The 57,671-nt window shown below is 71.4% G+C and carries 40 protein-coding genes (1 of these 40 running past the window's edge); 24 read left to right on the forward strand and 16 right to left on the reverse strand.

What is annotated here, in order from left to right; translation table 11 throughout:
• Nucleotides 1–187: 187 nt before the first annotated feature.
• Entirely contained in the window at nt 188–1,051 is an 864-nt protein-coding gene (locus tag CAP_RS12520; RefSeq protein ID WP_052374957.1) for an HmuY family protein, read from the forward strand.
• A complete protein-coding gene (locus tag CAP_RS12525) occupies nt 1,048–2,736 on the forward strand; it encodes an MXAN_6640 family putative metalloprotease (protein ID WP_156040734.1) in 1,689 nt (562 codons plus the stop codon). The genes CAP_RS12520 and CAP_RS12525 overlap by 4 nt, the downstream gene beginning before the upstream one ends.
• On the opposite strand, the gene CAP_RS12530 is transcribed toward CAP_RS12525, so the two are convergent.
• Nucleotides 2,709–4,487, reverse strand: a complete 1,779-nt coding sequence (locus CAP_RS12530; protein WP_052374959.1) for a S8 family serine peptidase — start codon at nt 4,485–4,487, stop codon at nt 2,709–2,711. The genes CAP_RS12525 and CAP_RS12530 overlap by 28 nt on opposite strands.
• A gap of 175 nt (nt 4,488–4,662) precedes the next feature.
• Between CAP_RS12530 and CAP_RS12535 the strand changes: the two genes are divergently transcribed.
• The 3 genes from CAP_RS12535 to CAP_RS52215 all read left to right on the forward strand — a co-directional run bounded on the left by CAP_RS12535 (nt 4,663) and on the right by CAP_RS52215 (nt 8,734).
• Entirely contained in the window at nt 4,663–5,877 is a 1,215-nt protein-coding gene (locus tag CAP_RS12535; protein WP_044240306.1) for an MFS transporter, read from the forward strand.
• Between the two features lie 52 nt (nt 5,878–5,929).
• Nucleotides 5,930–8,335: an FUSC family protein gene (locus CAP_RS12540; protein ID WP_044240308.1), complete on the forward strand. Its 2,406-nt coding sequence runs from the start codon at nt 5,930–5,932 to the stop codon at nt 8,333–8,335.
• A 96-nt stretch (nt 8,336–8,431) separates the two neighbouring features.
• Nucleotides 8,432–8,734 (forward strand): SEC-C metal-binding domain-containing protein, encoded by a 303-nt coding sequence (locus CAP_RS52215; protein ID WP_044240310.1) that lies wholly within the window; start codon nt 8,432–8,434, stop codon nt 8,732–8,734.
• Between the two features lie 81 nt (nt 8,735–8,815).
• Here CAP_RS52215 and CAP_RS44370 read toward each other — a convergent pair whose 3' ends face one another.
• Nucleotides 8,816–9,829 carry an SUMF1/EgtB/PvdO family nonheme iron enzyme gene (locus tag CAP_RS44370; RefSeq protein WP_052374961.1) on the reverse strand — a complete coding sequence of 338 codons (1,014 nt, stop codon included), beginning with the start codon at nt 9,827–9,829 and terminating at the stop codon, nt 8,816–8,818.
• Nucleotides 9,830–10,365: 536 nt separating this feature from the next.
• On the opposite strand from CAP_RS44370, the gene CAP_RS44375 reads away from it, so the two are divergent.
• A complete protein-coding gene (locus CAP_RS44375; protein WP_197041142.1) occupies nt 10,366–11,217 on the forward strand; it encodes a DUF4142 domain-containing protein in 852 nt (283 codons plus the stop codon).
• A gap of 159 nt (nt 11,218–11,376) precedes the next feature.
• On the opposite strand, the gene CAP_RS12560 is transcribed toward CAP_RS44375, so the two are convergent.
• From CAP_RS12560 to CAP_RS12580, 5 genes are all read right to left on the reverse strand, one after another.
• Nucleotides 11,377–12,588 (reverse strand): sugar MFS transporter, encoded by a 1,212-nt coding sequence (locus tag CAP_RS12560; protein ID WP_197041143.1) that lies wholly within the window; start codon nt 12,586–12,588, stop codon nt 11,377–11,379.
• 115 nt (nt 12,589–12,703) lie between these two features.
• Complete coding sequence (locus CAP_RS12565) at nt 12,704–13,495, reverse strand: enoyl-CoA hydratase-related protein (protein WP_044240311.1); 792 nt, start codon at nt 13,493–13,495, stop codon at nt 12,704–12,706.
• 32 nt (nt 13,496–13,527) lie between these two features.
• Nucleotides 13,528–14,337, reverse strand: coding sequence for an SDR family NAD(P)-dependent oxidoreductase (locus CAP_RS12570; RefSeq protein WP_044240313.1), 810 nt, complete (start codon nt 14,335–14,337; stop codon nt 13,528–13,530).
• The gene (locus tag CAP_RS12575; protein WP_044240314.1) at nt 14,334–17,078 is read right to left on the reverse strand and encodes a M1 family metallopeptidase; all 2,745 of its coding nucleotides are present in this window, start codon (nt 17,076–17,078) and stop codon (nt 14,334–14,336) included. Before CAP_RS12575 ends, CAP_RS12570 begins: the two co-directional genes overlap by 4 nt.
• Nucleotides 17,079–17,128: 50 nt before the next feature.
• A complete protein-coding gene (locus CAP_RS12580) occupies nt 17,129–17,977 on the reverse strand; it encodes a hypothetical protein (protein WP_231511390.1) in 849 nt (282 codons plus the stop codon).
• Nucleotides 17,978–18,148: 171 nt separating this feature from the next.
• On the opposite strand from CAP_RS12580, the gene CAP_RS12585 reads away from it, so the two are divergent.
• Complete coding sequence (locus CAP_RS12585) at nt 18,149–20,008, forward strand: bifunctional homocysteine S-methyltransferase/methylenetetrahydrofolate reductase (protein WP_044240316.1); 1,860 nt, start codon at nt 18,149–18,151, stop codon at nt 20,006–20,008.
• Between the two features lie 60 nt (nt 20,009–20,068).
• Here the strand turns inward: CAP_RS12585 and CAP_RS12590 are convergent, their stop codons facing one another.
• The 3 genes from CAP_RS12590 to CAP_RS12600 form a co-directional block, all read right to left on the reverse strand.
• Complete coding sequence (locus CAP_RS12590) at nt 20,069–21,673, reverse strand: carboxylesterase/lipase family protein (RefSeq protein WP_231511392.1); 1,605 nt, start codon at nt 21,671–21,673, stop codon at nt 20,069–20,071.
• 220 nt (nt 21,674–21,893) lie between these two features.
• Nucleotides 21,894–23,498 (reverse strand): carboxylesterase/lipase family protein, encoded by a 1,605-nt coding sequence (locus CAP_RS12595; protein WP_081864822.1) that lies wholly within the window; start codon nt 23,496–23,498, stop codon nt 21,894–21,896.
• A 134-nt stretch (nt 23,499–23,632) separates the two neighbouring features.
• Nucleotides 23,633–26,848, reverse strand: coding sequence for a bifunctional cytochrome P450/NADPH--P450 reductase (locus CAP_RS12600; protein ID WP_370865975.1), 3,216 nt, complete (start codon nt 26,846–26,848; stop codon nt 23,633–23,635).
• A gap of 363 nt (nt 26,849–27,211) precedes the next feature.
• Between CAP_RS12600 and CAP_RS12605 the strand changes: the two genes are divergently transcribed.
• The 5 genes from CAP_RS12605 (at nt 27,212) to CAP_RS53550 (ending at nt 36,387) form a co-directional block, all read left to right on the forward strand.
• Nucleotides 27,212–27,994, forward strand: a complete 783-nt coding sequence (locus CAP_RS12605) for an IclR family transcriptional regulator (protein WP_231511397.1) — start codon at nt 27,212–27,214, stop codon at nt 27,992–27,994.
• A 53-nt stretch (nt 27,995–28,047) separates the two neighbouring features.
• Entirely contained in the window at nt 28,048–29,136 is a 1,089-nt protein-coding gene (locus CAP_RS12610) for a tyrosine recombinase XerC (RefSeq protein WP_231511399.1), read from the forward strand.
• Between the two features lie 52 nt (nt 29,137–29,188).
• A complete protein-coding gene (locus tag CAP_RS12615; RefSeq protein WP_044240319.1) occupies nt 29,189–31,540 on the forward strand; it encodes a sulfatase-like hydrolase/transferase in 2,352 nt (783 codons plus the stop codon).
• 184 nt (nt 31,541–31,724) lie between these two features.
• Nucleotides 31,725–35,258 carry a DVUA0089 family protein gene (locus CAP_RS47030; protein ID WP_081864824.1) on the forward strand — a complete coding sequence of 1,178 codons (3,534 nt, stop codon included), beginning with the start codon at nt 31,725–31,727 and terminating at the stop codon, nt 35,256–35,258.
• A 61-nt stretch (nt 35,259–35,319) separates the two neighbouring features.
• A complete protein-coding gene (locus CAP_RS53550) occupies nt 35,320–36,387 on the forward strand; it encodes a zinc metalloprotease (RefSeq protein ID WP_044240321.1) in 1,068 nt (355 codons plus the stop codon).
• 100 nt (nt 36,388–36,487) lie between these two features.
• On the opposite strand, the gene CAP_RS52225 is transcribed toward CAP_RS53550, so the two are convergent.
• On the reverse strand, nt 36,488–37,060 hold the full coding sequence (locus tag CAP_RS52225) for a YIP1 family protein (RefSeq protein WP_044240323.1): 573 nt from the start codon (nt 37,058–37,060) through the stop codon (nt 36,488–36,490).
• Nucleotides 37,057–37,560: a hypothetical protein gene (locus CAP_RS52230; protein ID WP_044240326.1), complete on the reverse strand. Its 504-nt coding sequence runs from the start codon at nt 37,558–37,560 to the stop codon at nt 37,057–37,059. Before CAP_RS52230 ends, CAP_RS52225 begins: the two co-directional genes overlap by 4 nt.
• Before the next feature lie 238 nt (nt 37,561–37,798).
• On the opposite strand from CAP_RS52230, the gene CAP_RS12640 reads away from it, so the two are divergent.
• From CAP_RS12640 to rpsD, 11 genes are all read left to right on the forward strand, one after another.
• Entirely contained in the window at nt 37,799–38,017 is a 219-nt protein-coding gene (locus CAP_RS12640) for a hypothetical protein (RefSeq protein ID WP_156040737.1), read from the forward strand.
• 187 nt (nt 38,018–38,204) lie between these two features.
• On the forward strand, nt 38,205–38,621 hold the full coding sequence (locus CAP_RS12645) for a hypothetical protein (RefSeq protein WP_044240331.1): 417 nt from the start codon (nt 38,205–38,207) through the stop codon (nt 38,619–38,621).
• 123 nt (nt 38,622–38,744) lie between these two features.
• Nucleotides 38,745–39,830, forward strand: a complete 1,086-nt coding sequence (locus CAP_RS12650) for an ATP-binding protein (RefSeq protein WP_044240332.1) — start codon at nt 38,745–38,747, stop codon at nt 39,828–39,830.
• Nucleotides 39,830–42,220 carry a DUF5682 family protein gene (locus CAP_RS12655; protein ID WP_044240333.1) on the forward strand — a complete coding sequence of 797 codons (2,391 nt, stop codon included), beginning with the start codon at nt 39,830–39,832 and terminating at the stop codon, nt 42,218–42,220. Before CAP_RS12650 ends, CAP_RS12655 begins: the two co-directional genes overlap by 1 nt.
• A complete protein-coding gene (locus CAP_RS12660) occupies nt 42,217–43,419 on the forward strand; it encodes a VWA domain-containing protein (protein ID WP_044240334.1) in 1,203 nt (400 codons plus the stop codon). The genes CAP_RS12655 and CAP_RS12660 overlap by 4 nt, the downstream gene beginning before the upstream one ends.
• A complete protein-coding gene (locus CAP_RS12665) occupies nt 43,416–46,397 on the forward strand; it encodes a HEAT repeat domain-containing protein (RefSeq protein WP_052374966.1) in 2,982 nt (993 codons plus the stop codon). Before CAP_RS12660 ends, CAP_RS12665 begins: the two co-directional genes overlap by 4 nt.
• A 26-nt stretch (nt 46,398–46,423) precedes the next feature.
• A complete protein-coding gene (locus CAP_RS12670; RefSeq protein ID WP_063748682.1) occupies nt 46,424–46,981 on the forward strand; it encodes an MGMT family protein in 558 nt (185 codons plus the stop codon).
• 155 nt (nt 46,982–47,136) lie between these two features.
• Nucleotides 47,137–48,282: a Rieske 2Fe-2S domain-containing protein gene (locus CAP_RS12675; RefSeq protein ID WP_081864826.1), complete on the forward strand. Its 1,146-nt coding sequence runs from the start codon at nt 47,137–47,139 to the stop codon at nt 48,280–48,282.
• 52 nt (nt 48,283–48,334) lie between these two features.
• Nucleotides 48,335–49,231, forward strand: a complete 897-nt coding sequence (purU, locus tag CAP_RS12680) for a formyltetrahydrofolate deformylase (protein ID WP_044240336.1) — start codon at nt 48,335–48,337, stop codon at nt 49,229–49,231.
• Between the two features lie 64 nt (nt 49,232–49,295).
• Nucleotides 49,296–50,357 carry a P-loop NTPase family protein gene (locus tag CAP_RS12685; protein WP_231511400.1) on the forward strand — a complete coding sequence of 354 codons (1,062 nt, stop codon included), beginning with the start codon at nt 49,296–49,298 and terminating at the stop codon, nt 50,355–50,357.
• 384 nt (nt 50,358–50,741) lie between these two features.
• On the forward strand, nt 50,742–51,353 hold the full coding sequence (gene rpsD, locus CAP_RS12690; RefSeq protein WP_044240340.1) for a 30S ribosomal protein S4: 612 nt from the start codon (nt 50,742–50,744) through the stop codon (nt 51,351–51,353).
• Between the two features lie 160 nt (nt 51,354–51,513).
• Here the strand turns inward: rpsD and CAP_RS12695 are convergent, their stop codons facing one another.
• The 3 genes from CAP_RS12695 to CAP_RS12705 form a co-directional block, all read right to left on the reverse strand.
• Complete coding sequence (locus CAP_RS12695; RefSeq protein WP_231511403.1) at nt 51,514–52,419, reverse strand: alpha/beta hydrolase; 906 nt, start codon at nt 52,417–52,419, stop codon at nt 51,514–51,516.
• A gap of 887 nt (nt 52,420–53,306) precedes the next feature.
• On the reverse strand, nt 53,307–55,475 hold the full coding sequence (gene glgX, locus CAP_RS12700; protein WP_063748683.1) for a glycogen debranching protein GlgX: 2,169 nt from the start codon (nt 55,473–55,475) through the stop codon (nt 53,307–53,309).
• Nucleotides 55,476–55,567: 92 nt separating this feature from the next.
• Nucleotides 55,568–56,896, reverse strand: a complete 1,329-nt coding sequence (locus tag CAP_RS12705) for an APC family permease (protein ID WP_044240343.1) — start codon at nt 56,894–56,896, stop codon at nt 55,568–55,570.
• 94 nt (nt 56,897–56,990) lie between these two features.
• On the opposite strand from CAP_RS12705, the gene CAP_RS12710 reads away from it, so the two are divergent.
• Nucleotides 56,991–57,536, forward strand: coding sequence for an HD domain-containing protein (locus CAP_RS12710; protein WP_044240345.1), 546 nt, complete (start codon nt 56,991–56,993; stop codon nt 57,534–57,536).
• Between the two features lie 6 nt (nt 57,537–57,542).
• On the opposite strand, the gene CAP_RS12715 is transcribed toward CAP_RS12710, so the two are convergent.
• Nucleotides 57,543–57,671 carry the end of a PM0109 family protein gene (locus CAP_RS12715; protein WP_044240347.1) on the reverse strand. 480 nt of this gene lie beyond the right edge of the window, so the window shows 129 of its 609 coding nt (coding positions 481–609); its start codon lies off the right edge, out of view; the stop codon is at nt 57,543–57,545.

The raw sequence follows: 57,671 nt of genomic DNA on the forward strand, positions 1-57,671 counted from the left end.
GGCCGGGGGTGGCGGCGGGGTCGGGGGGTCGGGCGGGGTCGGGGGATCGGGCGGGAGCGGCGGCTGAAAGGCCGGGCGGGTCAGGAGGGGAGCAGTGCAGGATATTGAAAGTCACTTGCTACAATCTACCGCTGCTCCGGGTCGTTCTGATAAGGTGAGCACCACCATGCGTAGTTATCGCTCTCTTTTGGCCCTGCTCTTTGCGGGCGCGCTCTTCGCGGCTGCTGGTGCTTGCTCCTCCGACGATGATGACGGGACGAGCACGAGCAGCAGCAGCAGCACCACCTCTTCCTCGTCCACCTCGTCGAGCGCCGGCGGCGGCGGCTCGGGTGGGGACAACAGCACGGGCGGGGGCGGAAGCGCTCCGGTCGGCGGCGGGTGCACCGAGCCGACGGAGGTCGCCTGCTCCGACAACGTGCTCCAGGACCTGAACCTGCAGGACGACACCGACGCCGGGATGATCACCAGCACCCCCGAGGGGATGGGCTTCCTCTCCCTGATCGACGCCGTGGCGGGCGGGGCGATGGCCACCGATCCGACCTCGTACACCTACGGGCGCTTCACGGACACGGGGCTGGAGAAGGTCAACATCTCGGACGAGGCAGCCCTCGACTCGATGGAGTGGGACATCGCCTTCCGGCGGAGCACGGTGCGCATCAACAGCGGCAACTCCGGCCCGTCGTGCGTGACCGGCGCGCCCATCCCCAACGCGGTGTTCGACGAGGTGACGGCGGTGCCCGATCCGGCCCCCGCGGCCCGCACGGACAGCTACTACTCGTCGGGCTGCGTGCTGCAGGGCGACGCGAGCGGCCAGCCCACGGCGCCCGGGACCGCGCTCTCCGGCTTCTACGTCTACAACCTCGACACGCACTGCGTGGGGATGAGCGATCAGGTGTACCTGCTGCAGCTCGCCGACAGCCGCTACCTGAAGCTGGAGATCACGGCGTACTACACGACCGAGAACCAGCAGCTCTGCGACAACGGCGATCCGCTCCCGCAGGGCCCGACGGGCTCGGGGAACTACCAGGTGCGCTGGGCGTTCCTGCCGTGACGTCGACGCGCGGCGCCACCTCCTCGCTGACAGCCCGTGCGGCCAGCACGGTCCGCACGGCACGCACAGCACGCACGGCGCGTACGGCGCTGGCGGCGCTCAGCACGCTGACGGCGCTGACGGCGCTGACGGCGCTGACCGCGTGCGGGGCCGAGGAGGAGGGCGCGCCGCGCCTGGGGCAGCCCAGGTTCGAGGCGCTGGACAGGCCCGACACGCCCGGGAACATGCTGCTCTTCCGCTTCGATCCGGGCGATGTGGTGGAGACCCACGCGTCGCCGGGGGGGAGCTTCCTCGTGCACTTCACGCGCGACGGGGACAACGCGGTGCCCGCGGCCGACGTGAACGGCGACGGGGTGCCCGACTTCGTGGAGGAGGTGGGCGCCGTCTACGACGAGGTGCTCACCTTCTACACGGGGGAGCTCGGCTTCCGGGCGCCCGCGAGCGACGCGGAGGTGGCGATCAACGGGGGCGACGATCGCTTCGACGTGTACCTCGTGAACTTCGGGGGGACGGGCGATGGGTCGTTCCAGCTCGACCCCGACGGGTGCTCGGCGGCGATGCCCGGGGAGTGCGCGGGCTCGATGGTGCAGGAGAACGACTTCGTGGGGTACGGCTACCCGTCCACGCTCGTCGCCAACCGGATCCTGGCGAGCCACGAGTTCTTCCACGCGGTGCAGGCAGCGTACGACGCGGGCCAGGGCAGCGTGATCAACGAGGGGACGGCGGTGTGGGCGACCGAGCAGTTCGACCCATCGCTGAGCGACTTCGAGGCGTTCATCGACGGCTACCTGACGAACCCCGACCGGTCGCTCGACGTGCCGCTGCCAGGGCCCGTGGATCCGTTCAGCTACGGGACGGCGCTCTACTTCCAGTTCCTGGAGGAGCGGTTCGGGGCAGGGACGGTGCGCGGGCTGTGGGAGCGGACGGTGGACGGGGCGTTCGGGGTCGCGGACCCGGCGTGGCTCGCGCAGGTCGATCCGCTGCTCGTCGATGTGGCGCAGTCGTCGTTCGCGGAGTCGTTCGTGATCTTCGCGACGTGGAACCTGTGGGCGGGGCTCAGCGCCGCGCCCGGCGAGGGCTACGCGAACGGGGCGACCTACGATCGGGTGACGATCGAGGAGGCCGCGGCGCCGTACAGCGACAGGCTGCGGGTGTTCTACGCGTCGTCGCAGTACACGCGGACAGAGCCCGAGGGGCGGGCGGCGCTGACGGCCGCGCTGGTGCCGCAGGAGGGCTCGCCAGAGGACCTGGAAGGACTCGTGATGCTGGTGACGACCGAGCAGGGGGCGGGCTACGGGCCGGTGACGCGGGTGGAAGATCCCGAGGCGGGCACGGAGGCGATGGAGGTCGCCGACGGCAGCGCGCTGGTGGTGATCGTGGTGAACACGCTGACGGGTGAGTCGTCGCGGCGGCCGACGCTGTGCATCGGGTCGCCGGACGAGGTGGCCGCATGCAAGGCCGAGGTTCTGGCAGGCGCAGGCGGCGCGGGCGGCGGTGGGGGCGGCGGCGGTGGGGCCGGAGGGAGCGGGGCGGAGGGGCCCGGCGACCAGGATCTGCCTGCGGAGGAAGGCTGCGGGTGTCGCACGGCCGGCGGGGAGAGCCCGGCGGGTGGCGCGGCCGGAGCGGTGCTGGGCGCGGGGCTCGCGCTGGCGGCGCGCTACCGGCGACGGCGGCGCGCGGCGTAGGCAGCGGCGGCGACAGCAACGAGCGTCGCGGCGGAAGGGGCGAAGGGGCTGCGGTGAGCACGGCCCGGGGCGCTGGCGAGGGTGCAGCCGCCGTCGTCTTCGGAGGTTTCGGGGACGAGGCCGCCGTCGTCGACGGGGATCGGGTCGGGGTCCTGTCCGGCGCCCAGCTCGGTGAGCGCGGGGAGGGGGTCGATGATGCCGTGGCCGTAGATGGGGTCGTGGCCGTTCTCGTCGGGCACGGCGAGGGTCGCGGGGCGGGCGGTGCGGATCATCAGGTCGTAGAGGTCTCCCGCGGTGCGGTCCGGCGCGGCACTGGCGAGGAGGGCGGCAACGCCGGCGGCGACAGGGCACGCGGAGGAGGTGCCGCCGAAGAGGAAGGTGTAGTCGCCGGCGTCGTAGCCGCGGGAGCCGCGCAGGTCGGTGGTGACGGTGCCGGCGGGGGCGACGAGGGCCACGGCGTCGCCGAAGTTCGTGAAGGAGGTCTTGTCGCCCCAGTGGTTGACGGCGCCGACGGTGAGCACGGAGGGGAGGGCCTGCATCTCGTCCGGCTGGATCTCGCGGCTCTCGTTGCCGGCGGCGAAGATGACCAGGGTGCCCTTGCCCTTGCGGCCGGTGCGGAAGACGTTGTCGATGGCGTCGGCGATGACCTGGGGGACAGGCATTTCATCGGCGAAGCTCCAGCTATTGGAGACGACGGAGGCGCCCGTTTCGAGGGCGTAGTTGAAGGCGTCGATGGTGGCGGAGGCGGGGAGGTCGACGTCGCCGAGGAGGCGCACGCAGCGGAGGCGGCACTCGGGGCAGACGCCGGAGATGCCCTCGGCGTTGTTGGTGGAGGCGGCGACGATGCCGGCGCAGGCGGTGCCGTGGGCGGCGCCCTCGTCGCTGGGCTCGAAGGAGGCGTCGTCGTCGCCGTCGACGACGTCGAGGCCGCCGTCGAGCTTGTCCACGAGGTCGGGGTGGCCGTAGTCGCAGCCGCTGTCGAGGACGACGATGCTGGTCTCGGCAGTGCCGCGGTGGAGGCCCCAGGCCTCGGTCAGGCGCAGGGCTTCGAGGTACACCTGGTCGGGCCGCATGGGGTCGTCGGGGGTGTAGGGCTCGGCGCTGGCCTTGAGGCGGAGGTAGAGGTTCGGGACGGCCTGCTCGACGCCGCGGGCGACCTCGCCCTGGAGGCGGGCGGCGAGGTCGAGGCCATCCTCGTCCGCCGCGCCGTCGGCAGGCTCGACGAGCCAGAGGCCACGGGAGGGCATGAGGGGGCGGAGGAGGCGGACGCCGGTGGCCTCCACGGAAGCCTCGGCGCCGGGAGAGATCTGGATGATGGCGGTGCGGTCGACGTGCGCCTCGACCACGCGCTCGCGCAGCCGCGAGGGGCGGTGAGGCGCGGTGCCGTCGGCGAGGGGGGAGGCGGCGGAAGGGCCGGCGGAAGGGCCGGCGGAAGGGCCGGCGGAAGGGCCGGCGGAAGGGCTGGCAGAAAGGGGGGCGTCGTAGCGGAGGCGGACGCGGGTGAGCACGCGGCCACGGGCGTCGGGCGCGGGCGGCGCGAGGCGCTCGGCAGCGACGAGGCGCGCGCCGTCGAGGAAGGCCGTGGGGGCGCGCGGAGAGAGGGAGATCTCGGGGGCGCGCAGCGCGGCAGGGGTGGTGGGGGCAGCAGGTGCGGTGGGGGCAGCAGGTGCCGCGAGGGAGAGGCTCGCGGTGAGCAGCGAGGGAGCGACGAGCCCCACCAGGCGACAGAGAGTGTGGATCGAGCGCGTCATCGAGCCTCCAGCGGGGCGCATCGTACCCGTCGCGGGTGGGGGGTGGCGAGCCTGGCGTTCGCGGCGGGGCGCCGTTCATGGCAGACGCTGGAGCGGGCGCGCTCAGGTGCTTCTTCACCTTCTCGTCGGTGCGGTCGTATGGCAGCACGATCGAGATCTTCGTCGACGTTCCCGAATGAGCGAACAACCAGCCCCCCCGCCCGAGAGCCTCTCCCCCGCACTGACCACCCTGTTCGCGACGGCGTGCGGCGCCATCGTCGCGAACATCTACTACGCGCAGCCGCTGGTGGGCCTGATCGGGCCGGACATCGGGCTCGGGAAGGAGCTGTCGAGCCTGGTGGTGACGCTCACCCAGCTCGGCTACGGCGCCGGGCTGCTCCTGCTCGTGCCGCTCGGGGACATGGTCCAGAACCGGCCCCTGATCCGGTGGATGCTGGCGGCGGTGGTGCTGTCGCTGGTGCTCTCGGCGGTGGCGCCGCACGCGGCGGTGTTCCTGGTGGCGGCGCTCCTCACGGGCGTCAGCTCGTGCGTGGTGCAGATGCTGCTGCCGCTCGCGGCGCACATGGCGCCGGACGCGACGCGCGGGCGGGTGGTCGGCAACGTGATGGGCGGGCTCTTGCTCGGCATCCTCCTGGCGCGGCCGGTGTCGGGGATCATCGCCGACGCCTTCGGGTGGCGGGCCGTGTTCTGGATGTCGGCGGCGCTGATGGCGGTGTTCTGGGTGGTGCTGCCGCAGCTCCTGCCGGATCGGAAGCCAGCCGTGGGCGCGGGCTACCGGGCGATGCTGTCGTCCCTGTGGCCGCTCCTGCGCGACACGCCGGTGCTGCGGCGGCGGGCGGCGTACCAGGCGGGGTGCTTCGCGGCCTTCAGCCTCTTCTGGACGGCGGTGCCGCTGGAGCTCGCGGGGCCGCGCTTTCACTTCAGCCAGCGGCAGATCGCGCTTTTCGCGCTGGCAGGTGCGGCAGGCGCGGCGGCGGCGCCGCTCGCGGGGAGGCTCGCCGACCGGGGGATGACGAAGCCCGCGACGGGGCTCGCGCTCGGCCTGGCGGCAGCGTCGTTCTTCGTGATGCGCAACGGGTTCGGGCTGTCGGCCATCGGGATGGTGGTGGCGGTGATCGCGCTGGACTTCGCGGTGCAGACCAACCAGGTGCTGGGGCAGCGGGCGATCTATGCGCTGGGCGCGGAGGTGCGCAACCGCCTGACGGGCATCTACATGGCGCTCCTGTTCCTGGGCGGGGCGACGGGATCGGCGCTCGCGAGCGTGCTCATGGCGCGCGGCGGCTGGGACGCGGTGACCCTGGCGGGCACGGCGTTCCCGCTGGCGGCGCTGCTGCTCTTCGGGGCGACCGAGGGGATGAAGCCCTCCGCGCCCCGCGACGTGGCCGTGTGACGTGGCTGCGTGAGGGGCGCGGCTGGCACGGGGCACGCATGGGGAGAGGGGCGTGATCGACCCGTCCTATCTCCGGGACGTCCTCGCTGCCTCCGACCCCGATCTCGCCCGGCTCCGTCAGGCCGGCCGCGCCACGCTCGCGGCCATGGCGGCGCTCGCCGTGCTGCACGCCATCGCGCAGGCGCTCGGTCAGCCCACCACCTCGGCGCTGGTCGGGATCAACCTGGCCACGCTCGGCGCGGTGGTGGTGACCGATGTGACGCCGCGCGATCAGCGCATCACCACGGCGTGCATTCCCTTCGTGGCGAGCGCGGCGGTGCTGCTGGGGACGTTGGTGTCGCCGTACGGGTGGCTGCGCAACGTGCTGCTCATCGCCATCGTGTTCGCGGCGGTGCTGGCGCGCAGCGTGGGGCCGCGCGGGGTGGGGCTCGGGATGGTCGGGTTCCTCTCGTACTTCTTCGCGCTCTTCTTCCACGCGAGCGTGGCGCAGCTCCCGCTGATGATCGGGGGCGTGTTCGTGTCCGCGGCGCTGGTGTACGCGATGCGTTTCTGGGTGCTGCGCGAGCGGCCCGAGGCCGTGCTGCGCCGGCGCATCGAGGGGTTCCGGCGGAGGACGGCGCTTGCGCTCCACCACCTCGCGCAGGTGGCCGCGGAGGGGAGCTGGTCGCCGCGGCGGGCAGGGGCGATCGGGCGGGCGATGAACGCGGTGAACGAGTCGGCGCTGACCATCGAGGACCAGCTCGAACGCCTCGGGCCCGCCGCGCTGACCTCGGGGGTCGCCGGGCCGGAGCTGCCCGCGCGGGTGTTTGCGCTGGAGATCGCGCTGGAGCGGGTGCTCTCCGCCGTGGAGTCGCTGACCACGTCCGGCGCGACGACCGACGGGGACCGCGCGGCGGCAGCGAAGGCCCTCGCTGCCGCGCGGCTGGCGGTGCGCGCGGGGGACGGGAGGCGCGCGGGGGACGGGAGGCGCGCAGGAGACGCGAGGCGCGCAGAAGACGCGAGGCGGGTGGGGGACGGGGGGCGCGCGCTGGCCGGTGAAGAGACCTCCGGGACAGGGGGCGCGCCGTTCCTCGACGACCTCCAGAGGGCCATCGAGGATCTGCTCCGCGCCGCCCAGCACCCCTGGCGCCCGAGCCCTCCGGAGATGCTCGCGGGCACCCCGAGCCGCAGGTCCGCGCAGGTTCCTGTACCCGCGCCCGCGCCCCTTCCCTCCTCGACGCCCTCTCGCCCGTCGGCCGCGCGAGAATCCACCCTGCGCCTCGCGGTGCAGGCGACGGTGGCGACCTCGCTCGCGCTGTGGGCAGGAGAGGCCGTGTCGGCGACGCGCGGCTACTGGGCCGTGGTCGCCGCGTTCGTGGTCTTCTCCCGCGCGACCACGGTGGGGGCGACGGTGGCGCGGGCGTGGCAGCGGACGATTGGCACCATCGCCGGGGTGTTCGTGGGCATCTTCGTCTCCCACGCCGTCCAGGGGAACGTACCCCTGGAGCTGTCGGTGGTGTTCGGGTGCATGTTCGTCGCGTACTACACGCTGCAGGTGTCGTACGCGTGGATGGTCGCCGCGATCACCACGCTCATTGCGGTCCTCTACAGCCTCCTCGGGAGGTTCTCGCCGGAGCTGCTCTACCTGCGCATCGTGGAGACCCTGATCGGCGCGGGCATCGGCGCGCTGGTCGCGGCGCTGCTGTTCCCGACACCGGCGCGCGAGAAGATCGGAGGGGCCATGGCGGAGGCGCTGCGCTCTCTCGGGGATTACCTGGACGCGGCGGTCGTCGAGCGCACGGCGAGCCGGGCCCACCTGCTCGGCGCCACGCGCGCGCTCGACCGCAAGTTGCGCGAGGTGCGCGAGGAGGTGCGGGCACTCACGGGGGGGCCGCCGCTGCGCTCTTCCAGGGCGCTCTCGCGGGTTTTCCTGCCATTCTCGGCGGTGTTCTTCTACGCGCGCACCCTCGTCGACGCCGAGTGGCTGGCGACGGGCAGCTCCGGCAGCGGCAGCGTGCGGGCGGCGGGGGAGCGGCTCGCGCAGAATGCCCGCGCGCTCGCCGAGGCGCTGGAGGGTCGCGGGGGCAAGGCCGTGGCGCCCGCAGGAGAGGCCTTCAAGGCGGCGCGATGCGCGCTCGCGACGCCGGTGACGTCCGCGCCGCTCACGGCGCTCACGGCGCTCACGGAGGAGGAGGCGCGGCTCTGGGGCGCCGGCAGTCCGGCGGTGGTCCTGAAGTGGCTGGAACGGATCGATGCTTCCATGGTCCTGCTCGACCGGGTAGCCCGCGAGGCAGGGCTGACGCGGCCCCGCCGGAGGCGAAAGCGCTCGGGAAGCGGCGCGTTCCTGCCGTGGGGCGCTGTCCAGCAGGGTCCCGGGGAGGCCGCAGCGTCCTCAGCGTCCTCGGCAAGCGCGGCAAGCGCGGCAAGCGCGGCAGGCTTGAGGAGCAGCGCGAGGGGCAGCGCGATTCGGCGTCCTTGATGGAGGTCACCTGGACGGGTGGCCGGCACTCACGCTACACATGCGCAAGTGTCGCGTGACGGCTCGTCAAGCCCGTTCGTCGCACGCGGAGGTCTTATGAAGCCTGGAAGAAACGACGCCTGTCACTGCGGTTCCGGCGAGAAGTACAAGAAGTGCTGTCTGCCCAAGGACGACGCCCAGAAGCTGGCGGACACCAAGGCCGCCGCCGAAGCTGCTGCTGCTGCGGCGGCGGCGGCGGACGCGACCGACAAGGACGCCGCCGGTGACGGCGCAACGCCTGCGGGCGCTGCGACCCCCGGGGCTGGAGGCGGTGCGCGGCGCGGGCAGGCCCCCGGAGCGCAGCCGAAGCGGCAGGTCCCCACGGCCAAGGCGCCCCCGGTCCGCCGCCGCGCGGTGTGAGTCACGCGGCGGGGGTGCGCATCCCCGCCGTTTCCCGAGCGAAGACGCCCACCTCGTCGACGCCATCTCGTCGACGCCCCTTCAGGGAGAGCAGCAGCGAAAGCCGACCGCGGGCCCGAAGGCATCGCGGCGCCACTTCTGGATGAAGCCGCAGAACGTGGCGTTCGCCAGGAAGCCGTACATGCCTCCCTGCACGGGGCAGAGGTCATCGGCCCCGGGTTCGCCGGGCATGGGGTCGGCGGTCGTGATGTCGCACGCGTCCACCCACTCGGAGACGTTGCCGCTCATGTCGAAGATCCCGTCGAAGCCGCCCTCGCAGGCGGTGAACGAGCCGACCGGCTCCGTGGTGTTGTAGAGCCCGCCATACGAGCTGTCGTTGGGCCTGCCATCGACGCAGTGACCCGAGGGCGCGTTCCCGCTCCCGGCGGGGACTTCGCCGAAGGGATAGGTCCGCGTGTCTCCACGGGAGCATGCATGGAACCACTGCGACTCTATCGAATCCACCATCGCCGTTGAAGGCAGGGCGCCTCCGGCGCGGGCGCCGCAGAGCCGCTTGCCGGCCCACGCGCAGTAGGCCTTCGCGTCGCACCAGTCCACGTAGCGGACCGGGTCGTTGATCTGCGAGTCTTCGTCATCGAGCTTGTCCCAGTAGGTCGTGAAGTTGCTCGGAGGTTCCAGGCTCACGTTCCACGCGCACAGCGGGTCCTGCTGCTGCTCCCCGAGGATGCTCGTGTCGAACACGGACGCGTCGACGAACTCCAGGTACTGGGCCATGGTGACCTCGGTCGAGTCGATGCAGTACTCCGGCGCGATGTCGACGCGGACCATGGTCGGGCCCCTGCCCGTGGGGCATCCGTCGGACCCGGTGCCCATGCCGCCGCTGCCTCCACCTCCCGCGCTCCCGGAGCTCGACGGATCGCCGCTGCCAGTCCCGCTCGCGCCAGTGCCGCCTGCGCCGCCCACACCACTCGCGCCACCAGGGCCTTGCCCGCCCTCGCCGGGAGAGGCTCCGTCCGCGAGGCCACTGAGGTCGACGACCACCGAGCACCCGGCCACCATCGCCGCGAGCACGCCTCCGACGACGATGCCCAGCACGCGCTCACTCCGTCCACCGCCAGGATGCGTCATCACACCCGCAGCGTATCAACCCAGGGAACGCCTCGTGTCGGGATCGCACCCCGCTGATGCCATGTTCGCCTGGTAGGCCGTCGCCTCCCCGCACCGCAGGGGTACGACATGGGCAAGCGACGACTCGGCACCTGTCCGGCACGGGGCGCTGACCGGTGAATCACGGGCAGGGAAATTTTCCCTGCTCCCCTCCACTGAGAGCGCGTCACTCCGTGGATGAAGCGTGCTTTACCATTCCTGTAGGCATTGCCCTGACTCTCTCCTGGAGGGCTCCCTTATCGCCAGGGCGTAGCCCGTAGACCCTTTCATGGTTCCATTCCGGTCAGGCTCGAACAGGGAAATTTGCCTCGGTTGACAACATCGAGGTTCTGTACGACTCCTTGGGGCTCGCAGCCCCCCGCGCCATTGACGGAGGGCCACTCGGCCGAGCCACGCCCTGGCTGGCCGCGCGGTAATCAGCACGAAAGGATCTTGCAATGAGCTGCAATGAGAATCGTACCGCTGTGGCACGTGGCCTTGCGTCTCTGGTCGGTGTGGCGGCGCTCGTGATTGGCTGCGGAGGCGCCGAGATGGAGGCCCAGTCCGCCGAGACCATGCCCCCGGAGCCTGCCGCGATGGAGCCCGCGCCGCCTCCGGCGTCCGAGCCCGCGCCGGCCCCGGAAGCTGCGCCGGCGCCCGAGCCGGACCCCCCCGCCGCCGCCGAGCCCGCCGCCGAGTCCGCCGCACCGCCGACGCCGCTGAGCGACGAGCAGATCGCTGCCGTGTCGGAAGCCTCCAACACCGCCGAGATCGACCTCAGCAAGCTCGCGCAGACCAAGGCCAAGGACGCGCGCGTGAAGAAGTTCGCGGCGACCATGGTCCAGCACCACACCGACGCGAAGAAGAAGCAGACCCAGGTCCAGACCAAGGCGAAGCTCATCCCCGCGGAGAGCCCGGTCACCCAGAAGATGAAGACCGACGTCGACGCTGGCCTGAGCGCGCTCAAGGCGGCGGCGCCTGCCGACTTCGACAAGACGTACGTCGAGCTGCAGGTGAAGCTCCACCAGGACACGCTCGACACCATCGACAAGCAGCTCCTGCCCAGCGTGAAGAACGCCGAGCTGAAGACGCTGCTCACGGACATGCGGCCGGTGGTCGAGGGCCACCTGACCCAGGCGAAGGAGCTGCAGGCCGCGCTCGCAGGCGCGGCTCCTGGAGCCACCGCGGGCGCGAAGGCAGGCCCGACGCCCGTCGCGGCCCCCGGCGCTGCCGCAGGCCCGACAGCCGTCGCAGCACCCGGGACTCCCGGCGCGATCCCCGCGTCAGCCCCCGCCGCAGCGCCCGCCGCGACCCCCGCCGTGACGAGCAAGAAGTAGCCGCGCCGGTCACTCGGAGCGGGCGAGACGTGGCCCGCCGCTGAACGAGTCTTTGCTGCCGCGGTGTTACCCCGACACCGCGGCGGCCCTTTTTTGTCGTGCGCCTCGTCTCCCGGGAGGCAGACGGGATCCCCTGCCGCGTGAACGAGAGAGACGGCGTCACGCCACCGCGGCTCGGCGGCGGTGCATCCACCCGTACAGGGCGATCCACACGTAACAGAGGAGCGGGCAAAGCAAGGCCAGGCTCAGCGTGGTGTGGTCGGCGAGGACGCCGGTGAGGAGCGGAACCACGGCGCCCCCGACGATGGCCATGCAGAGGAGCCCCGAGGCCTGCGCGGTCTCCTCGCCCATGCCTTCGAGGCCCAGGGTGAAGATGGTGGGGAACATGATCGCGTTGAACAGGCCGACCGCGATGAGCGCCACGCCCGCGCTCACGCCCGTGCCCACGACCGCGACGCCCACCAGCGTGGCCGCCGCGAGGGCGCACGCCGCGAGCGCCGTGCCGGGGTGGAGCCGCCGCAGCACGAAGCCCCCGAGGAGGCGGCCCACCATCGCGCCTCCCCAGTACAGGCCCACGAGCCGGCCGGCTTCCATGGCGGGCAGCGCCAGGGTGCCGGGGAGCATGAGGAAGTTGGTCATGAGGCTGCCGAGCGACACCTCCGCGCCCACGTAGAGGAAGATCGACATCACCGCGAGCAGGAGGGCCGGGCGCCCGAGAAGCTTCAGGGTGTCGCGCAGCGCCGCCGGGTGCTCGGCCTGCCCGAGGCTGGCGGCGTTGCGCGCGACCCAGAACAGCACCGCGAGGACGAGCAGGCCCACGGCGATGAGCAGGAAAGGGGTCTGCACGGCCTGCGCGCCCACCTGCCGGGCAGCAGCCAGCTCGGCAGGGGAGAGGGTCGTCGGGTCGGGCGTGGAGACGCCGGAGGCCAGGATCAGGGTGGCGCCCACGTGAGGGCCGACGGTGGTGCCGACCGCGTTGAAGAACTGGGCGAAGGTGAGCCGGCTCGGCGCCGTGTCGGGCGCGCCGAGGAGGGCCATCAGGGGGTTGGCGGCGACCTGCAGGAGGGTGATCCCCGAGGCCATCACGAAGAGGGCGAACAGGAAGCCGGGGTAGACGCCGAGCCGCGCCGCGGGCGCGAACATCAGGCACCCCAGCGCCATGACCACGAGGCCCCCGACCACGGCGCGCAGGTAGCCGATGCGGCTCAGGATCATGCTCGCGGGGAGCGACATCAGGAGGTAGGCGAGGAAGAAGCAGAACTGCGTCAGCATCACCTCGGTGTAGGTGAGCGCGAAGAGGCCCTTCAGCTTGGGCACCAGCGCGTCGACCAGCACCGTCGCGAAGCCCCAGGCGAAGAAGAGGAGCAGCACGAAAGGCACGAGCCAGCGGGTTTTTGTACCTCCGCCGTCTACTCGCAGCCCTTGCGGCGCCTGCGACGGTCGTGGCTGCGACCCCTGCGCTGCCTGCATCATCCCCCCCATGACGTCACCGGCCCTGGTAGACCGGCTTGCGCTTCTCGGCGAAGGCCTTGAGGGCTTCGAGCCGGTCCTCGCTGCGCAGGGTCTCGTCGTAGCGGGTGCGCTCCAGCTCCAGGCCGAGGGCGAGCGGCACCTCGAACGAGTCCTCGATGGCGCTGAGGGCCGCGGCCTGGGCGATGGGGGCGCCCGCGGCGATGGGTTCGATCCAGGCGAGCGTGTCGTCGAGCACGGGGACGCCCTCCGGCGAGACGCGGTTGACGAGGCCCCAGAGCCGCGCCTCCTCGGCGCCGAGCCTGCGGCCGAGCAGGATCATCTCCTTGGCGCGGGCCTCGCCGACGATGCGCGGCAGCCGCTGCGTCCCGCCAGCGCCGGGGATGATGCCGAGCGAGGTCTCGGGAAGCGCCACCTCGGCGTGGGGCGCTGCCACGCGCAGGTCGCAGATCAGCGCGAGTTCCAGCCCTCCGCCGAAGGCGACGCCGTTCAGGGCAGCGATGACGGGCTTCGGGCTGCGGTCGAGCACGCCGAGCTCGGAGCGGTACAGGCCCACCTGCACGCGCACGTCGTCGGTGCTCATGCCCTGGCGCTCCTTGAGGTCGGCGCCGGCGCAGAAGGCCTTGTCGCCCGAGCCGGTGATCACGATGGCGCGGATGTCCGGATCGGCGATGAGTTCGCGGCCGAGGCGGCCGATGGCGAAGAGGGTGTCGCGGGAGAGGGCGTTGCGCCGGTCGGGCCGGTCGAGGACGAGCACGCCCACGCGCCCACGGCGTTCGAGCTTCACGGGAGAGGCTGCTTCGGACATGGCCCCCGCCGTAGCCGAGGCCCCACGCGGCGTCAGCTACGGCCCTTGCTCTTCTTCGCCATGCGCGCGATCACCGGCCGGACCAGCACCTTCGGCACCGACTCCAGGGACAGCATCGCGGCGCGCATGGGCAGGCCGGGGATGACCCTGGCGCGGCCCGCCTTGAGCGCCGTCACCGCCTCCTCGGCGCACAGGTCCACGCTGACGTGGAGCGCCTCGGGGACGGTCTCTCGCCGGGTGCTCCCGGCGACCTCCTGGAACTCGGTGGGGACCGGGCCCGGCGAGAGGTTGGTCACGCTGACGCCGGTGCCGGCCAGCTCGGCGCGCAAGCCGTCGCTGAGCAGGTTCACGAAGGCCTTGGTCGCCGAATAGGCCACCATCTGGGGACTGGCCGCGATGCCCGCGCACGAGCCCACGTTGAGGATCGCGCCCGCGCCACGCGCCACCATCGTCGGCACGATCCGGTGGAGCAGGTACGTCGCGCTGACCACGTTGAGCTCCAGCATCTGCTCGACCTTCGGCCACGCGCTCTCGGCGAAGAAGGCGTAGTCGCCGAAGCCGGCGTTGTTGACGAAGACGTCGATCCGCTCGCCTTCGCTCTCCAGGTCGTCGAGGAATGCGCCGGTGACCTCCCGGTCGAGCAGGTCCACGGAGCGCACCACCACCCGCAGGCCCGGCCGCGCCGCGGTCAGCTCGGCGGCGAGCTCGTCGAGCCGCTCCCGGCGCCGCGCCACCAGGATCAAGGCCCCCACCTCGCGCGCGAGGACCTTGGCGATCTCCCGGCCGATGCCGGCCGAGGCCCCCGTGACCAGCGCTGTCTTCCCGGCGAGCGTCACGCTCATGACTTCACCTCGGCCTTTCTCGTGGTGCCCTTCGGCGCGCCCGCGGTGCCTTCGAGCTTGGCGATGCGCGCCTTGAGGTCGTGGTGGTCGCGCCGCAGCGTGTCCAGCTCGTCGCGCAGCCGGTCCACCTCGCGCCGCCCGGCGCCCGCGTGGTCGCGCAAGGCCTCGCGCAGGCGCCGCCGCACCCGGCCGTCCAGCTCCCGGTCCAGCGCCCGCTGCATGGCGCCGCGCGATTTGATGTCGCCGAGGTCGGTGAGCGCCCGGATCACGTCGACCCGCACGTGCGGATCGCGGGTGTCGAGCAGGTCCTCCAGCGCCTCGCGCGTCTTCCGGTCGGCGCCGAGCCGGGGCAGGGCCAGGATCGCCGCCCGCCGCCCGCGCGCCGGGACGCCGTAGCGGGTCCGCGCGAGGACGTGGGGCAGCGCGCGCTCGTCGCGCAGGTTGGCGAGGCCATCGAGGGCCCCGGAGCGGATCACGTCGGCCCAGGACGGCCTGTCGAGGATGTCCACCAGCGTCTCGAAGGCCGAGGACTGCCGGGTCGCGCCGAGGGCCCGCGCGGCCTCCGCCTCCACGAGGTAGCTCGCGTCGCGCAGCGCCATCTTCTGGAGCGCCTCGGCCGCCTTGCCCGACCGGAACTTGCCGAGGGCCCGCGCCACCGCCCGCCGCACCTTGGGGTGAGCGACGCCGGTGCGCGCGAGCAGCGTGGCGAGCGCCTCGTCCGCACGGCTCACGCTGAGGGCCTCCGCCGCCTCCGCGCGTACACCCCAGAACTCCTTCTCGTCGCCGAGCGTCCGCGCCAGGGCCTTCAGGGTCGCCGGGTCGTCCTTCTTGCCGAGCAGGTGCGCGGCGAGCGCCCTGCCCCGCGCCGAGGGCGCATGCGCGAGCTGCCCGCGCAGGAGGTCCACGGGCGCCTCCACCGTGACCTCGCCGAGGATGCGCAGGTCCGGGTCGATGACCACGAAGCGCGGGCGGCGCTGGAGCGGGATCGCGAAGGTCTGCGTCGCCTGGTCGACCCGGCGCACCTCGCGGTGCACCTCGCCGAGGCCGAAGTCGAGCACCAGGTCGAACGCGAACACCGGGGGCGTCGCGTCCGGCGGCGGCGTGTCGGCCCGCCCGGGGGCGGCGCTCCCGCCCTGGTTCTGCTTCACGGTGACCGTGCACAGGGCGTCGGTCACCTCCAGCTTGATCTCCACCTCCGGGTGCCCCGGCCGGAAGATCCACTGCTCGAAGAACCGTTCGAGCGACTTGCCGCTCGCCTCCTCGAAGGCGCGCTGCAGATCCCGGGTCTCCACGACGCTCCGCGCGTGCCGCGTGAGGTAGAGGTTCACGCCGCGCCAGAACAGGGTGTCGCCGAGCTCCCGCCGGAGCAGGTGCAGGACGAGGCCACCCTTCTCGTAGAGGTGCCTGTCGAACAGGTCGATCGGCACCTCGTAGTCCAGGCACACCACCGGCCGCTTGTAGCGACCGCGCGCCTCCGCGAGGTAGGCGTCCATGTCCCCGACGAGGCTGTGCTCGTACTCGTCGAGGCCGAGGTGGTGCTCGCGGTCGACGTGCTCCATGAAGGTGGCGAACCCCTCGTTGAGCCACCCGTGCGACCAGTCCCGGCACGTCACCAGGTCGCCGAACCACTGGTGCGCCAGCTCGTGGGCGATGAGGTCGTCGCCGGTGATGTCAAGCCCCGCGCGCTCGTCGATGAGGATGTGCTCGTACATCGTGGTGGCGGTGGTGTTCTCCATCCCGCCGAAGATGAAGTCGCTCACCACCACCTGGCTGTAGCGCTTCCACGGGTACGGGACGCCGAGCTTCTCGCCGAAGTGCCGGATCATGTCCGGCGTGCGCCGGAAGGTGCGCCGCCCGTCCTCCTCACGGCCGCGCGGCACGAGGTAGGCGAGCGGGATGCCGTCCACCTCCTCCTCGATCCGTGACAGTTCGCCGGCCACCAGGGTGAAGAGGTAGCTCGGGTGGGGCTCGTCGAGGCGGTAGTGGAAGACGCCCTGCTTCTGCTCCTTCGCGGAGTTCAAGAGCTCGCCGTTCGACAGGCACGTCCACCCTGCCGGGACCCGCACCCGGATCTCGGTGGTCTGCTTGACGTGCGGCTTGTCGATGCAGGGGAAGATGTGGCGCGCGTCCTCGTCCTGGCACTGCGTCCACACCTGGCGGGGCCGATCCGGCACGTGCTCGTCGGGCGTGAGGAAGTACATGCCCCGGCGGGGCACCGCCCGGTACGTCACCCGGATCGAGGCTTCCTGCACGTCGAGCGGCAGGTGCACCCGCAGCGACTCGCCGTCGTAGGTGTGCTCGGCCGCGGTGAACGCGGGCTCCGCGGAGGCCTTCGCCGCGCGGGCGCTCCCCTTTCCACCCTTCGCGGCCGACTTCGCGGGCGCCTTTGCAGACTTTGTAGGGGCTGCCTTCTCTGCCGCGGGCCTGCTCACCAGGAGGGTCGCGGCGATCTCCACCTTGGCGATCTCGAACCCCAGCGCGTCGAGCGCGAGGTGCGTCTCCGCCGGATCGATCCGGGTGACGTCGAGCCGCGCCGAGCCGGCGACGGCCTTCTCCTCGATGTCCAGCGCGAGATCGAGCGCGATGTGCCGGACGGTGAACGGCCGCGCGCGCTCGTACACCCTCCGGGTACCGGCGAGCGTGAAGGGGCGGGAGGAGCCCCCGGCGGCGGATGAGAACGAGGTGGATGACGAGAGCGCAGAGCCGCAGGCGCAGCGGTCGTGGAGGCGAGACTCGGCCATGGGCGCCGAGTTTCCTCACCGAACAGGCGGAATCGCAAGCGCTATCGACGTCAGTCGATGTGACCGCCGAATTGCAGGTAGATCGAGGCCACCCCGCCGCGGTCGAACCCGGGCCCGAGCGGCCTGTCCAGGGCGAGGAGCGCGCCGGCCCGCATGAAGAACGTCTTCTGCGAGTCGTAGGCGAAGTACGGCATGATCAGGGTCTGCGCGATGTCCCCGCTCGCGGTGGGGATGACCCAGGTCATCAGCGACGCACCGCCGCCGAACCCCGCCTTGCTCTGGAACTCGGGCTCCACCTTGAGCTGGAGCGCCACATCGAGGTCTCCCGAGCGCACCACGCCGAAGTTCCGGCCGCGGCTCAGCGACGGGTAGAAGCCGAGATCACCCCCCGCGCGCAGCACGAAGAAGTCGGCGAAGCGGTACTCGATGCCGCCGTAGCCCCCGAACGGGAGCGAGTCGTTGGCCCAGAGGAACGGATCCCAGAACCCCATCGCTGCGGCACCCGCGGCCGTCGCGTACCGCCATCCCCGGGCATCGACGAGGCCGAGCGGCAGCGAGACGCGCCCGCCCGCGTACCAGGTGAGATCCCCCTTGATGTCCGAGTACCAGAGCGACGCGGTGGGGTTGCCAAGGCCGATGTAGGCCGGGTCGAAGCTCGTCGCGAGCGGGAAACGGAGCCCGAGGAACAGGTTGTGGGCCACATCCCACTGGACGAAGGGCACGGCGGGGAGGGCCGTGCCGATACCCCTGGCGCTCCAGATGTACAGGTCCACCCCAGCGTCGGAGCGGTGCATGATCGGGTCCCAGTCCGCGCGGGCCTCCGAGGCCGTGAGCAGGACGGGCGCGACCGCGGTGAGGGCAACGGACAGCACAAAAGACCGGCGGATTGCGCTTTTCATCGCCTTCGTCCGTAGTGTTCCCGGGTACTCCGCGTCAATGCCGCCGCACGCGCCCAGCACATCCGGGCCCCTCCCACGCCCCTGTTCCCGCGCCATCCAGGCCCTCGGCTGTCCAGGGCGCTCCTGCGCGAACCCTTTCATGAGCCATTGCCCGCCGCTACCATGCGCCGCATGACCCCCGCGAGACCTGCGGCCCCCTTCCTCGAGGCCTTGCAGCGTTCCATCCTGGTGTTCGACGGTGCCATGGGCTCGCTCCTCTACGAGCGAGGCGTGTTCGTCACCCAGAACTTCGAGCAGCTCAACGTCACCCGCCCCGACATCGTGAAGAAGATCCACGGCGACTACGTGGACGCGGGGGCGCAGGTGATCGAGACCAACACCTTCGGGGGCAACAGCTTCCGGCTGGAGCGCTACGGCCTCGTCAACGAGGTGCGGAGCTACAACCTCGCCGGCGCCAGGGTCGCCCGCGAGGCGGCAGGGAGCGCGGCCTACGTGGCAGGCTCCATCGGCCCGACGGGCATCGTGCCTGGCGTGGCGACCCAGGAAGACCTCCGCGCCGCCGCGAGCACCTTCGCCGAGCAGGCCGCGGCGCTCGTGGAAGGAGGCGCAGACCTGCTGATGATCGAGACCTTCCGCCACATGGAGGAGCTGCGCATCGCCATCGACGCCGCGCGCCGCGCCGCGCCCGGCACCCCCATCCTGGCCTCCGTCACCTTCGATGCCGGGGGCACGGTCGCCGACGGCTCCCAGCCCGAAGGCGTCGCGGCCATGCTGCGCGACTTCGGCGTCGACGCGATCGGCATCAACTGCGGCGATGGCCCGCAGCTCGCGCTCTCCATGGCGGAGCGCATGCGCGGCACGGGCCTGCCTCTGTGCGCGCAGCCCAACGCCGGCCTCCCCCGCACCGTCGATGGGCGCCTGCTCTACATGGCCACGCCCGAGTACTTCGACGTCTTCACCCGCCGCATCATCCAGGCCGGCGCCCAGATGGTCGGGGGGTGTTGCGGGACCACCCCGGAGCACATCCGCTGGATGGTCAAATCCGCGCGCATGCTCGGCGGCGGCGCGACCCCCGCGGCCGCCGCGCGTCCCAAGGCCGCGCCCGTGGAGGTGATCGGCCTCGATCCCATCCCGCTCGCCGAGCGGAGCCGCCTCGCTTCCAAGATCGCCGCCGGGCAGTTCGTGGTCTCGGTCGAGGTGAACCCCGCCCCCGGCCTCAGCCCCGACAGCGCCCTCGCCGCGGCCAAGATGCTCATCGACAACGGCATCGACGTGGTCAACGTCGCCGACGGCCCGCGCGCCACCGCGCGCATGAGCAACCTCGCGTTCTGCGCCTTGCTCATCCAGCGCTACGGCATCGAGCCCATCCTCCACGTGTGCGGGCGCGACCGGAACCTCATCGGCCAGATGGCGCACCTGCTCGGCGCGAGCGCCGTGGGCATCCAGAACCTGGTGGTCATCACCGGCGACCCTCCCAAGATCGGCGACTACCCCGAGGCCACGGCCGTCTACGACCTCGACTCCATCGGCCTGCTCAACATGGCCAGCACCATGAACCGCGGCCTCGACCCTGCCGGCAAGCGCATCGCCGGCGGCCAGACCTCGTTCCTCCTCGCGACGGGCCTCGAACCCGGCGCCCAGGACCTCGGCAAGGAGATCCAGCGCCTCGAACGCAAGCACGCCGCCGGCGCCGAGATCGTAATGACCCAACCCATCTTCCAGCAGGAGCTGCTCGACGAGGTGCTGCGCCGCATCGCCCACCTCAACATGCCGGTGCTCATCGGCGTGCTCCCCCTGGTCAGCTACAAGAACGCCGAGTTCCTCCACAACGAGGTTCCCGGCATGCAGATCCCCGAGGCCATCCGCGAGCGCATGCGCAAGGCCCCCCCTGGCGCCGAGGCCCGCAAGGAGGGCGTCCGCATCGCCCGCGAGATGCTCTTCTCCGTGCGCGACCGCGTGCAGGGCGCCTACCTGATGCCCCCCCTCGGCAAGTACGAGCTGGCTCTTGAGGTCCTCGACGGCCTGAAGTGAGGCGCTGATCAGGATCTCGCGCGCCCGGCCGGCGTCTCACGCGCCCGGCCGGCGTCTCGGTCAGAACGAATCGACCGACACCTCGTCCCAGAAGTCGCAGAGGTCCTTCCTCACCCCGGCTTCCGTGGAGAGGTCCAGATCGAGGATCAGCGCCTCGTCGGATGCCGCTTCGTAGCGGGGCCAGGCCACGCCCTCCTGTGCGCCCGGCTCACCGCTCTCCGCGAGCCCTCCCCAGTAGCCCATCACCGCGGCCGACAGCGAGAGCTCGTCCTCGTCGAACGGCTGCGGCAAGAGCGTGCTCCGGTTGCCAAACACGAAGTTGGTCTCGGCCGAGTGGAAGGCGCCGAGATCGCCGAACAGGCCGTTCCTGGGCGCGTAGGTGAAGTGGTAGAGATACGTCTGGGCGCCCCCTGTAGCGAGCGCGCGCGCCGTCCTCCGGGCGGGGCAGACGAAGGTCGCGTCGCCCACGGCCGCCAGCGCCGCGGCTTTCGATGAGCCGTAGGTGGCGCTCGGGTAGCGCGCCACGGCCGCCTCGCCCTGCCCCGGGAAGAAGCCCTCGATCAGCGCCGCGAACGTCGCGTCGTCGGGGACCTCGAAGCCGCCGCTCAGCACGTCGAAGAGGTTCGCTTCGTCGGCGTTCGCCCCGACGATGGTCGGTACCTTCTCGAAGTCACCAGACGCGAGCTGCACGGCGGGGTGACGGGGGATGTTCCAGCCGTCAATGACCGGATACCAGCTCCCCTCCTGGGAGAAGCCGTCGCTCGCCGGGAGCGCCGCGAGCACCTCCTCGGCGGTCGCCTCCCGGAGGCACGCCGCCACGTCCGGCGCGCCCTGGCAGCCCAGCGCCTCCACGAGCATCGCGCCGTGCTCCATGGCCGAAGCTTCGTCGCTGACGAGGTTGCAAGGGCCGCTCTCAAGGATCGCGCGCTGGAAGAGCCCGCGACTCCTCGGCGAGGTGAGGTGGATGCACACGCTCGCGCCCCCCGCCGACTCTCCGAACACCGTGACCCGCGCCGGGTCGCCGCCGAAGGCCGCGACGTTGGCTTTCACCCACTCCAGGGCGGCGCGCTGATCTTCGATGCCGTACGCGCCCGAAGCCGCGTGCTCCGCGTCTTCCGCCGACAGCTCCGGCAGCGCCAGGAAGCCCAGGGGCCCCAGGCGGTAGTTGACGGTGACCACCACCGCGCCCGTCGCCTCGGAGAGCTTCTGGCCATCGTAGGCCGCCTCGCCGCCGCTGCCGAAGACGAAGCCGCCGCCGTGGATCCAGACCATCACGGGCACGGCCTCCGAGGCGGGTCGCTCCGGCGTCCACACGTTCAAGGTGAGGCAGTCTTCGCTCTCGTCGCCCGCGGGGACGCCGGCCGGGGCGCTCTGCGGGCAGGCGCCGCCGCGCTCGGTGGCCTTCAAGGTCTCGCTCCAGGGCTGCGCGGGGGCGGGTGGCTTCCAGCGCAGGTCGCCTGTGGGCGGCGCCGCGAAGGGGATGCCGAGAAAGGTGCGCGTGTCGCCGACGAGCGCGCCCTCGACCTCGCCCTTGTCGGTCATGACGCGCAGCGGGCCAGGCTCGGTCGCCGGGGTCTCGATCCCGGTGTCTTCTGTGCTGCAGCCGGTGGACGCGCCGAGCGCGCCTAGCACGAAAGCGCATGAGAACAAGGCAAGTCGGGTCATCGCGACACTCTCCTTCATACGGTCACGCGGCTTCATACGGTCACGCGGCCCACGCGGGACCCGCTCCTGGGCACCGCCTGGCCATCGGGTCAGAGGCTGGAGCCGCGCGTCCCTCCGGGCACGAGCGTACCTCTCCGATGCGTCGTCCGCAGCCATGGTCGCTCACCAGGGCACGCGCCGGAACGTCGGGCTCCGGCGGGAGCGCGCTGGGCGCCCCCGCTCACGGTGCCTCGGCAGGCCCCTCGTCCCAGAAGTCGCAGAGGTCCTTCCGCACCCCGGTCTCGGTCGCGAGGTCCAGGTCGAGGATCAGCGCCTCGTCCGACGCCGCGTCGTAGCGGGGCCAGGTCACGCCCTGCTGCGTACCGGGCTCACCGCTCTCCGCGAGCCCACTCCAGTAGCCCATCACTGCGGCCGACAGCGAACGCTCCTCCTCGTCGAACGGCTGCGGCAAGAGCTGGCTCGGGTTGCCAAACACGAAGTTGACCTCCGCCGAGTGGAACGCGCCGAGACCGTCGATCGCGGCATTCGGGGGAGCGTAGGTGAAGTGGTAGAGGTACGTGGACGTGCCCCCCGCCGAGAGGTCGCGCGCCATCTTCCGGGTAGGGCAGACGAAGGCTGCGTCGCCCAGGGCCGCGAGCGCCGCGGCCTTCGCCGAGCCGTAGGTGGCGCTCGGGTAGCGCGCCACGACCGCCTCGCCCTGCCCCGGGACGAACTGGTCCATCAGCGCCGCGAAGGCCTCCTCGTCGGGGATGTCGATGCCGCCGCCCAGCAGGTCGATGAGGGTCGCCTCGTCCGCGTTCGCCCCGACGATGGTCGGCACCCTCTCGAAGTCGCCGGACGCGAGCCGTGCCGCGGGAGAGGCCGGGATGTTCCAGCCATCGATGACCGGCTGCCAGGCCCCCTCCATGGAGAAGCCGACGCTCGCCGGCAGCGCGGAGAGGACCTCCTCGGCTGGCACCTCCCGGAGGCACGCGAGCACGTCCGGCGCTCCCTGGCAGCCCAGCGCCTCCACGAGCAGCGCGCCCTGCTCCTGCGCCGACGCCTGGTCGCTGCGCAGGTCGCACGGCCCGCTCTCAAGGATCGCGCGCTGGAAGAGCCCGCGGCTCCTCGGCGAGGTGAGGTGGATGCACACGCTGGCGCCCCCTGCCGATTCCCCGAACAGGGTGACCCGCCCTGGATCGCCCCCGAACGCCGCGATGTTGGCCTTCACCCACTCCAGGGCGGCGCGCTGATCCTCGATGCCGTACGCGCCCGACGCCGAATGCTCCGTGTCCTCCGCCGACAGCTCCGGCAGCGACAGGAAGCCCAGAGGGCCGAGGCGGTAGTTGAGGGTGACCACCACCGCACCTGTCGCCTCCGAGAGCTTCTGGCCGTCATAGGCCGCCTCGCCGCCGCTGCCGAAGAGGAAGCCGCCACCGTGGATCCAGACCATCACCGGCACGGCCTCCGACGCCGGGCGCTCCGGCGTCCACACGTTCACGGTGAGGCAATCCTCGGCCTGGGTACCCTCGGAGCTGCCCGCTGGAGAAATCTGCGGGCAAAATGCCCCGCGCGCGGTGGCCTTCAAGGTCTCCGCCCAGGGCTCCGCGGGTGCGGGCGGCTTCCAGCGCAGGTCGCCCGTGGGCGGCGCCGCGAAGGGAATACCGAGGAAGGTGCGTGTCGTGCCGACGAGGGCGCCCTCAACCTCGCCCTTGTCGGTCGTGATGCGCAGCGGTCCAGGCTCGGTCGCGGGGGTCTCGGGGTCCGTGTCTTCCGAGCTACAGCCGGTGGACGCGCCGAGCGCGCCGAGCACGAAGGCGCATGAGAACAGGGCAATTCGGGTCATCGCGACACTCTCCTTCACGCACGCCGCTCCTGGGCACCGCCTGGCTATCGGGGCCGGAGGCCGGAGGAGCAAGCCCCTGGTCGCGCGAGAGCACCTCTGCGTCGCGTCATCCGGGCACCGCTCAGGTCACCCGTTCATGCGAACACATCGGGGACGTAGCGGCCCTCGCGCTCTCTGGTATCGAGCCACTGGGCGGACTCGGCGCTCGAGCAGCCAGTGGCCTCCTCGTGGATGCGGGCGAGCGTCGCCCTCACCGCGGGAGCCATGCGCTGTCCATCGCCGCACAGGAAGAAGATGGCGCCCCGCTCGTAGAGCGCACGCAGCCTCGCGCGCTCCTGCCAGACGCGGTGCTGCACGAAGCTGACCTCGCCGTCGGGTTGCTGGAAGAAGGCGGGCAGCACGGTCACGAGGCCCTCGCGCTCCCAGCGGGACAGCTCCTCGCGGTACAGGAAATCGACGTCGGGGTGATCGCATCCGAAGAGGAGGAGCGCCTCACCCGCCGCTTCGCCCGTCGCCTTGCGCGCAGCGCGCTCCTGGAGGAAGCCGCGGAAGGGCGCGAGACCCGTCCCGGCGCAGATCATGACCACGGGCGTGTCGTTCGTGGCGGGCGGGTGGAACGGCACGTTGGGGGTGCGCACCGCCACGGGAACCACGTCGCCGGGCTGGAGGCGCGCGAGGTAGCTGGAACAGGTGCCCTGGAACTGGCCTTGACCGGAGAGCGCCGGCGCATCGACGACGGCGACGGTGAGCGTGCATCGGGTGGGATCGACGCGCGGCGACGAGGAGATGGAGTACTGGCGCACGCGCATCGCGGGGAGCAGCTCCAGGAACTCGCCGAGCGAGAGGAGGCACGAGGGGTAGGCGTCGAGCAGGTCGAGCACACTCACGCGGCGGTCGAGGATCTCGGCCCTGTAGCGCGCCGGGTCTGCGGCCAGGGCGGCGAGGTGGGCGCGGTGCGGTGGGCAAGGGTTCTGCGCGGCGAGGCGCGCGAGGTCCTTGCGGGTCGCAGGCGTGGACAGCTCCACGTGGCGGCCGAGCAGCTCCTGGATGGACACGGGGCGCTCGGTGGGGAGCGAGGCGGCCATGGCGCCGCGGGTCGAGCGGAGGACGACCGCGGCGTCGGGCTTGATCCCGAAGCGGCGGGCGGCGCGGGCGACGAGGTCGGGGGGGTTCTCGGGGAGGATGGCGAGGTAGTCTCCCGCGGCGTAGGTGACGCCTTCGGGCAGCGCAATCTCGAGGTGGCGCTTGGAGCGGCCGAAGGGCGAGGTCATGTCGACCAGCTCGCGGTTCTCGGTGATGGTGGCGAGGGCGAGGCGGTTCTGCGCCACGAGGTCGGCGCCGGCTGGAGAGACGATCTCCACGGCATAGAGCGGGGTCGTGGAGACCTCGTCCTCGCCGGTGCCGAACGCCTCGCCGAGCGCGCCCCAGAAAGGGGCGTACCAGTGCTCGAAGTCGCCGAAGAAGTCGGCGCGCGCGTCCCCCTCGCCGCGAGGAAGGATGGCCTCGGCGCCGGCGCGGGTGAGGTGCTCGTCGATCTGCCTGGGGACCTGTTGGTACGTGCTCGCCCAGTCGCGGTTGCCGCAGCCGAACACGGTGTAGCGGACGCCGGAGAGCGACCCCTCGACAGCCTCCATGAGCCAGGCGAGGAACCGGCGCGCGTTGTCCGGCGGCTGGCCGTTGTAGGAGGCGCTGACGACGGCGACGGCGCCCTCGGTAGGGAGGCTCGCGGTGCCCTCGTCGAGCGTCGCGACCCGCGTCGCGTAGCCGCGCGCGCTGCCATCGCTGGCAATGCGGCGGGCGAAGGCCTCCGAGGCGCCGGAGTTCGAGCCGTACAGCACGAGGAGCGGGGTGCCATGAGAAGGCACGCGGGCGGGCCCGCTGGCTGCGCCAGATGCGCTGGATGCGCCGGTCACGCCGGACACGCGGGTCACGCCGGGGCGGGCGGCGGGGCCTTCCGCAGGACGGGAGACGGTGCGGGAGATGGGCTTGCGCAGCCGGGCGCGGACGGTGAGGCCCTGGGGTTTGAGGGTGAGCGTCTCCTTGACCTTGAGCGTGTAGCGCCCGGGCCGCTCCAGCTCGAAGCGCTGGAGGAGCATGGCGAGCACCAGGGTCGCTTCCTGGAAGGCAAAGGTCCGGCCAATACAGGCGCGCTGGCCATTGCCGAAGGGCTTCCAGGCGTGGGTGGGGATGGCTTCGCGCGCGCCGGGGGCGAAGCGCTCGGGGTCGAAGCGCTCGGGATCCTTCCAGACCGCAGGGTCGCGGTGCAGGAGCGGCAGGAGCACGGTGAGGGGGTCGGTGGTGCGCACGGGGTAGCGGCCCGCGAGCACCGTGTCCTCGCGGGCGTGCACGCTGAAGGCGGGCGCGGTGGGGTAGAGGCGCAGGGTCTCGCGGAGGACCTGGTCGAGGTAGCCGAGCTCCGCGAGGTGCTCGTAGCGCGGCGCGGTCGTGCCGAGCACGCGGTCGGCTTCCTCGCGGGCGCGGGCAAGGGCCTCGGGGTTGTCGAGGAGCAGGTGAATGGCGAACGAGAGCAGGCCGCTCGTGGTCTCGTGCCCGGCAATGAGGAAAGTGACGAGCTGATTGCGGATGTTGACGTCGTCGAGCCCCTCGCCGGTGAGGGGGTCCTTCGCATTCAGCATGAGGCTGAGCAGGTCCCTCGGAGCGCTCTGGGGCTCCCCGCGATCCTCGCGGCGCCGCTTCGCGATGAGGTCGCGGGTGATGCCGTGCATGAGGTCCATGTGGCCGTCGAACCTGTGCCTCGTGAGGAGCATGAGCCGGTTCTGGATGGGCAAGCGCTGCGCGCGCAGGCCGGCCTCCGTCAGCGCACCGATCATGGCGTCGACGAAGGGGTGCATCTCCTTCTGGTAGAACGAGTTGAAGCGGTAGTTGAACCCGCACAGCGCAATGGTGTCGAGGGTGAGGCGGGTCATGGTGTCGGCGACGTCGTGAATGGTGTCGGGACCGAGGCGCTCCCATTTCGTGAGCATCTGGTCGGCGACGTCGAGCATGTCGTCGAAGTAATTGCGCATCGCCCCCGGGCCGAAGGCGGGCATGAGCACCCGGTGGGCCTTGCCCCACTGCGGCTCGTGGGTATGGGCGGTGAAGAGGCCATCGCCACCGACGGCGCGGAGCTGCTCGATGACGCCGCCGATGTTCTTGTCGAACCGCGCCTCGTCGCACACATCGGCGACGAGGTCGTGGCCGCTGAGGACGAGCACCGTGTGGCCACCCGGGAATGCCAGGCGATAGATCGGTCCGAGCCTGCGCCCGATGTCGATCATGCTCTGCAGCGGGGTCTCGGTCGACAGCTCGGCCATGTTGCCCACGAAGGGGCGGACGGGCGGCTGGGGAATGGCCTCGGGGGCTCGGGGGGCTCGGGGGGCGCGCGGGGTGCCGTTGGTATGGGCTGCGTGGGTCGCGGGGGTCGCGCGGGGGTCGGAGGGGTGATTCACGGGTTGCTCCTCTCGTCGCGCTCGGAGCCTGAGCGCGCGCTTCCACCTGCACCGCCGGGGGCAGGTGCAGGCGATGGACGTGCGTCCGGGCTTGGTGAGCGGCAGGGTCTGTGGTGCGCCTGTGGCGCACGGAGGACGGTAATGCCGCCCGGGGTAGGATCAACGCGAAGCCGTGGTTCGTGCCGCCTGGCGGCACAGCCGGCGGGATCCAGCCGCGATGCGCTGGTTGACGGGACGCGCACGTCATCGCTTGATGGGGAGGTGGTGCTCCGCAGCGTGACCGTGGCGCTCCAGGTATTCGAGGTCGTCGCCATGCAACAACCCATCGGGGTGAGTGAGATCTCCCGGCGCCTCGGCATGTCGAAGTCGACGGTGCAGCGCTGCCTCGTCACGCTGGGCGAGGCCGGGTGGATCCGACCCGAGGTGACGGCAGGTCCCACGCGCTGGGTGATCACCTCCAAGTCGTTCGGCATCGGGCGCCGGGTGGGCAACAGCCGGCACCTCCGGACAGCGGCGCTGCCGGTGCTGGAGCGGCTGCGTGATGCGACGGGCGCTCCTGTCGAGCTGATCGTGCCGGAGGGGCGGGAGGGGGTCCTGATCGAGCGGGTGGCCACCGCGGCGACGGAGTGGCTCTTCCTGCCTCCGGGGCTGAGGGCGCCCCTGCACGTGCGCGCGGACGGGAAGGTGATCCTGGCGCGGCTGCCGGAGGAGGACCTGGAGGCCTACCTCGGCGAGGGGCTGGAAATGCTGACCCGGCAGACGGTGACCGATCCGATGCGGCTGCGGCGCGAGCTGGCGAGCATCCGCGCGCGGGGCTGGGCGGCGTCGATCGACGAGCTGGTCGACGGGGTGAGCACCCTGGCGAGCGCCGTGGTCGACCTGGAGGGGCGCCCGCTCGCGGCAGTGTCGCTACACCTGCCCTCGGAGCCTTTCCAGGTGCACCAGGCGCGGAACCGCAAGCTCGTGGTGGCGGCGGGGATCGAGATCGGCGCGCGGCTCGACGGGCGCGAGGTCGGGGGGAGGGCGGGGCTGGAGAAGAGGCGCTGATCCATGCGCCCGCGGCTTTGGCCCGGAGCGGGTGGGGGTGGTAGGGGTGGGAGGTGCGAACCAGGCGCGAGCGACGGCGGCCAGAGGAGGCCCAGGGGATCCAGGGGAGCGGAGGGGCCGGCGAGGCCGGCGAGAAGACCGTCGAAGACGCGCCGCCGCCTGCAGCGCGAGGCAGCCTGGAAGGTGCCATCGCCAGGTTCCTCGCGCACCTCCAGGGGGAGAAGCGCGCGTCGCCCAACACCGTGGCCGCCTACCGGCGGGATCTGGAGCAGCTCGCGCGGTTCGCGCGGGAGCGGGGGTTCGCGCGGGAGCGGGTGAAAGAGCGCGCGGAGGCGCCCACGCCCGCCGACGTGGACGTGTTGCTCCTCCGAAGCTGGCTCGGCACCCTGGCACGGACGCATGCGCCAGCGTCGATTGCGCGCAAGATCGCGGCGGTGCGGGCGCTCCTCAAGTACCTGGAGCGGCTCGGCGAGGTGACGAAGAACGCGGCGACCGCCCTCCAGCTCCCGAAGGTGCGGCGACCCATGCCCACGTTCCTGAACGTGGACGCGGCGGCGGAGGTCATGGAGATCCCGGACGAGGACTCGCCGGAAGGGCTGCGCGACAGGGCCATGCTGGAGACGCTCTACGGGGCGGGGCTGCGCGTGTCGGAGCTGTGCGGGCTCGATCTGCGGAACGTGACGTGGCACGCGGCGCCCGGCGGCGGGAGGGAGGCGACCTTGCGGGTGATCGGCAAGGGCGACAAGGAACGCCTCGTGCCGCTCGGCCAGAAGGCGGTGGCCGCGGTGCGGGCGTACCTCGCGCGGCGGGACGAGCTGCGCCACCCGCAGACCGGCGCGCTGGATCCGCAAGCGGTGTTCGTGTCGCGGCGCGGGGTCAGGCTCGGGCCGCGCTGGGTGCAGAAGCTCGTGCAGCGGTACGGAGCGCTCGGGGCGGGGCGGGGCGACCTGCACCCGCACGCGCTGCGCCACACCTGCGCGACGCACCTGCTCGACGGAGGCGCGGATCTGCGCGCCATCCAGAAGCTCCTCGGGCACGCGAGCCTGTCGACGACCCAGCGGTACGCGCACGTGTCGGTCGACCACCTGATCCGCGTCTACGACCAGGCCCACCCGCTGGCGAAGCAACGCAGGGCGGGGTGAGGGCGCTGCCAGGCGTTGCCCCCGCGAGCACCCCAGTGCTACGCCATCGGCCGTGGTGACCCAGCGCGAGCGACGGAGTTCTGGCGACATCACGCGCCGCGGCTGGGGCGTGCGCTTCGCGCAGAGCGTGTTCGGCGCGTCGATCTGCGCGCTCGTGGCCGCGCTGCTCGACGCGGGGTGGGCCTCGGACGAGGCGCAGGGCGCGGGGAAGCTCGCCGCGTGGCTCGCCGACGCAGGGCTCATCGCGCCAGTGGCGCTCGTGGTGGGCGCCCTCGTCGGCCTCGGGGCGATCGTCACCGACCCTGCGGAACCGCCCTCGCCGTTCACCCTGATGGATGCACTGCGGCGCCGGGCGGTGGGGCGGCCGGCCGACATCGCGGCCTTCGTGCCGCTGGTGATCCTCGCTGGCTTCGCCTGGATGACCCTCTCGGCGCACCTCGCGCGGGCGCTGCTCGGCCTCGACGCGCCGGCGGCGCTGACCGGCACGGCCGTCGCGGCGGGGTCGCTGGGGCTCGGGATCGTGGCGGCCCTCGCCGTGCTGGCGCTGACCCCCTCGCTCCGGCACCTGCTCGCGATGATGAGCGAGTACGCGCGCCCCGTCGTGGACCCGGCGGTCACCGGAGCGGCGGCGCTCGTCGTGACGGGCACGCTGTTCGGGATGGGGATCGCCTCCGGAGGGCTCTCGGGCGAGGACGGCCTGCTCGGCATCTACGGGGTGCTGCGGCGGCCCGAGCTCGACCTGCGGGCGCCGGCGATCCTGATGCTGATGGTGCTGGGCGGGTTCTTCGCGCCGGCCGCGCTGCGCTCGCTGCGGGGCGTCCTGGCCCTCGGGCTCGCCGTGCTTCCGCTCGCGCTCACGGTCAGGGCAGCCGGTGCCCTCAACGCCGAGGCCGCCCTGAGCCAGGCGCTGGAGCGGAGCGCGCCCCTCGGCGGCAAGGCGCTCGCGGCGCTGCGGCGCCTGAGCGATCGCGACGGCGACGGCGCGGGGGCCTGGTTCGGCGGCGGGGACTGCGACGACCGGAACGCGAAGATCAGCCCACTCGCGGACGAGATCCTGGACAACGGCATCGACGAGGACTGCTCGGGGAGCGATCTGACCTCGCAGGCCGTGAAGGACCTCGCGCCCGCGCCCACGTCCCATGCGCCCACGGCGGCGGCGGACACGGCGACGAAGGTACCGGCGGACCTCAACCTGGTGCTGATCACCATCGACACCCTGCGCTGGGACCTCGGCTACGCCGGCAACCCCCACCCGCTCTCGCCGAACCTCGACGCGCTCGCCGCGCGCTCGACCATCTTCGACAAGGCGTACGCGCTGGCGTCGTACACGGGCAAGAGCATCGGGCCGATGCTTATCGGCAAGTACGGGAGCGAGACGCACCGGAACTGGGGCCACTTCAACAAGTTCAGCGAGGAAGACACCTTCGTGGCCGAGCGCCTGAAGCGCGCCGGGGTGTACACGATGGGCGTCCACGGGCACCGGTACTTCGGGGATTTCGGGGGCCTCGACCGGGGCTTCGACGTGGTCGACATGAGCGCGGCGCCGCCAAAGGAAGCCGACTGGGCGGTGGACAACACCGCGTCGAGCCCCGGGCTGACTGACGCGGCTATCAAGCTGCTCGGGGAGCACGGAAGCAAGCGGTTCTTCCTGTGGGTGCACTACCTCGACCCGCACGCCGACTACCTGCGGCACGAGGATGTCCCCTCGTTCGGCAAGACGCAGCGCGACCTCTACGACGGGGAGGTGGCGTTCACCGACAAGCACATCGGCCGGCTGCTCGACTTCGTGAAGGCGGCGCCGTGGGGAGCAAAGACGGCGGTCGTCGTCACCAGCGATCACGGCGAGGCGTTCGGCGAGCACAAGATGTACCGGCACGGCTTCGAGGTGTGGGAGGAACTCGTTCGGGTGCCGCTCCTCGTGCACGTGCCCTCTGCGCCCCCCTCGCGGGTGACCGCGCGGCGGAGCCTGGTCGATCTCACCCCGACGCTGCTGGACCTGATGCACGTGCCCTTGCCGGGCGGCGCAGGCGGGGCGCCTGGCGGAGCGCCGGGTGCGGGCCAGGAAGGCGGCACGCCGAGCGAGAGCGATTTCCTGTCGGGCACGTCGCTCCTGTCGGACGTCTTCCTTGCCCCTGGCCAGGCGGCCCAGGCGCGCGACGTGCTCGTCGACATGCCGGGGGGCCCCTACAACGACGCGCGGCGGGCGCTCATCCACGGGGACCTGAAGCTCACCATCTCCAACGGGGCGCGGTTCGAGCTGTACGACCTGGCGGCCGATCCCGGGGAGCAGAAGAACCTCTGGGACGTGGCGGATGCGCGCGGGAAGCGCGACGAGATCGAGGCGCTGTACGCGGCGACGAAGGCGCGGATGCGCGAAATCAAGGTGACCGGGAAGCGAAAATAGACGCGCGCTCTTGGGTGCGTGCAGTGGATGCGGTGGGGTCGAGAGCCCACCTGCGCCGCCCTGAGCAGGGACAGGCATGTACAAGGAAAGCGATCCAGAGTAATCGTCGCTCATCCACTGACAGCCTGGGAGGCCTTGCGGCATGAGAGTGACGAAGCGGGTAACGTGGTGCCTGGGACTCGGCATGCTGCTCTCGAGCAGCACAGGTTGTGAACTCATCGTTCAGGCGGATCGGTCCCAGATCCCTGACGTTGGTAGCGGTGGTGCTGGCGGCACGGGCGGCGCTGGCGGTGCCGGTGGTGGCGTCGGCGGTGCCGGTGGTGGCGTCGGCGGTGCCGGTGGTGGCGTCGGCGGTGCTGGCGGTGGCGTCGGCGGTGCCGGTGGTGGCATCGGCGGTGATGGCGGCGCTGGCGGTGGCGTCGGCGGTGCCGGTGGCGATGGCGGCGCTGGCGTCGGCGGTGCCGGTGGCGGCGTCGGTGGCGCCGGCGGCGCTGGCGTCGGCGGAGCCGGTGGCGTCGGCGGTGCTGGTGGCGGCGCCGGCGGGGATGGCGGCGCTGGCGGTGGCAGTACGAACCCGTTCTGCGGCAACGGCGTGGTCGACGCGGGGGAGGCGTGCGACGACGGCAACTCCATCGGCAACGACTGCTGCTCGTCGAGCTGCCAGGTCGAGGCGACGTGCGAGGTGGAGCCGAACGACACCGAGGCGGAGGGCAACGAGCTCACCACCATCGTCGCTGGTGGCTCGCTGCTGCGCGGCCACATCAACCCCACGGACGACGTGGATTACTTCCGGTTCGAGGTGCCCGCAGGGTCCACCGGCTCGTTCGCGGCCGAGACCATCGCCGGGCTGAGCGGCCTGTCGTGCGGCATGCCCGACTTCGACCCTGCGTTCATGCTCTATGACGGGATGGGCGATCTCGTCGCGACGAACGACGACATCGACGCGGAGAGCGGGAACTACTGCGCGAGCATCACGACCGAGGGGCTCGCCGAGGGCGAGTATTTCCTGGCAATCACGAGGTCGCCGTACGCGGGACCGGTCACCTTCGGGTACGTGGCCGACACCACCCTGCTGTTCGCCACCTGCGGCAACAGCACGGTCGAGGGCAACGAACTCTGCGACGACGGCAACACCACCGACGGCGACGGCTGCAGCGCCACCTGCTCCCTGGAGACGGCGACGACCGAGGTCGAGCCGAACAACACCTTCACCCAGGCGCAGACGAACCCGCACATCACCCCGAACGCGCTGATCACAGGCGCCATCACCCCCATCGGCGACGTCGACTACTTCGCGATCGACCTCCCCGGCATCGCCGATCTGGCCATCGAGACCTTCGACCCAGGGAGCACGAGCGCCTGCGCCTCGGTCGACACCCAGATCACCCTCTTCAGGCCCAACGGTACGACCGCGATCGCGACCGACGACGACAGCGGCATCCTCGCCTGCTCGAAGCTCGACCCGACGATCAACGCGGGCCTGTCCCGCCTCGCCGCGGGCACCTACTATCTGCGCGTCCGCGAGTTCCAGAACGACGCGACCATCCCCGGCTACAACGTGGTGGTCCGCCTCGCCGCGCTGTGCGGTGACGGCGTCCGGCAGCTCTCGGAGGAGTGCGACGGCGGGCCCGGCTGCAACGCGGACTGCACCCGCACGCCCGTGTGCGGCGACGGGATCGTGAACGGCGGCGAGATGTGCGACGACGGCAACACCACAGACGGTGACGGCTGCAGCGCCACCTGCGCGCTGGAGGGGCTCGTCTCCGAGGTGGAGCCGAACGACACCACCGCGGAGGCGACGACGAACGGCGCCACCCTGCCCGACGTCATCTTCACCGGCGCGATCGATCCGGCAGGCGACGAAGACTACTACGCCATCGAGGTCCCGAGCGTCGCCGATCTGGTCGTCGAGACCTTCGACGGCAACGGCCCCGGCTCCTGCGAGGGCGTCGACACGGAACTGCAGCTCATCGCGCCGGACGGGACCACGCTCCTCGCGTACAGCGACGAGGAGGGCATCAATAGCTGCTCGCTGATCGAGGGCCCCGGCGCCATCCAGCTCCCGCCCGGCACCTACTTCGTGCGGGTCAACGAGTACTTCGGCGACCCCATCGACGCGTACAGCCTGCAGGTGCGCTTCGCGGCGCTCTGCGGCGACGGCCAGGTGGAAGGCACCGAGGAGTGCGACGGCGGCGCGGCCTGCGACACCTTCTGCCAGCGCGTCCCCACCTGCGGCGACGGCCACATCGACGCTCCCGAGACCTGCGACGACGGCAACACCACGGCCGGCGACGGCTGCAGCGCCACCTGCGTGCTCGAAGCCACCGCGGAGGAGGAGCCCAACGACACCGCGACCGACGCCGACACCAACGGCCCGATCGCCCTCGGTGGGCTGACCTCCGGGTCGATCAGCCCTGAGTCCGATCTCGACGTCTTCGCGGTCACGCTGACGACGGTCTCCGATCTTCGCGTCGAGACCTTCGGACCTACGGGGCCCGGGGCCTGCGACGCGACCGACACCTTCGTGGAGGTGCTCGGCACCGACGGCGCCACGGTGCTCGCCGAGGACGACGACGGCGGCATCTCCACCTGCTCGCTCCTCAACGCCTCGGGAAACGCGGCGCTCGCGCACCTGCCGCCGGGGACCTACTACGTGCGGGTCCAGAGCTACAACCAGGAGTACCTGATCCCCGGCTACACGCTGCAGGTCACGCTCGAGGCGAGCTGCGGCGACGGCCAGGTGGAGGGCACCGAGGAGTGCGACGGTGGCGCTGGCTGCACTGCGACCTGCGAGCGGGTCGCGGCCTGCGGTGACGGCTACGTGGACTTCCCCGAGGGCTGCGACGACGGCAACACCACCGCCGGCGACGGCTGCAGCGCCACCTGCACCATCGAGGGGCTGGTCGCGGAGGTGGAGCCAAACGACAGCCCGGCCGAGGCGGACCTCGCCTCCGTGCAGATCACGGGTGACGCCCAGATCACCGGCGCCATCGGCAGCATCGGTGACCAGGACGTGTTCGTCGTCGACCTGCCGACCGAGAGGGTGGTTCGCTTCGAGGTGCTCGACAGCACCGCAGGCGACTGCCAGGGCGGCATCGAGACGACCCTGCGCGTGCTCGATGACCAGGGCACCGTGATCGCGACCGACGAGGTGGCGACCGACGACATGGCGAGCGGCATCTCCGGCTGCTCGGCGCTGGTGGTGCGGCTCCCGGCGGGGACGCACTACGTGCAGGTCGAGGACCGGGGCAACAACGCACCGATCCCGTTCTACCTGCTCGAGGTCCGCACCCAGACGGCCGCGCCCGGCGAGACCGAGTCCAACAACACCATCGCCACCGCGGACGTGCTGAGCGGGACCGACGTGGTCCTTCTCGGAGAGCACCCGACCTATCAGGACAGCGACTTCTTCGCGATCCAGGTGGGCGCGGGGCAGTCGGTGAGGGCGGAGATCCTGGAGGGCACCGGCGACTCCTGCGAGTCGGGTGAAGTGGATAGCCGGATCACCCTCTTCGACGCAGACGGGGTCCAGCTCGCGGACGACGACGACGACGGCCGTGGGCTGTGCTCCACGCTGGACGGCACCGGCTCGGCGCCGCGGGACGGTGGCGCGCACGGGCTCGACGCTGGGACGTACTACCTCCGGGTCCGCGCCTCGGCGTTCGCGTCCACGTCGGCGGAGTCGTTCTCCTACCGGCTGGCGCTCACGGTGCGCTAACGTTCCGCTAACGTTCCGCTGACGTTCCACGGGCCACGCACGAGACGAAGGGAAGCAGCACATGCCGACGAATCGACGCTGGGGATACGCGAGCGCGCTGGCCTTGACCCTCGTCGCAGCCATACCGCTCACCGCGGGTGGCTGCGCGGAGGAGGAGGCTCCCGAGGGTGCGGGCGTGAACGGGCAGCCTGCCACGGACCTCGACGGTGATGAGGCGCTCCCTGGCAGCGCCGACGAGCACGGCGCCACCGAGCCGGGTGCCGCGAGGCCCGAGCAGGCTGCAGACGTCGACGGCGACGACCTCCAGGCAGGCGTCTCCGTCGACCCCTCAGCCGCAGCGACGCCGGCGGCGCGCGCGTGCGGAACCAGGACGCCGACGCGCGCGGAGGCAGCCCACACCGAGAAGCGTCTCGACGAGACGCGGACCCTCGCCAGCGCGGCGCCCCCGGCCATCATCACCATCCCCGTGGCGTGGCACGTGATCAACAAAGGTCCCGGCACCGGCAACGGCAACGTGACCGAGCAGATGATCACCGACCAGATGGATGTGCTCAACGAGGCCTACGCGGGCGACACCGGAGGCGCTGCCACGAAGTTCCGCTTCGAACTGCTCTCCGTGCAGCGGGTCACCAACGCCGACTGGTTCAACATGGGCTCCGGCTCCCTGGAGGAGATCGAGGCCAAGGAGGCGCTGCGGGTGGGCGGCCCGGAGACCCTCAACATCTACACCGCGAACCTGCTCGGCGGCCTCCTCGGCTGGGCGACCTTCCCCGACTGGTACGAGGACTACCCGCTCGACGACGGTGTGGTGCTGCTCCACTCCTCGCTGCCCGGAGGCTCCGCGTCGCCCTACAACCTGGGCGACACGGCCACGCACGAGGTGGGCCACTGGCTGCACCTCTATCACACGTTCCAGGACGGCTGTGACAAGTACAACGACTACGTGAAGGACACGCCGCAGGAAGGATCGCCCGACTTCGACTGCACGGAGAGCCGCGATACCTGCAGCGCCGCAGGCATGGATCCCATTCACAACTTCATGGACTACTCGGACGACGACTGCCTGAGCGAGTTCACGCCGGGGCAGGCCGAGCGCATGCTCACCTCCTGGCAGACCTACCGCCGCTGAGCGGCCTTCGCCCCGCACCTCGGAGACCCCCGGCGTCACCCGTCACGTGACGTCGCGGGAGGCCGACCGACGGCGCTGGCCGACCCGGAGCTTCCGCGCCTCAGCGGAGCAAGATCCCCCCCGCCGCCCCCTGCACCACGAACCCTGCGAGCGCGATGAGCGCCGAGCGCAGGGGCCCGACCCCGTGCGCTGCCCGCAAGCCAAGGGCACAGAGCGCGAGGCACCCAAGCACGGCCAGCGGCGCGTAGAAGCGCATCGCGGAGGCGAGCGCGCTGTGGCCTGCCACCAGGAACACCGTCAGGTCCGGCACCACGAACAGGAGCGCGACGGGCGTCGCGTACCCGACGCCGATCACCGCGAGGGTGGCGCCGACGGGACCGCGACCTCCGGAGAGTCGGCACAGGCCATGGCAGACGAGGCCGAAGAGGAGCCAGAGCGCCACGAAGAGGGGCGCCACGAAGAGCGCTTGCCAGAGGTAGTACTGCGCGCGAGGGATGGGGACGAGCGTGACCGAGGGCGCGTGCCCTCCCGCGTGGAGTAGGAGCGCGAACGTGGCGTACAGAGCGCCGAGCACCAGGATGGCCACGAGCCCGTCATGGGGCGTCGCCCGCTGAGCGATCCGGGCGAGGGTGACGCGAGGGCTGCGGAGGAGACCGAGAAGGACCTGGATCACGACACCGCGCGCGTACCACGGCGCTGGGACCGTGGCGACGCGCGCAGGATGGGCCGCACCTCCGAGATGCGCGGAGGCATCTCGTCCTCCCGCAGCACGTCGACGAGGCGGAGCCCCGCGGCTTCGTCTTCCACGAAGTGGAGTTCGAAATCTTTCTTGTTCTTGTCGCGCGTGAGGAGCCGGGCGGCGTGGAACAGCATCGTCGCCAGCACGCGCTGCTTGAAGTTCGCGCCGTGGATGATCACCACCCGGAAGAGCTGCCCAAAGTCGCGCTTGCCGACCAGCCGCCGGGCCGCGGGCTCGATGTCGCCGAGGCGTGAACAGTCGGCGATCCAGAGCAGCCGACCATGCTCCCTCTGCGCGGCGAGCATCGTCTCGTAGAACAGCTCGACGTCCTGCTCGCCCAGGTTCCCGAGGAGCCGCGAGAGATAAAGATCGGGCGGATCCACGCGCACCTCGAACTGTCCCATGTGTCGCCAGAGCTGCTCGTCATTCTCCATGGGGTTCTCTCTCGGAGCCTTTGCAAGCGTGCACGATCGCCACCTGCGGTGCCATCGGTCGCTTCCGCGGCACGTGCTCAGGGTTCGCTGTACTCACCTCCCCGGCGTCGCCATGCGTTCTGCACGGGGCGCGCCGCGGCGAGAGGCCTCTCCGGTGACACACTGGTGATCACCGCGCGGCTGACGCGACGCTCTCCTGTTCGGAACGTTCAGGCCATGAACGCGCTGGATGGATCTCGTGAAGCAAACTCATCTCGGCCTGTCTTCAGCGCGTGCGAGGCTCGATGCAGGTGAGACCGACTTCACCACGCCGACGCCAGGGCCCCTGCTCCGGGTCGACATCGCTACCCAGGCCATCGCGCCCTTCGGCACGCTGAGCGGCAAGCTCGATGGCATCGATCCCTTCGAGGAAGGGCTCCTTGTCTCCGACGGCGCCTTGGCGAGCCCCCATCCCTGAGCGCGCCGCCCGGGAGGCGGGGTACGGGATCATGGACCACCCCTGGGGGAACAAAGATCCACCTCTCGGGGTCCATAGACCGAGGGGACGCGAGAAATCCCCGGAGTTTTCGCGGCTTTCTCTCCCCTCCGGCTGTGGCACGGAGCGTGCGAAGGCGGAGTGTCGAGCCGGAAAGGACACGATCGCCATGCTGAAGAAGACCGTCGCTCTCGCCGCGCTGCTCGTCACCAGCTTCGTGGGAACCGGAACCGCGCCCGCGGAGAGCTACTACACGCTCTCCATCAGCGCGCCGACCGCGAAGGCGAACGCGAAATCCGTGGCGACGGTGAAGGTCACTTCCCGGGGCGACACGCACATCAACAAGAAGTACCCGACCCGGCTCACGGTCAGCCCGCCCGAGGGAGTGGCCGTCACCAAGGCGAGGCAGACGGCGACCGACGCGGTGAAGCTCAACGACAGCACGCTCGAGTTCGAGGTCGCCTTCGAGGCCGAGGAGCCGGGGACAAAGACCATCAAGGGCGAGCTGCGCTTCGCGACCTGCAAGGGCGAGGAGAGCTGCCAGCAGTACACGAAGCGCATCAAGTTCGACGTCGACGTGGAGTGATCATATCCCTCGGGCGTCGACCTCCCGAGCGACGGGAGCGCGCCCGCGTCACGTCACCCGCACCGGTTCTTGCCAGTTGGCCCAAACTGGATCCGGCGACGTCCTTCCGTTAGTCCTGGGTCCATGACGGACATCCGCCTCCCCGCCGAGGTCAAGCACAAGGCCGAGCTTGAGGCCCTCGCCGCCAGCGACAACGCGCCGCGCCCCCCGGGCTGGCGGCTCTCGCCGCGCGCCGTGGAGACCTACGTCATGGGCAGCGACACGCCCGTCGGCGGTGTCCTCATCACCCCCAAGTACATCGGCGATCGGGCGCTCGTGCAGGTGGCCATCGCCACCCTCGCCTCCGACCGGGCCCTCATGCTGGTGGGGGAGCCGGGGACCGCCAAGAGCTGGCTGTCGGAGCACCTCGCCGCGGCGATCAGCGGCACCTCCGGGCTCATCGTGCAGGGCACCGCCGGCACCAGCGAGGAGCAGCTCAAATACGGCTGGAACTACGCCCTCCTGCTCGCAGAGGGGCCCTCGCAGAAGGCGCTGGTCCCCTCGCCCATCCTGCGGGCGATGCGGGAGGGCAAGTTCGCGCGGCTCGAAGAGATCACCCGCACCTCGTCCGAGATCCAGGACGCGCTGATCTCGATCCTCTCCGAGAAGCAGATCGCCATCCCCGAGCTCGGCGAGGGCGTGAGTGCGGCCCGCGGCTTCAACATCATCGCCACCGCGAACACCCGCGACCGGGGCGTGAACGAGATGAGCGCCGCGCTCAAGCGACGGTTCAACTTCGTCACCATCCCGGTGGTCGAGGACCTAGAGCAGGAGATCCGGATCGTCACCCGGCGCGAGGCCGAGCTGCGGAGCGACTACCAGGTGGGCGTCGAGCCCCCGGCGGAGCTGGCCAAGGTGCTGGTGACGCTGTTCCAGGAGCTGCGCGCCGGCGTGACCAAGGACGGCAAGACCAAGGTGAAGCAGCCGGGATCGGTGCTCTCCACGGCCGAGGCGATCAGCGTCCTGTTCAACAGCGGCATCCTGGCGCAGCACTTCGGCGACGGCCAGGTGACGCCGGAGGACCTGGTGCGCTCGCTGCTCGGCGCCGTGGCCAAGGAGAGCCGTGACGACGTGAAGGCCGTGCGCGAGTACTGCGAGACGGTCGCCAAGGGACGCGCTGGCCTCTGGAAGGAGTTCTACAGCGCCGCGAAGAGGCGGCTCAACCCCTGATGAACCTCGACCTGCTCAGGTCGGTGCACGTCTTCCCGATCCGGCACCACTCGCCGCGGTCCAGCGCCGCCCTGCGCGCGTTCCTTGAGCACACCAGGCCGTCGCTCGTGCTCGTGGAGGGACCTCACGACGCCACCCACCTGCTCGCAGCGCTGGTGGATCCCGGGACCAAGCCGCCCGTCGCCATCCTGGGCTACCGGGTCGATGGCGAGCAGGGCTCCTCGCTGTGGCCCTTCGCCACCTACTCGCCCGAGTACGTCGCGGTGAAGTGGGCTGCAGAGCGCGGCGCCCGGGCCGAGTTCATCGACATCGCGATCGGCACGGCGCTCGCGCCCCACGAGGGTGAGGTGGTGGGCCACGAGGACCTCGACGACCCGGGCTCCGAGGAGAGCTGGGCGCCCGAGCACGAGGCCGACGAACCCGCAGCGGCCGTCGCGCAGGTGCAGGAGGAGGAAGAGGAAGCGCCACGGGTGAACGTCTACCAGGCGTGCGCCGAGGCCCGCGGCTTCCGCTCCTTCGAGGAGTTCTGGGAGGCGTCGTTCGAGGCGCCCGCGTACGACCCCTCGTCCTTCCGGGAGGCGCTGATCGCCTACGCCGACCTGGTGCGCGCCGAGGGGGACCGGCTGGTGCACCGCGCGCGCGACGCCTTCATGGCGCGGCAGGTGCTGGAGCGGATCGAGCAAGGGATCGCACCCGAGCGGATCGCGGTGGTGGTGGGCGCGGCGCACGCGGCAGCGTTCGCGGCCGGTGACGTGGACCTCTCGCTCGACGAGTGCCTACCCGCGCCGGTGCCGGTCGCTGCGACGCTGATCCCCTACAGCTTCCCGCGGCTCGCGGAGCAGCTCGGCTACGGCGCGGGCAACCGCGCGCCCCGCTACTACCAGCGCGCCCACGACGCAGGGTGCGACTTCCAGCGGGCCACGCTGGAGGTGCTGGTGGAGTTCACCGAGCACCTGCGCTTGCGGGGGTTCATGGCCTCGCTGGCCGACACCATCGAGGCCTACCGGCTCGCGGTGCGGCTCGCCGACATCCGGGGGAAGGCGGGTCCTGGCCTCGACGAGGTGCGCGAGGCGACCATCGCCACGCTCTGCCGGGGCGACGCCGCGCACGTGGACGGCTTCCTCTGGCCCGCGATGATCGGCAAGAGCGTGGGCCATGTGGCGAGCCGGATCGGCAGGACCTCGCTGCAGGAGGAGTTCTGGCGCGAGGTGCGGGCGCGCAGGTTGCCCGCGAGCGACGCCCCCGAGTCCTTCACCCTCCAGCTCACCAACGAGACCGAGGTCGGCACCAGCATCTTCCTGCACCGCCTGCGCATCGGCGAGGTCCCTTACCCGACCTACCTGGGGACGCAGCGGGGCCTCGGTGGACGCGCCGCGCGCGCCAAGCAGGACGCGGCGCTCGACACGCAGGCCTTTCTCTCCCAGGTGAACGAGGCCTGGGAGGCGCAGTGGACACCCGCGACCGACGTGGCGCTCGTCGAGAAGATCGTCCTCGGCGACACGCTGGAGCAGGTGGTGACGCGCGCCCTCGGCGAGCGGCTCGCCAACGCGGGCGGCGCGGGCGATGCCGCCGACGTGCTGCTCGACGCGGTGCTCACGAGCTGCCCCGTCACCGTGTCCGCCGCCCTGCGCGCCTGCGACCGGCTCGCCGCGTACGACGACGACCTGCCCTCGCTCGCGCGCACCACGAGCAACGTCTCGTACCTCGTCTCGTTCGGGTCGACCCGCTCCCGGTCGTCCGTGGGCGATCAGGTGCTGGTGCCCCTGGCCCGAAAGAGCTTCGACCGCGCCGTCTTGCGGGTGCGGCAAGCGTGCACCGGCGACGACGAGGCGGTGGCCCCCATCAAGGGCGCGCTGCGCACCCTGCACGATCTGGCGACCTCCCGGCCCTACCTGGACCAGCAGGCGTGGGCCGAGGCAGCCCGGGACATCGCCGAGACGTTCACGGTCAACCCCGCGTGCTCCGGGATGTGCTGCGGGCTCCTGTACCTCGCGCAGAAGCTCGACGAGGACGAGGTGTCGCGCATCGTCGGCCTGCGCCTCGGCGCCATCGGGGAGCCCCTCGCGGCGGCGTCGTTCCTCGATGGCTTCCTGGAAGTGAACGCGCTGGTGATGGTGAAGAGCCGCCCGGTGGTCGAAGCGCTCGACGCCTTCCTCGCGGGGATCGCGCCCGAGCGCTTCCGGGAAACCCTGCCGGTGCTGCGGCGCGCGTTCTCGCGGCTGGGAACCACGGAACGGCGTTACCTGCTCGAAAACGTGCTCGTGGCGCGGCGCATCGCCGACAGGGCGGAGGCCGCGCACATCGTCCTTCTGGAACAGGACAGAGAGCGGCTGGTGGCGATGAGCGACGAGCTCTCCGCGGCCATGGACGACCTGGACGAGCTGCTATGAGCGACGAGGAACTGCCGTCGAAGGATCGTGAAGCGCTGCTCCGGTGGCGGCTGGCACTCGGCACCGAGGCAGAGCGCACGAGCGGGCGCTTTGCGCTGAGCGGCCTCGAAGGCGAGGCGGGGAGCGTGGGGCTCGACCCCGGGCGCCTCGGCGACCTCGATCGAGCCCTGTCGTTCGTCTACGACGACAAGCACGACAAGTCGGGCGGGCTCGCCGCGTCCCGGCCCTACATCCCGAAGTGGCTCGCCGCCGTGCGCGAGCTGTTCAGCCACGAGGTGGTGGCGCTGGTGCAGAAGGACGCCATCGAGCGGCGGGGCCTCAAGCAGCTCCTCTTCGAGCCCGAGACGCTGCCGCTGCTCGAGAAGAACGTGGAGCTCGTGGCCACCCTGATGAGCGCGCGCGGCCTCATCCCCGACCGGGCGCGCGAAGCAGCACGCCAGATCGTGCAGGAGGTCGTGGACGACATCCGCAAGACCCTGGAGACCGAGCTGCGCACGGCGGTCCTCGGCGCGCTCCGGCAGCACACCACGAGCCCGCTGCGCGTCGCCCGCAACCTGGACTGGAAGCGCACCATCCAGAAGAACCTCAAGGGCTGGGACGCGAGCCGGAAGCGCCTCGTCCCCGAGCGGCTCTACTTCTGGGCCAACCAGCAGCGGCGCCACGAGTGGGACGTGGCGGTGCTCGTCGATCAGTCCGGGTCCATGGCCGAGAGCGTGGTCTACAGCTCCATCATGGCGGCGATCTTCGCCTCCATCGACGTGCTCCGGACGCGGCTCCTCTTCTTCGACACCGAGGTCGTGGACGTGACCCCGCTCCTCGTCGACCCGGTGGAGGCCCTGTTCACGGCGCAGCTCGGCGGGGGCACGGACATCAACCGCGCGGTCGCCTACGCGCAGCAGCACTTCATCGAGCGCCCCGAGAAGACCCTGTTCATCCTCATCTCGGACCTCTACGAGGGCGGCAACAAGACCGACCTGCTCGGGCGCCTCCAGCAGCTCGTCGACAGCCGCGTGAAGACGGTCTGCCTGCTGGCGCTCACCGACGGTGGCAAGCCCTCGTACGACCACGAGATGGCCGCCAAGGTCACCGCGCTCGGCATCCCCTGCTTCGGCTGCACCCCGAAGCTCCTCGTCAAGGTGGTGGAGCGGATCATGAAAGGGCAGGACCTCGGCCCCCTCGTCACCCAGGAGGCGCGGTGACCTCGCCCGCGTCGGGTACCTCGCCCGCGTCGGGTACCTCACCCGCGTCGGAGGACGTCCAGCGCATCGGCGTCGGCGAACTCCAGTCCTGGATCGGCGATCGGCGCGAGCTGGCGAAAGGGACGGCCCTGTACGACGACGGGAGCCTCCTCAACCTCTCGCGCCACCGCAACAAGCTCTACTGCGACGCAAAGGGCTCGGGGGCGACGCCGTACAAGGTGACGGTGGTCTACACGGCCGAACCCGCGCCGGAGTTCAAGGCGCAGTGCTCCTGCCCGGCGGCGAGGTCGAAGGGGCGGGGGGGCTTCTGCAAGCACGGCACCGCGCTGATGGTGGCGTGGGCGCGCGCACCCGAGTCTTTCCTGGTGAGCGACGGACCCTCCTCCGGCGGGGAGAGCGCGGGGGAGGTCAAGAAGCGGCAGGTCAAGAAAGGCAGGGTCAGCGCCGAGGACCTGATGCGCGCTGGCGTGGAGCAGGTGTGCACGCTGGTGCGGGAACTCTCGGTCGCCGGGGTCGCCTCGCTCTCCGAGGAGAGGGTCGCCCAGGTGCAGGGCCTCGGGGAGACGCTGCGCGCGAACCGCCTGCGCCGGCTCTCGGCGCGGACCACCGACCTCGGGCACCTCCTCGCCTCGGCCGCCGCGCCGGACGGCATGGTGCCCCCGGGCCGATACACCGCCCTGCTCGCGGACATGCTCCTCACCGCGCGCAAGCTGGAGAAGCACCTCGCCGGAGAGCCGCTCGGAGACCGCCACGTCGAGGAGCTGATCGGCAAGACGTGGCAGAAGGCAGATCGGCAGCCGGTCAGCGGCCTCCACCTCGTGGAGTACGCCTTCACTTCCTACACCACGAGCGATGACTTCCTGGTCAACGAGAGCCGGTTCCTCGACGTCTCGTCAGGGCTCCACCACAGCGAGAAGCAGATCCTCCCCCTCGCCATCGTCAAGCGGACCCCGCTCAACACGAGCCGCGCCGGCTACCTCCTGGAGGGGGCGCGGGGGACGACCTTCCCTGGCTTCCCGCCTCACCGGATCGACTTCGAGGACCTCGGTCAGCGCAAGCTCCTCGGCAACGCGATCCTCGCGGCGATGGTGGACAAGGCGCTCCCTGGCGCGGGCGCCTCGCTCGCGGCCCTGCAGGCGCACCGGAAGGACCTCTTCGCGCCCGACCTGATGCCGGTCGCGGTGCGGGTCGACGCCCTGCTCGTGCGCGGCGACCGGCTGGAGGCGATGGACGAGGGCGGCAACACCTTGCACCTGCCCCACGACGAAGCGCTGGAGGAACGGCTCGCAGGCGTGCTCCGCGCGGGCAAGCTGCGCGTCCTCTTCGGTGACGTGGGCATCGACGCGGCGCTGCCGACGCTGTGGCCCGTCGCGGCAATTCTTGAGAGCGAGATCGGGCTTGAGCTGCGGGCGATCATGGAGCCCCTCCGCGCGCGCGCGGAGACGCCCGGGGGAAGCGAGGGGCCCGAGGGGTCTGCGTGGGCGGCGGCGGCGAGGGCAGCCGGCGTCTCGGGTGCAGCCATCGTGCTCGGCGAGGTGCGCGGAGAGCTGGCCGACGCCTTCGCGACGGGGCTCTCCTCGCTCACCCCGAGGCGCGTCGAGCCGCTCGTGAAGCGGCTCTCGGAGCTGGGCCTGGAGAAGCAGGGCGCCCTCCTCGCCGCGCTCCCGGCGCGCCTCGAGCCCTCGGAGCGGCTCGGCGATTTTATCAAGCTCTACCAGGTCCTGGAGATCGCGCTGGTGCGGCTCGCGGGCACGGCCCACGTGGACCGGTCGCAGCTCGTGCAGGTGCCCACCTATGCCGGCGTCCACGTCGAAGAGCCCTCCGAGCGTCTCTCGCCCGCGGAGGTGACCCGCCGCCGCGCCGAGGGTACCCTGAACCGCTACGAGGCCGCGATCCACCACGCGCGGTACTACGGCACGCTCTCGGGTGAGCAGCTCACGGACGCCATCCTACCCACCTGGGCGGACGGCGCGGCCACGCCTCACATCGTGGCCGCCCTCGCCACGCGCCCCGAGGAGGGCCTGCAGGCTGCGCGGCGCGCGCTCGACACGGCCGCCGGCAGGACCACGCGCCTCACCGCCGTGAAGGTGATCGGCGCGATCGGCGTGGCCTCGGCGAAGGCCAGGACCTCGAAGAGCCACGAGGCGCACGCCGAGGCCATGCTCCATCAGATCTTCGACGAGGCGAAGCGCGCCCAGGACATGCGGATCTTCTCGCTCGCGCGCGAGTCCCTGGAGCTGATGCAGGTGGCCCGGCAGCCCACCGATGCCGGCGCACGGCGCAAGATGCTCGACGACGCGCGGCAGGTGGAGGATCTGTGCCGGGAAGCGCTCGAGGCGAAGCGCCGCGAGGAGCGGGTGACAGCGCTGCGCACCCTGGGCTACCGGGGCAGCGGCGCGGCCATCCCCACGGTCCGGCAGGCGTTCTGGAGCGACACCTCCAGAGAGGTGCGGGACACGGCCACCGAGGTGCTGGCGTTGCTCGGCGACAGCGACATGGTGGAGGTCTTCGTGCGCATGCTGGCCAAGCGCACCAGCGACGAGGATCTGGCCAAGGCCGCCGTGCTCGCGCTCGGCCACCTCGCCGACGTGCGCAGCATCGACGAGCTGCTCGCGGCCTATGCCGACGGCTACCAGCCGGGGATGGTCACGGACGCCATCCGTCGCTTCGGCCTGGTGGCCCTCGCGCCGCTCGTCGCGCTCGTGGAGCGGCGCCCGGAGCTCGCCCTCCGCCAGGCTGCGCTGTCCGTGCTGCGCGCCCTCGACGACGGGGAGCTCACCAGGTGCCTCGTCGGGCGCCTCGAAACCCAGCGGGGTGCGGCAGACCTGCCCGAGAAAGCACAGATCTACCTGCGGCTCGCCGACGTGCACGCGCACGCGCGGCGCGCGGTGGCGGGCGCGGTGGTCACGCTGCTCGGCGCAGAGCAGACGCCAGCGGCGCTCCGGGCGGTGCGGACCGCGCGCAAGGTGCTGGATTGAACGCATGAGACGCGAATGAAACGCGCATGAAACCGAAGACCCGTCAGGCGCCCTCGAAAGCTGCACCGGTCCCCGAGCCCCTGTCCTGGTGGAACGACTTCTACCGGGTCGTCTGCAGCATCCCTCGGGGGAGAATCTCCACCTACGGGGCCGTGGCAGCGATGGCCGGCCACCCGCGCGCGGCGCGCCACGTGGGGCAGGCGCTCTCGGCGCTCGGCGAGACCGGCGACCTGGCCAGGGTGCCCTGGCACCGCGTGCTCGGGAGCCGCTCGCGGCAGCGGGCTGCGATCTCCATCAAGGATCCCGTGGGAGGCGCGCTCCAGCGCGCGCAGCTCGAAGCCGAAGGGGTGGAGGTCGACGTCCGCGGGAGCGTGTCTCTCGATCGCTACGGGTGGTTCGCCAGCGCTCCGCCGAGGACTTCAGCGCGCAAGGCGACCAAGGCGACCCGCGCGACCAAGGCGACCCGCGCGACCAAGGCGACCCGCGCGACCAAGGCGACCCGCGCGACCAAGGCGACCAAGGCGACCCGCGCGACCAAGGCGTCCCGGCGAGGTGCGGCAGCACCGAAGCGCCGCGCGTCCTGATCCTGCATCCCCGAAGCTCTTCCCAGGTCCTCTGCGCGACGATCCGCAGGGGTAGCGACCCTCGGGAGCGTAGGGGCCGAAAGGCCCCTGATTCAGGGTGCGCAGCACCGGGGCACGCTTGTCAGTGCCCGGAAAACGCGCAACGCTCCCGGGCGATGGCAGCTCCCGAGACCGCGATCCAGACGGGCGAGGAGGCCGAGGGGGGGCCCCTCCTGCCGGTCCGCGCGTTGCTCGCTCCGCCCCAGGCCAAGGTGCGCGCGTCGGTCGTGCGCTTGCCGGGCCAGTGGTTCATCGTGGCGATGGCGTCGGAGCTTCAGCGCAAGCCCATCGCCCGCATGCTGCTCGGCATGCCGCTCGTGCTCTTCCGCGACGGAGAGGGCCACCCCGGCGTGCTCCTGGATCGGTGCCCGCACCGCAACGTGCCGCTCTCGATCGGTGAGGTCGTCGACGGGCAGCTCCAGTGCGCTTACCACGGCTGGCGCTTCGATGGCCGCGGCGCGTGCCGCTTCGTTCCCTCTCTGCTGGGTGAGCCAGGGGCCAAGGCGCGCAACGCCATGAGCTTCGCGGCGCTGGAGCAGGACGGCTTCCTCTGGGTGTACTCGACCCCCGGAGAGACCCCGACCACGAGCCCCTACCGCTTCCCGCAGCTCGGCGAGAAGGGGTACACGGCGGTGCGGCGGCGGGTCACCTCGGAGTCGACCATGCACGCGGCGCTCGAAAATGCGCTCGACGTCCCCCACACCCAGTACCTGCACCGGGGGCTGTTCCGCTCGGCGACCCGCGGCATCCAGATCACCGCGAAGGTGCAGCGCTCGCGGGACCGGGTCGTCGCCGAGTACGTCGGCGAGCCGCGCCCTGAGGGCCTGGTGGCGCGCCTGCTCTCGCCCTCGGGGGGCATGGTCACCCACTTCGACCGCTTCATCCTCCCTTCGATCGCGGAGGTCGAGTACCGCATCGGCACGGAGAACCACTTCCTGGTGAGCGCGGCGATGACGCCCGTCTCCGATTTTCTGACCCACATCTACGCCGTGGTGAGCTTCAAGGTCCGCCTCCTGCCGGGGTGGCTCCTCAAACCCTTCCTGATGCCGCTCGGCCTCCAGGTGTTCGCGCAGGACGCGGCGATGCTCAAGCTCCAGACCGAGAACATCCAGCGCTTCGGCGGCGAGCAATACGCCTCGACCGAGATCGACGTGCTCGGGCGCCACATCTGGCGGCTGCTGAAGAAGGCGGAGCGCGGCGACGCTCAGGCCCTGCTACGCGGCGACGAGGTGCACGAGGAAGAGGTGAAGCTCCTCGTGTAGGCGCGTGTTCGCGCTCGCACCCGCCTCGCGCTTGCGCTAGGGCGAGCGCCCGATGAGCCAGCCAGTTCACGCCCTCTTCCTCGTCTCCGCGCCCGACCAGCCAGGCCTCGTCGCGCGGCTCGCCAGCTTCTTCTACGCCGCAGGCCTCAACATCGTCGACGCCAGCAACCACACCGACGTCCACGCCGAGGGCGGCGCCCGCTTCTTCATGCGCCTCGTCGTCGACCTCGCCGGGCTCTCCACGCCTGCCGCGAGCAGCGCGCTCCGCGGCTCGGCGACGCGCGGGGCCCTGGAGGCCGCGTTCGGGGAGCTCGCCACCTCGCTCTCGGCGCAGTGGTCGGTCCGGTACTCGGACGTGGTCCAGCGGGCCGCCGTGCTGGTCACCAAGGACCCGGCGTGCCTCTACGACATCGTGCTGCGCCAGCGCTCCGGCGAGCTGCCCTGCGAGATCCCGCTGATCATCTCCAACCACCCCACGCTGGAGCCGGTCGCCGAGAGCTTCCGCATCCCCTTCGTCTGCCTCCCCGTCACCCCGGAGACCAAGGCCGACCAGGAGAAGCGCGTCCTTGAGCTCACCGCCCAGCACCACATCGACCTGGTGATCCTCGCCCGCTACATGCAGGTCCTCACCTCGGGCTTCCTCGACCACGCCCCGCCGGTGATCAACATCCACCACGGGTTCTTGCCGGCCTTCCAGGGCGCGAGGCCCTACCACCAGGCCCACGCCCGGGGCGTGAAGCTCATCGGCGCCACCGCGCACTACGCGACCAAGGACCTCGATCAGGGCCCCATCATCGAGCAGGACGTGGCCCGGGTGACCCACGCCATGGGCCCCGACGAGCTGACGCGCGTCGGTCGTGACGTCGAGCGGGTGGTGCTCTCCCGCGCCGTGCGCGCGCACCTGGAGCGGCGGGTCATTGTCGAGGGGCGGCGGACCATCGTGCTGTGATCGCCACCCCGCCCGCGCCACCCCGCCCGCGGGTGCTACCCTCGCCCCCGCGATGACGCCCTCCGTGTTCCCTCCCCGACCCGTGGCGCTGCATGGACGGCGCCGCGAGCTGGAGACGCTCGCTGCCGCGATCGGGCGCGCGCACCCCACCCGGATCGCCCTCGTTGGCGCCGGAGGCAGCGGCAAGACCACCCTCGCCTGCGCGCTCGGGCACCGCCTTCGCCCTGGCCTATCCGGCGGCATCCACTGGATCCGGGTGGGCGCCTGGGACATGCGCACCCTCGTCGGCATGCTCGCCCTGCGCTTCCGCTCGGGGAATCCGCACTCGCTCAAGGCGCTCAGGCGGCGCCTCGAAGCGCAGGGCCCAGCGCTCATCGTCCTCGACAACCACGAGGACGATCGCGCCGTGGCCGCGCTCCTCGACGCCCTGCGCGGGCTCCCCATCACCTGGGTGATCACCGCGCGCCGCTGCCTCATCGCCGGGGTGACCATCTTCCCCGTCGCTCCACCGCTGGTGATCTCCGGCGAGAGCCCGTTTCCCGCCATCGCCGCGCTCACCCAGCTCCTCCGGTGGAACCCCGTGGCGCTCGAGATCGCCAACGCCGCGGTGACCGGCGGCAGCATCGACGCCGAGGCGCTGCGCCGCTGGCTGCTCGCGCGCGGGGTGGACCGGGTGCACGCCATCGCCCACGAGGACGACCTGCCCGAGGTGGCGCTGATGGTGGCCTGGGCGTGGACGCAGCTCTCCCCCGCGGCGCGCCGGATGATGGCGGTGCTCGCCCACGCGGGCGGTGACCACCTCGACGAGGCTTCCCTCGCCACGCTCGCGCGGGCCGGCACGCAAGCTCCCGATGCGCTCGCCGCCCTCCGCGCCCTCCGCCTCGTGCAGGAGCCGCTGCCGGGCCGCATCGCGCTCCACGCCACCGTGCGCCACGTGGTCGCCGGGCGGACCCGCGCCGCGCCGCAGCGGTACTTCGATCACTACGTCACCCTGCTCGAACAGCACCCCGAGCGCCTCGACCTGGAGCAGACGCACCTCTTCGCGGCCATGGACCACGCCCACGACACCGGCAGCCTCGAAGACGCGCTGCGGGTGCAGGCGCTCCTCGCCCAGGTCGGCCTGTGAAGCGCAGGTGACGGTTTCTTCACCCCCGAGGGGGCCGGGGGGGAGCCATGGCACCCTCCGCGGGGCTCTGGATCGTGCCCTGACGTCCCTCAGGGAGGCTCCGCTGGGCCGATCCGCGGGTCCGGAGCCCGGCCTGGCGGAAAAAACGCCATGCCCCGTTGATTTCGCGCTATGCGGTCCCTCCGGCATACCGCGGCTGCGGTCACTGGATGAAACGTGGAACGAATGCTCACGACCGGTCTACTCCCGTCCCGGGTCTCACCCTCCGTCAACCGGCGCGTATAAAGCTCGTTAAAGAGAAGAGAAAGGACAGCGAAGCTCGATGAATATGTCTGCACACACGGGCGCCTGCGGCGCGCGCACTTCCTGTGGGAGGGCACGCGGATGAGCCGGTACACTGGACCTCGCGTCAAGATCATGCGCGCGCTCGGGACCGAGCTTCCTGGCCTGTCCGCGAAGAAGACCGAGCGACGCCCCTACCCCCCCGGCCAGCACGGCCAGGCCCGCAAGAAGCTCAGCGAGTACGCGCTGCGGCTCCGCGAGAAGCAAAAGCTCCGCCTGAACTACGGCCTGACCGACAGGCAGCTCCGTAACCTCATGATCGAGGCGCGCGGCAGCGACATGGCCGCGGGCGCGAAGCTCATCGAGCTGCTCGAGCGCCGCCTCGACAACGTGGTGTTCCGTGCGGGCTTCGCGCGGACCATCCCCGCGGCGCGGCAGCTCGTGACCCACGGTCACGTGCTCGTCGACGGCAAGCGGGTGGACATCGTGTCGTACCGCCTCCGCGCCGGGCAGACCGTGAGCCTCCGCGAGAAGAGCCGCGCCCACCAGACGGTGGAGACCGGCCTCGCTCGCAAGGATCTGGAAGCCCCGACGTGGCTGTCGGTCGACAAGGACACCCGCTCGGCGCGCGTGGCCTCCCTCCCGGACGAGACCAGCATCCCGTTCGCGATCGAGGTCCAGCTCATCATCGAGTTCTACTCGCAGCGGCTGTGACGCCCGGCCGACCCTTCGGGGTCGGTGCGTCGGCGCGCTGGCGCTTCGGCGCCTCTCTTCCTCTTCAGCGCATTCAGGAGACGGAGCTGCCTCCCCCGGCCGGTGTCCACCGGCCCGGTGCCCGGTGCCCGGTGCCCAGTGCCCAGTGCCCAGTGCCCAGTCAAGGAGGCGGCAGTCCGCGTTGCACACGCTCGTGCCAGAGCAGCATCTCCGCGCCTCCGGGGCCACGGTTCCAGCCGTAGTCGTGCGGCCCGGGGCCGACGAAGAGGTCGTGGGGGACGCCCTGCTTCGCAAGCTCGGCGCTCAGCGCGCGGATCTCGGGCAGGAACGGGTCACCCTCGCTGGAGACCAGGCGCAGGAGGAGCGGCGCCTTGCGCGTGGCCTCCTTCGCCAGCGCGGCGAAGGCGGGCGCCTCTCCTGAGCGGATCGCCGGCTGCAAGGCGCCCACGGCCCCGAACACCTCCGGGTGCGCGAGGCCCACGAGCAGCGCGAGCCTCCCGCCGAGGCTGACGCCATCGATGCCCACCCGCGCCCGCGGCGCCTCGACGCCGATCTCGCCACCGATCTCGCCGCGTACCCGCGGCAGCAAGCGCTCCACCACGAAGCGCCCGAAGAGCCGTCCCCCTTCCAGGCTCCTGTCGGTGGGCTCCGGCGTGTAGGGCGTCGCGACGACCATCTCGCCGAACGGCGCTGCCTGCAGCGAGGCGTTCATCCGCGCGAGCCGCGCCGGCTCCACGAACCCACCCAGATCGTTCGCCGTGAGCGGCGGCGCGCGCAGGCGCCCGAGCATCCTGTCGAGGTGGTAGTCGTCACGCCAGCCGCGCGCGCCCACGTCCACGCCGCGCACCGACTCCCCGCGGCCATGCAGCGCCACGAGCAGGGGCAAGCGGGGAGCGCCGTCTGGCACGAGGAGCAGCGCGCGCTGCTCGCCGGGACTGTCTGCCCCGGGTTCGAAGCGCAGCTCTCTCCAGCGGGGATCTGGTGCGTCGACACGCGGAGCACCCCCTCGGCACGCCGGGAGCGCGAGGGCCGCCAGCCCGGAGATCACCTGCCGCCGGTGCATCATGGCGCGCATCCTACCCCTGCCCTTCCCTCCCCCCGGGATCTCCGGTGAACGGGGACAGGTTCGGGCCTCCCCCGCGTGGAAGGGGTGTCGTCGGAAGCCGACTGCGCCCTCCCCCCGGCGGGAGCGGGTGCGGAGGTACCTCCCTCGCCCTTCCCCCGGCGGGAAGACGTGCGGGAGGCGCCGCCTGCCCCCTCTCCCCGCCGGGAACAGGTGCGGGGGGACGCCGCCCGCGCCCTTTCCGCGGGGGAACAGGTGCGGGAGGCGCCCGCCGACGGACGGATTTCCGCGCCCGAAAGGGGGGGGGGGCCGCCGACCTACGATTTGCCCGCGGGGGGAACCGGCGAGCGATCCCCCCGCCTCGTTCCGCCGCGGGAAGCGTCGAAGAGGCTTTCCGACAGCAGGGGTTCCGGCGCCGGAGTTCCCGGGGAGGTCAAGACGGCCCACCCATTCCCCCGGCGGGAATGGCCATGTCGGCAACCGACCGCACCCCTTCCACGGAGCCGAGGGACAGACCCGGATTCCGACGCACGGTGTGCCGGGGCTGGCAAGGACCTCCGCGGATTCCGACGCACGGGGCGCCGGGGCCGGCAGGGACCTCCGCGGATTCCGACGCACGATGCGCCGGAGCCGGCAGGGACATCTCCGGACTCCGACGCACGGTAAGCCGTGCCAGGCAGGGACGACCCGGCTCCCAGCACGCGGTGGATCGAGGCCGGGCCATACTCCATTTCCAATGTTCGTCCCGGGTCCTCGGCACGGCGTTCGAGCGAAGCCGCGGGGGTACCGACCAGCGGGAGCGTAGGGACCGAAGGTCCCTGATTTGCCGTACGCAGTACCGACCAGCGGGAGCGTAGGGACCGCAGGTCCCTGATCCAGGGTACGCAGTACTAGATGCGCTGCTTGATCATGGCCTCGGGCCAGCGCCAGAGCCCGCGATCTTCCTGCTTCCGGCGCTTGCGCAAGAGCACCACGCTCCGACCCTGGGCCTCGACCTTGCCGTCCACCTTGGCGGGCGTCTCGAACCAGCTCGGCTCTGCGGCCGTGTCCATGAGCTTCTCCCAGCCGCCTTCGAGTGCGGGGGGCATCTGCAGATCGAGCGGCTCCCAGTGTGCGTTGAAGATGAGGAAGAAGCTGTCGTCGATGACCCGGCGACCGTAGGGATCGGGGCTCGGGATCCCCTCGCCGTGGATGAAGACTGCCAGCGAGCGCGCGAAGGTCATCTGCCAGTCCGCGTCGGTCATCTCCTGTCCATCGGGCCGGAACCAGCCGATGTCGGTGAGGTTGGAGCCGCGGATCGAGGCCCCCTCGAACCAGCGCCGCCGCCGGAACGCGGGGTGCTCGTGCTGGAAGTGGATGAGCTTCTGCGTGAACTCGAGCAGATCATCGTCGGCGTCGTCCCAGTGCACCCAGGTGATCTCGTCGTCGTGGCAGAAGCCGTTGTTGTTGCCGCGCTGCGTGCGCCCCAGCTCGTCGCCGGCGAGCATCATGGGGATGCCCTGCGACAGGAACAGGCTGACGAGGAGGTTGCGCTGCTGCCGCCGCCGGATCGCGAGGATCGCCGGGTCGTCGGTGTCTCCCTCGGCGCCGCAGTTCCACGAGCGGTTGTGGCTCTCGCCGTCGGCGCTGTCCATACCGTTCGTTTCGTTGTGCTTCTCGTTGTAGGAGACGAGATCGCGCAGGGTGAAGCCGTCGTGTGCCGTCACGAAGTTGACGCTGGCGAAGGGGCGCCTCCCGGTGGAGCCGTAGAGATCGGAGCTGCCGGTGAAGCGGTTCGCGAACTCGGCGATGGTGGCCTCCTCGCCGCGCCAGAGGTCACGCACCGTGTCGCGGAACTTCCCGTTCCACTCTGCCCAGCGGCCGGGGAAGTTGCCCACCTGGTAGCCGCCCTCGCCCACGTCCCACGGCTCCGCGATGAGCTTCACCCGGCTGAGCACCGGGTCCTGGTGGAGCAGGTTCAGGAATGCCGAGAGGCGGTCGACGTTGTGGAACTCGCGCGCCAGCGTCGAGGCCAGGTCGAAGCGGAAGCCGTCGACGTGCATCTCCTGCACCCAGTAGCGCAGCGAGTCGGTGATGAGCTGCAGCACGTGGGGGTGCTTCATGTTGAGCGAGTTCCCGCACCCCGTGTAGTCCATGTAGAAGGCGGGGTTGTCGGCGACGAGGCGGTAGTAGCTCGGGTTGTCGAGGCCGCGGAAGCTCAGCGTCGGGCCCATGTGGTTGCCCTCCGCGGTGTGGTTGTACACCACGTCGATGATCACCTCGATCCCGGCCTCGTGGAAGGAGCGCACCATGGCCTTGAACTCGCGCACCAGGTCCCCGGGGCTGGAGCTCGCGGCGTACTCGTGGTGGGGCGCGAAGTAGCCGAGGGTGTTGTAGCCCCAGTAGTTCTTCTTCCCCTTCTCGACGAGGAAGTGGTCGTGCACGAACTGGTGCACCGGCATCAGCTCGATGGCGGTGATGCCGAGCCACTTCAGGTAATCGATCATGACCGGGTGGGCGAGGCCCGCGTAGGTGCCCCGCAGGTGCTCCGGGACGCGCGGGTGGAGCGCGGTCATCCCTTTGACGTGCGCCTCGTAGATGACCGTCTTGTGCGGGGGGTGTCGCGGCGGGCGGTCGTTGCGCCAGTCGAAGAAGGGGTTGATGACCACCCCGCGCGGCATGTAGGGCGCGCTGTCCATCGTGTTCAGCTCACCCTCGGGGTCGTCGAAGCGGTACGAGAAGAGCGCCTCGTTCCAGGTCACCTCTCCGGTGATGGCCCGCGCGTACGGGTCGAGCAGGAGCTTGTGCGGGTTGCTGCGGAGGCCGCGGGCAGGATCCCAGGGGCCGTGGACGCGGTAGCCGTACCGCTGCCCGGGGCCGACATCCGGGATGTAGCCATACCAGACGTACCCGCTCATCTCCGGCAGGTTGATGCGGGTCTCCTGGCCCTCCTCGTCGAAGAGGCAGAGCTCGACGCGCTCCGCCACCTCCGAGAACAGCGCGAAGTTGGTGCCGGCGCCGTCCCAGGTGGCGCCGAGGGGATAGGGGTGGCCTGGCCAGATCTCGATGGATCGCTGCATGGTGGTGCGCCTCTTCGATGCACGGCCGGGAGGTCCGGTGTGGCCGCACCGTCTCGCTCAGCGAGGAGGCGCTGTCATGTCGGGCGAAACCATCAGCCGCTAGGGCGCACCCTTGCGCTGAGCCAAGCCACCAGGGCCCCGAGACAGAGCGTTCCCAGGGCGAAGAACACCTCCGCCTGCTCGGCGCCGGCGAGCAGGACCAGCGAGCCCGCCGCACCGGCAAAAGGGATGACGTTCCCGAAGGGGACGGTCCACCGGGCGGCGTCCTCGTTGGGGGCGCCGCCCGAGGCGGGGGCGAGGCGCGCGACCCGATCGATGCGGCGCAGCGCCGGGACCGCGAGGCAGGTGCATGCGTACTGCACGACGATGGTGATGTTCGACATCCCGACGAGGCGCCGGTAGTCGAAGAAGATCGCGAGGCACGCCGCGAGCAGGGTGGTCAGGGTGATGGCGGTGTGGGGCGTCTGGAAGCGGGGGTGCACGCGGGCGATGGGCGCCGGCAAGAGACCCCGCCGGGCGATGGCTTGCGCGAAGCGGGGCGCGCCGAGGGCGCTGCCGGCGTTGAACCCGCCGATGGACACCAGGCTGCCCACGAGGACGATGAGGCCGAGCCGCGGTCCGAGGTGGGTGGCGGCGTCGGCGAGGGGGCTCTGCGAGGGCTGGTCGAGCGCGGGGTAGGAGGCCACGAGCACGGCCTGGACCGTGATGAAGAGCAGCGCGGAGAAGAGGAGGGCGCCGACCGTGGCGAGGGGGATGTTGCGGCGCGGGTCCTTCACCTCGCCGGCGGGGATGGGGGTGACCTCGAAGCCCTGGAGCGGGAAGAGCGCGAGGTAGATCCCGGTGCCCACCCCGGAGAGGCCCCGGGGGAGCGGGCCGCCGAGGCGCGAGGGGTCGAGCGCGAAGACGGCGCCCGCGAGGAAGCAGAAGATGGCCGCGAGCTTCCCGATCACGAACAGGTTCACGACCTGCGAGCCCGGCTTCACGCCGATGTAGTTGATGGCGCCGAGCGCGGCGATGATCGCCACGCACACGGCCTTACCGGCGAGGCCGTGGACGCCGAGCAGCTCGACGAAGAGCGTGGTGTTCGCCGCCCAGCTCACGAAGGCCGCCGTCCAGCAGAACCAGCCGACGAGGTAGCCGATGCGATCCCCGAAGGCGCGCTGGGCGTAGATGTACGAGCCTCCCGTCTCGTCGCACCGGCCCGAGAGCTCGGCGAAGCAGAGGGCGACGGGGAGCAGCAGGAACGCGCAGAGGAGGTACGCGAGCGGCGACCATCCGCCCATGGCGCGCTGCATGTCGTCGGGCAGGGCGAACACGCCGGAGCCGACGGTCGCGTTGACACCGATGCAGATGACGTCGAAGAGACCGAGGCGTCGGAGCGCGGGCGCGTGGGCCGTGGTGACGGCTCTGGCAGAGGTCACGGGAGGGCCTCCTTGTCGAAGCGGGAAGGTAGCGAGGAGGTAAGGAACTCAGGGGGGCAGGGCGTAACACAGGGAGACAGGCTAAAGTAGGGCCATGGGTCTGCTGTTGAAACGGGCGCTCGATCAGGCCGCCGTGTGGCACCGGTCGCAGCGGCGCAAGTACCCGAGCGTCGACGTCCCGTACGTGAGCCACCTGGCCGGGGTCGCGGTCATCCTCGCGCGGCACGGCTTCGACGAGGAGGTGGTGGCGGCAGGCGCGCTGCACGACGTGATCGAGGACCAGGGCGTCACCTTCGCGGACCTCGCGGCGCGCTTCGGGGAGCGGGTGGCGACGCTCGTGAAGATGGCGACCGAGCAGGATCGGTCGGCGCCCTGGGAGGAGCGGAAGAAGCGCTACCTGGAGGCGTTCCCGACGAAGCCCTGGGAGGCGCAGGCGATCACCCTGGCGGACAAGATCGACAACTTCCAGTCGATCATCGTCTGCGCCATGGACCACGGGGACCCCTGGGCGATGTTCAAGCGGGGCCGGGACCTGCAGCTCGATCGCTTCGACGAGCTGGGGCGCCTCTGCGCCGTGCTGCCGAAGCACCCGCTCGTCGACGAGTACGCGGAGGCGCTCGCCGCGGTGCGGCAGGTGTGAGCGCGCTCAGGGCCGGCGCAGCCAGTCGGTGACCGGCGTGATCATCTGCTGACGCACGGCATCCATGGTGGTCAACGCCGCCATGTCCAGGCGCAGGCGCTCGTATGCGTGCTGGATGCCGCCCACGCTCACCAG

The sequence above is a fragment of the Chondromyces apiculatus DSM 436 genome (assembly GCF_000601485.1).
In the GTDB taxonomy this organism is placed as follows: domain Bacteria; phylum Myxococcota_A; class Polyangia; order Polyangiales; family Polyangiaceae; genus Chondromyces; species Chondromyces apiculatus.

Excerpts from the sequence above, each read along its gene's own strand:
- CAP_RS12530 (WP_052374959.1), bottom strand. The coding sequence starts at position 4,487 with ATGACGCGCTCGATCCACACTCTCTGTCGCCTGGTGGGGCTCGTCGCT.
- CAP_RS12535 (WP_044240306.1), top strand. The coding sequence starts at position 4,663 with ATGAGCGAACAACCAGCCCCCCCGCCCGAGAGCCTCTCCCCCGCACTG.
- CAP_RS52215 (WP_044240310.1), top strand. The coding sequence starts at position 8,432 with ATGAAGCCTGGAAGAAACGACGCCTGTCACTGCGGTTCCGGCGAGAAG.
- CAP_RS12565 (WP_044240311.1), bottom strand. The coding sequence starts at position 13,495 with ATGTCCGAAGCAGCCTCTCCCGTGAAGCTCGAACGCCGTGGGCGCGTG.
- CAP_RS12570 (WP_044240313.1), bottom strand. The coding sequence starts at position 14,337 with ATGAGCGTGACGCTCGCCGGGAAGACAGCGCTGGTCACGGGGGCCTCG.
- CAP_RS12575 (WP_044240314.1), bottom strand. The coding sequence starts at position 17,078 with ATGGCCGAGTCTCGCCTCCACGACCGCTGCGCCTGCGGCTCTGCGCTC.
- CAP_RS12580 (WP_231511390.1), bottom strand. The coding sequence starts at position 17,977 with ATGAAAAGCGCAATCCGCCGGTCTTTTGTGCTGTCCGTTGCCCTCACC.
- CAP_RS12585 (WP_044240316.1), top strand. The coding sequence starts at position 18,149 with ATGACCCCCGCGAGACCTGCGGCCCCCTTCCTCGAGGCCTTGCAGCGT.
- CAP_RS12590 (WP_231511392.1), bottom strand. The coding sequence starts at position 21,673 with ATGACCCGACTTGCCTTGTTCTCATGCGCTTTCGTGCTAGGCGCGCTC.
- CAP_RS12595 (WP_081864822.1), bottom strand. The coding sequence starts at position 23,498 with ATGACCCGAATTGCCCTGTTCTCATGCGCCTTCGTGCTCGGCGCGCTC.
- CAP_RS47030 (WP_081864824.1), top strand. The coding sequence starts at position 31,725 with ATGCTGCTCTCGAGCAGCACAGGTTGTGAACTCATCGTTCAGGCGGAT.
- CAP_RS53550 (WP_044240321.1), top strand. The coding sequence starts at position 35,320 with ATGCCGACGAATCGACGCTGGGGATACGCGAGCGCGCTGGCCTTGACC.
- CAP_RS52230 (WP_044240326.1), bottom strand. The coding sequence starts at position 37,560 with ATGGAGAATGACGAGCAGCTCTGGCGACACATGGGACAGTTCGAGGTG.
- CAP_RS12645 (WP_044240331.1), top strand. The coding sequence starts at position 38,205 with ATGCTGAAGAAGACCGTCGCTCTCGCCGCGCTGCTCGTCACCAGCTTC.
- CAP_RS12650 (WP_044240332.1), top strand. The coding sequence starts at position 38,745 with ATGACGGACATCCGCCTCCCCGCCGAGGTCAAGCACAAGGCCGAGCTT.
- CAP_RS12655 (WP_044240333.1), top strand. The coding sequence starts at position 39,830 with ATGAACCTCGACCTGCTCAGGTCGGTGCACGTCTTCCCGATCCGGCAC.
- CAP_RS12660 (WP_044240334.1), top strand. The coding sequence starts at position 42,217 with ATGAGCGACGAGGAACTGCCGTCGAAGGATCGTGAAGCGCTGCTCCGG.
- CAP_RS12670 (WP_063748682.1), top strand. The coding sequence starts at position 46,424 with ATGAAACCGAAGACCCGTCAGGCGCCCTCGAAAGCTGCACCGGTCCCC.
- CAP_RS12675 (WP_081864826.1), top strand. The coding sequence starts at position 47,137 with ATGGCAGCTCCCGAGACCGCGATCCAGACGGGCGAGGAGGCCGAGGGG.
- purU (WP_044240336.1), top strand. The coding sequence starts at position 48,335 with ATGAGCCAGCCAGTTCACGCCCTCTTCCTCGTCTCCGCGCCCGACCAG.
- rpsD (WP_044240340.1), top strand. The coding sequence starts at position 50,742 with ATGAGCCGGTACACTGGACCTCGCGTCAAGATCATGCGCGCGCTCGGG.
- CAP_RS12695 (WP_231511403.1), bottom strand. The coding sequence starts at position 52,419 with ATGATGCACCGGCGGCAGGTGATCTCCGGGCTGGCGGCCCTCGCGCTC.
- glgX (WP_063748683.1), bottom strand. The coding sequence starts at position 55,475 with ATGCAGCGATCCATCGAGATCTGGCCAGGCCACCCCTATCCCCTCGGC.
- CAP_RS12710 (WP_044240345.1), top strand. The coding sequence starts at position 56,991 with ATGGGTCTGCTGTTGAAACGGGCGCTCGATCAGGCCGCCGTGTGGCAC.